The organism is Methylobacterium sp. Leaf118 (assembly GCF_920984675.1).
GTDB lineage: Bacteria > Pseudomonadota > Alphaproteobacteria > Rhizobiales > Beijerinckiaceae > Methylobacterium.
Window position 1 is genome coordinate 1 of record NZ_CAKLBV010000037.1, and the last position, 46,048, is coordinate 46,048.

Consider the following 46,048-nt stretch of genomic DNA (forward strand, 5'->3'; position numbering starts at 1 on the left):
CCCGCGCTTCGGGCGTTCGGGGTGAGAAGAGGACGGTTCGGGTCGGGCCCTGCTCGACGGCCCGCCCCCCGGCCAGCACGATCACCGTCTCGGCAAGCCGGGCGACCTGCCCGAGATTGTGGGAGACGAGGAGGATTGCCGTGCCCTCCCGCGCCATCCCGGCGACGAGGCCTTCCACGATCTCGGTCGCGGCCGGGTCGAGGCTCGCGGTCGGCTCGTCGAGGAGGAGAAGTGTGGGGCGCAGGGCCCAGGCCCGGGCCAGCGCCAAACGCTGCTGCTCGCCGCCGGAAAGGCGCGTCGCGGCGTCCCCGGCCCGGCTCGCCAGGCCGACGTGGTCGAGGGCGGCGGCGACCCGCTCGGCCCGCGCCCGGCGGGACAGCTTCAGCGGCGCCAAGGCCAGGGCGAGGTTGGCGGCCGCGCTCGCCCGCACCAGCGCGGGGCGCTGGAAGACGAGGGCGGAGCGGCCGGGCTGCACCGCAAGGGTGCCGGATGCAGGCCGCAGCAGGCCGTCGATCACCCGCAGGCTCACGCTCTTGCCAGCGCCGTTGGGCCCGATCAGCGCGGTGATCCCGCGGGCGGGCACGTCGAAGGTGAGCCGGTCCAGGATCGGCCGGCCGCCGAGCGCGAGGCTCACGCCGTCGAGGCGGATGGCGATGTCGGGGTCCGGCCGGTCCCGGCTCACCCGTAGGCCCTCGCGGCGTGGCCGCGCAGCAACGCCGCCGCGGCGTTCACGGCGACGACGAGGCCCATCAGGACCACGCCCAAAGCCAAAGCGAGGCTGAGGTCGCCCTTCTGCGTCTCCAGCGAGATCGCGGTCGTCATGGTGCGGGTGTGGCCGTCGATATTGCCGCCGACCACCAGCACCGCGCCGATCTCCGAGATCGCCCGGCCGAAGGCGGCGAGCGCGGCCGTCACCAGGGAGAAGCGGACGTCGTAGATCAGCACCATCGCCCGGCGCGGGGCCGAGAGGCGCAGCGAGCGCAGCTGCTCGCCGAGATGCGCCTCGGCATCGGCCACCACCTGCCGGGACAGGGCGGCGACGAGGGGCGTCGCGAGCACCGCCTGGGCCGCCACCATCGCCCCGGGGGTGAACAGGAGGCCGAGCGGCCCGAGCGGACCCGAACGCGACAGGAGCAGGTAGAGCAGCAGCCCGACGATGACGGGCGGCAGGCCCATGAAGGCGTTCAGTGCGGCGACGAGGACGCCCCGGCCGGGGAACCGGGCGACGGCCACGAGAGCTCCGAGCGGGATGCCCAGGAGCAGGCCGATGCTCACGGCCGTGAGACTGACGCGCAGGGAGAGGGCCGCGATCGCGACAACGTCGCGGTCCAGCGTCCACAGGCGGTCAAACGTCTCGTGAAGCGTCTCGATCATCGCCGGAGCCGGCGCCCGGAGCTGCGCCTCGACATGCCGGATGCTACGCGGGTAGATGGAAGATCAATAGGAAAGGCGTTGCATATGAGGGTCAGCCTGCGGCTGGACGGGCGCGCCGGCCTCGGCCGGGCCGAGATCGCCCTCATGCCCACCCTTACGCTGCTGGAGGCCCTGGACCGGACCGGCTCGCTCCAGGGCGCAGCCTCGGAACTCGGCGTTTCCTACCGCTCGGCCTGGGGCCAGCTCGCCGCGCTCGAACACGCCCTCGGCCGCGCGGCGGCGCTGAAGACGAAGGGACATGGCAGCGCGCTCACCCCCCTGGGGCGGGACCTGCTCGCCCTGCTCAAGGCCTCGCAGGTTCGGCTCGGGCCGGCCTTCGCCGCGGAGGAGATGGCCCTGTCGGAGGGCTTGCAGCGCTTGCTGGAGCCCGCCGCCGCCCGCATCCGCCTCGCGGCGAGCCACGACCCGCTCCTTCTCGAGGCCCTCGAGACGCGCCGGGAGTTCGACCTCGGGATCGCCGGAAGCCTCGATGCGCTGGCGCGCCTGCGGGGCGGCGCGGTCGATGCGGCGGGCTTCCATTTCGGCGCCGACGGGGCGCCCCCGCCGCCCTTCGACACGGTGTTCCGCGATCCCGACCTCGCGGTGCTGCCGCTGTTTCGCCGGGAGCAGGGGTTGATGCTCGCCCCCGGCAATCCGCTGCGTCTCGGCGGGATCGCCGACATCGCCGCCCGCAAGGCCCGGTTCGTCAACCGGCAGCACGGCGCCGGGACGCGCATCTGGTTCGAGCGGCTCTGCCAGGAGGCGGGGACGCTCCTCGAGACCATCGTCGGGCATCAGACCGAGGAATTCACCCATCAGGCGGTGGCGGCGCTCATCGCCACGGGCGCCGCGGATGTCGGCATGGGCACCCGCGCGGTCGCCGAGCGCTTCGCCCTCGACTACCGGCCGCTCGGCTGGGAAACCTATTACCTCGCCGTCCGCGCCGCCCTTCCGCCGGAGCGGCTGGCGCCCCTGCGGGCACTCCTCGCCCGGCGGGCCGAGACGGCCTCGGGCTACGCCCCACCGCGGGAGGCGAGCGCTCACCAGAGGAGCGCGTGAGGGTGGAACGCCAGAATGTCCCCCGGTGCGACGTTGGTCATGTCGTCGGGCAGTTCCACGAGGCCGTCGCTGCCGGTCAGTGAGGTCAGCACGCCCGCCCCGTCCCGGGAAAACTTTCGGGCTTCCCGACCCTCGGCGCCGGCCTCGAGGGTGACCCGGACGAATTCCCGGCGTCCCTGCTTCTTCCGATAGGGGAAGCCCGCCCGGACCGGGAAGGTGAGGGGCGGCTCGTAGAGGGCCCCGCCGAGGCGGGCGAGGAGCGGGCGCACGACGAAGAGCAGGGTCACGTAGACCGCCACCGGGTTGCCCGGCAGGCCGATGAAGGGCGTACCGGCCACCAACCCGGCGGCGACCGGCCGACCGGGCTTGATCGCGAGGCGCCACAGCACGAGCCGCCCCAGGCGCTCGACCGCCGCCTTGACGTGGTCCTCCTCGCCCGTGGAGACGCCGCCGGAGGTCAGGATCAGGTCGTGGTCCCGGGCCGCCTCGGCGAGGTGGTGGCCCAGGGTGGCGGGATCGTCGCGCAGGATGCCGAGATCGTGCACCGTGCAGCCGAGGCGCCGCAGCAGAGAGGCGAGCAGCACCCGGTTGGAATCGTGGATCGCGCCGGCCGGAAGCGGCGCGCCGGGCTCGGCCAGCTCGTTGCCGGTCGAGAACAGCGCCACCCTGAGGCGCCGCCGCACGAGAAGGCGGGCATGGCCGGTCGCGGCGGCCAGGGCGAGGTCCTGCGGGCGCAGGCGCCGCCCGCCGGGGATCGCCAGCGCCCCCCGCGCCAGATCCTCGCCGGCCGGCCGGGCGTTGGCGCCGAGCTTGAGCCCCCGGGGCAGGGCGACGCGCCCAGCCTCCAGACGCACGTCCTCCTGCATGAACACCGTGTCGGCGCCGGTCGGCATCGGGGCGCCGGTGAAGATGCGGATCGCGGCGCCCGGCCCCAGGGCCTGCGCGGCGGCGCCGGCGGGCAGGCGGCCGGTCACCGGCAGAACGGTCTCGGCCGCATCCGAAAGGTCGGCGTGACGCACCGCGTAGCCGTCGACCGCCGAATTCCAGAAGGGCGGCAGGTCGTGCCCCGCATAAACGTCCTGGGCGGCGACGCGGCCATCGGCCTCGTGGAGGGGAACGGTCTCGGACCCGGCGATCACGGGGAAGCGCTCGCCGATGCGGGCCAGCGCCTCCTCGATCGGCAGAAGCTTGCCGCCGAAGGCGAAGCAATCATCGGTGAGCTGGGCCATCAGCGGGGCTCCGGACGGGGTTCCAAGCGCGTCAGCACCGCGTCCAGGGGCTGTGCCCGTGCGAGCACCAGATCGGCGATGGCGGCGACGTCGTCTAGCCCGACCACCGGTACCGCGGCCTCCGGGAACGGCACGTCGCTGGCGATGCCGACGATGTGCGGATCGTCCGGATGGAGCGGCGGCCGGCCATTGGCCGCACGGAACACTTCGAGCTTGGGATGGGCCTCGCGCTTGAAGCCCTCGACCAGGGCGATCCCCTCCGGCGTCAGGCGCCGGAGCAGATCGGGCAGGCGCGCCTCGGCGCCGTCGGCGACCTCACGGATCTGCGCCCAGCGCCGGGCCGAGGAGACGATGACCTCGCGGGCGCCCGCCTCGCGGTGGACGTGGGAATCCTTGCCCGGATGGTCGATGTCGAAGCCGTGATGGGCGTGTTTGAGGGTCGCGACCCGGACGCCGCGGCCGACCAGGAGCGGGATGAGCCGCGCCAGGAGCGTGGTCTTGCCCGCCCCACTCCAGCCGGCGAGGCCGATGACCTTGAGGCCGCTCATGCCGCGTCTCCCGCCGGTGTGAAGCCGAGTTCGCCCAGAGCCGCCGCGGTCTCCGGCGCGCCGAGCAGGGCCAGGAAGGCGGCCAGAGCCGGCCGCGCCTCCGTCCCCGCCGTGTAGGCGAAGTCGTAATGCTCTTCGGTCAGCGGCAGGAACCCGAGGCCGTAGGGAGCCGCCACGCTGGCGATGGCCACGCCCCAATCGGCCCGGCCCTGCGCCACCGCGGCCGCGACGGCGTTGTGCGAGCGCGGCTGGTTCCAGAAACCGGCCGGTCGGGCCCCGCCGAGGAGCCCGTCGACGAGGAGGCGGGTGCCGGAGCCGGCGTTGCGATTGACCATGACGGCCCCCGCATCCGCCAGGGCGGCGGCGACGCCCTCCGGCGCGCTCCGGCCCTCGAAGCGCCCGTCGCCGGGGCGGAACACCACACCCTGGAGGCGGCGCCAGCCGGGGGCCAGGCGCATATTCGGAGCGAGGAGCGGCGCGTTGTAGCGGCCGGTCTCGGGATCGAGCAGGTGCATGGCGGCGAGATCGCACTCGCCCCGGCGCAGCGCCGCGAGCCCGCCGGCCGACCCCACCCAGACGGTGCGGGCGGAAAAGCCCCGCTCCGCGAGCAGCCCGACCAGCCGGTCGAGCCCGACGCAGTGGCTGCCGACAAGGGTCAGGTCCGGCGCCCGCACGCCCTGGCCGAGGCGCATCACCGAGACCGCCTCGCCCGCCTCCAGCCCGGAGCGGGCGGCGGGGATCGCGAAGAAGCCGTCGGCCTGGGAGAAAGCGGTGACGGAGCCCGAGCCCTTCGCCAGCGGCAGGGCCACCGGCCCCGCCGGTCCGCGGGCCAGGGAGGCCATCACGAACTCGGTGCGGCCGAGTTCGGACGGGACGCGCTGCGGCACGACGGCACTCACCGCCTCCTCCTCCCGCGGCGGCAGACCGCCGAGGGCGCGCACCAGCGGCAGGACGAATTCGTGGAAGGTGAACATCGCCGAGGTCGGGAAGCCCGGCAGCACCACCACGGGCGTATCCTGGGCCACCGCGAGACAGAGCGGCTTACCGGGCTTCAGGGCCACGCCGTGAACCAGGATGCCGGGCGCCCCGAGACGGTGAAGGATGCGGTGGGACACGTCACCCGCGCCCTTCGACGTGCCCCCCGACAGGACGACGAGGTCGTGGCCGGTCATCGCCCCATGCAGGGCCGCCTCCAGGGCGGTCTCGTCGTCACGCACGATCCCGAGGGCCACCGCCTCGCCGCCATTCTCCGTGACCGCGGCGGCGACGATCGCCCCGTTCGAGTCGTAGATCGCGCCGGGCGCCAGAGGCGCGCCGGGCTCGGTCAACTCGTCGCCCGTCGAGAGAACCGCGACCCGGGGGCGACGCACCACCGGCACCAGGGCGAGCCCGCAGGCCGCCAGCATCCCGATCTCGCGGGCGGTGATCCGGAGGCCCTTGCGCAACACGGTCTCGCCCAGGGCCATGTCGGCACCGGCGTAGCCGATGAACTGGCCCGGCCGGACCGGCTGGAGGACCTCGATGGCGAGACGTCCCTCGTCGAATTCCGTCTGCTCCACCATCACCACCGCGTCGGCCCCGCGGGGGATCACCCCGCCGGTGGCGACCGGAGTAGCCGTGCCGGGCCCGACGGCGAGCGCCGGGGCGACGCCGCAGGCCAGGATCTCGCGGTTGAGGGCGAGGCGGCAGGGGCTCGCCGGGCCAGCCCCCTCGGTGTCGGCGGCGCGCAGGGCGAAGCCGTCAACGAGCGCCCGGTCGAAGGGCGGCACGTCGATCGGCGAGGCGAGATCGCAGGCCAGCACCCGCCCCAAGGACGCGGCGAGCGGCACGGACTCGGCCGGCAGGGCCACATGCGGCACCGCGGCCCGGAAGATGGCCAGAGCCTCCTCCCGGCTCATCACCGTCAGGAATTGCTCCTGGCGGGACGCTGCCGCGAGGCGCCGGGTGAAGTCGCTCCCGTCACTCACAGATCCAGAACCTCGACCTCTTTCCCCTCCGGATAGCCTTCGCAATCCGGCGGAACCAGCAGGGCCGCCTCGGCCTCGCACAGCCGGCGCAGCGGCAGATCGACCGCGCCGAGGGGCTCGACGCCCCCCGGGACGCGGCGCAGATACACGATTTCGCTCAGGCCGATGCCCGAGGCGACCTTCCGGGCCAGCGTCGCGCGGATCGCGGGCGAAGGGGTGGCCCCCGAGAGCGCCGCGACGAGCGGTTGGCCGAGCGCCAGATAAACGGCCAGAGCCGCCTCGGGACGGCCCGGCAGGAGCAGCACGGGACGTCCGCCCGCCTCGCCGAGGCCGGCGGTCTCGCCGGGGCGCAGGGCGATGCCGTGGACGAGGAGCCGGCCGGCCCCGGCGAGCCCGGCGGCGCTGTGATCGGTGCGCCCGAACCCGGTCCCCCCGATCACCAGGATCGTGTCGGCCGGGCTGCCGCGAAGGGCGTCGACGAGGGCGCCCGGCTCGTCGGGCACCGTCACGGTTTCGGCCACGCCGCCCTGCCGTGCCACGAGGGCGGCGAGGACCGGGGACAGGGCATCGAGCTCGGGCCCGCCCGTCACGATGAGCGCGATCCGCGGGCGGCGCACCGCCACGGTGGCGACGCCGCAGGCGGCCAAGGCCAGGAGATGGAGCGGGCCGATCCGTTCGCCGGGCCGGATCAAGCCATCGCCGGCCTGAAAATCCTCGCCCGGCGCCCGCACGCCCTCCCGCGGGGCGAGATCGGCCACCGCGTCGCGCCCTTCGAGGCCCTCCGGCGGCAACACCGCATCGGTGCCGGGGGGCAGGGCCTCCCCGGCCTCGACCCAGTCGGGCGCCTGGGGCAGGCGCAGCGGGGAGTAGGGTGACGCACCGCCGATCGAGGCCGCCTCCACCGCATAGCCGTCGCGCAGGGTCGTCGGCCGGGACGGATGCGGACCCGGAGCGGTCACCGGCACGGCGCAGATGCAGCCGAGGGCGTCGGCGATCCTAGCGGTTTCAGGCCGCAAAGGCGCGGCGAGCGACAGCAGAAGCGCCCGCGCCTCGGCGAGCGGCGTCAGCGCCGCGGAGGCCGTCCGGGTCATGGGCCGGCCCGGCGATGCGTCGGGACGGGGGAGCGTCTGCCAAAGGCCGTCATCGGCCGAGAGCGATGCGCCATCCCCCGACGTTATTCAAGATTCAGGGGCCTCTCGGAACGCGAGCGGCCCCGTCGTGGCGACCGGCCGGGCCGCCCGCCTGCGTCGCCCCGCCCGCCTGTGTCGCACAGACAGGGCGCCGGGCCCTCGGCTATGGTCCGCGCCGTTCCTGCTCCGGTCCGTCATGTCCCGACGCCTCCCGATCCTCGGCCTTGCCGCCCTCCTGCTCCTTGCGGGCCCTGCCTCGGCGCAGATGCGCGGTCATGGCGGGCCGGTCCGGGCCCTGGCGGTGACCGGCGACGGGCGCCTCGCGATTTCCGGCGGGTTCGATCAGGCCGCCATCCTCTGGGGGCTCGACACCGGAGCGGCGCTCTCGGTCCTGCGCGCCCATGACGGGGCCGTGAACGCCGTCGCCGCCCTGCCGGACGGGCGCTTCGCCACCGCCTCCGAGGACGGGCGCATCGCCCTGTGGCGGCTCGGCCTGCCGGAGCCCGAGCGGGTGCTGGAGGGCCATGCCGGGCCGGTCGCGGCGCTCGCGGTCTCCCCCGACGGCGCAACCCTGGCCTCCGCTGCCTGGGACGGCACCGCCCGCCTCTGGCCTCTCGGATCCGGGCCGGCGCGGGTGCTCGCGGGCCATCAGGGCAACGTCAATGCCGTGGCCTTCCTGCCGGACGGGCGCCCGGTCACCGGGGGGGCGGATGCGACGGTGCGGATCTGGTCGGCGGCGGGCGATCCCGTCGCGACGGCCACCCTGCCGAGCGCGCTGAGCACCCTCGCGATCGCCGCGGATGGCGAGATCGCCGCTGCCGGCGCCGATGCGACGGTGCGGTTCCTCAACGCGGACGGCGCGATCCGCACGGCCGTCGAACTCGGGCCCTCGCCCGTCATCGCGCTGGCGCTTGCGCCGGACGGGCGCCGGCTCGCCGCGGCGGGAGCGGGCGGCACGGTCTCGGTGATCGAGCGGGCGAGTGGGCGAGTGAGCTACACCCTGGTCGGCCCTGGCTTGCCGGTCTGGTCGGTGGCATGGCGCCCGGACGGGCAGGAATTGATCACCGGCGGCGGGGACCGCCTCGTGCGGCGCTGGAACGCGGCGACCGGTGAGCCGATCGGCCCGCTGGCCATGCCGCGGCCCGCCGATTCCCTGGCGGCCTTCCACGGCGAGCGCGGCGCCGAGGTGTTCCGCGCCTGCGTGGCCTGCCATGCGCTGACGGCGGAGGAAGGCCCCCGCGCCGGCCCGACGCTCGCCGGCCTGTTCGGCCGCCGCATCGGCAGCCTGCCGGATTACCGCTACTCCGACGCCTTGAAGCGGATGGACATCGTCTGGACACCCGAGACGGTGGCCCGCCTGTTCGAGATCGGCCCGTCCCGCTACACGCCCGGGACGCGCATGCCCGAGCAGACCATCAACAGCGCCGAGGACCGCGCGGCGCTGATGCGGTTTCTCGAGAAAGCGACCGCATTGCCGTAACGGCGCGGTCTTTTCCCGACGCAAGCGAGGCGCGGGGGACGGACGCCCGCGTCACTCAGATGCCCGACGAGGGGCGCTCGGACGAAGATACGCGCGGGGCCTCAGCTCTGCAGAGGTCCATTCCCGCGTTCGCGGAAGTAATCCTCGCTCGTGCGCGGCTTGGCGCGCTCGGGACCGGCATGCGGATCGAAGCCCTGGTTCAGGGCGGCTTCGACGCGGCAATCGTCGCACATCATCAGCGAGCGAAGGCGGGACTCACCGGCCTCTCCGGTGAACATCCAGTGGCGGTCGCGCAACTTGTCCATCACCCGCTCGATGGTGGAGCGGGTGCCGAAGGGCTTCGCGCAGCTGATGCAGGCGAAGGGCTCCTCCTCCTTGACGATCCGGCGCGGCGCGGCCCAGGCGGCGAAGTCGAGCTGCGGGCTCAGCGTGATGACGTCCTCCGGGCAGGTCGCCGCGCACAAGCCGCACTGCACGCAGAGGCTCTCCTCGAAGGCGAGGAGCGGCTTCTCGGCGCTGTCGGACAGGGCGTGCGTCGGGCAGGCGCCGACGCAGGCGAGGCAGAGGGTGCAGGCCTCCGTGCGGAACCCGAGCCCACCGAACGGCGCGCCGGCCGCGAGCGGCACGGACGCCACCGGCGCCGGGGCGGCGGCGTGCATCTCGCGGAAGGCGAGGCGCAGCATCTCGCGCTTGCCCCCGTCCGGCACGAAGCCGGCGGGCGCGACCGCGACGCGGCCGTTCGGAGGGTCGCGGAGCGCGGCGGCCAAAGCATCGGGATCGTCGGTCTCGATCAGGCGCACGAGATCGGGCCCGTAGCCGAGCGCGGCGGCGAGGGTGTCGGCGAGGGCCAGCGTACGGTGCAGGCTGGCGAGATCGTGCTGCGGGCGCGCCCGGGCGAGCAGCCGGATGCCCGCCGCGCCGTAGGCGAACAGGGCCGCGAACACTTCGGGGCCGAGCTGCGTCACCTCGTTGACCCGCACCGGCAGAACCTGCGCCGGCAGGCCGTCGCCGTCCCGGCCGAGGGCGTCGATCAGCGGCTCGCCGTGCGCGCCGTCGTGGAACAGCACCACGGCCCGCTCTCCGCCCGCCGCCCGATAGGCCCGCATCAACACCCGCAGGCGCCGCATCAGCGCATCGGCGGGGGGCAGGGCGTAGGCGGCAGCGCCGGTGGGACAGACCGCGGCGCAGCTGCCGCAGCCGGCGCAGATGTAGGGATCGATCGCCACGCTGTCGCCCGCGGGCGCGATCGCGCCGGTCGGGCAGACGTCGAGGCAGCGGGTGCAGCCGGTGATGCCCGAGCGGGAATGGGCACAGAGCTGGGCGTGGAACGCGACGAAGCGGGTCTTGTCGTACTCGCCGACGAGGTGGGAGGCGTCCGTCACCACCTGCTCCACCGCGGCCGGATCGCGCGGGTCCGCCCGAAGGTAGCCGCTACGAAGGGCGTGCGCCGGAAAGAGCGGGGGGCCGCCGGTGAGATCGATCACGAGGTCGCAGGTCGAGGTCGCGCCGTCGCGGGACGCGCCGAAATCGAGCTGCGTGCGGGAAGAGGGCGCCGGCAGGGCATAGTCGTCGATGCGCAGGGCGAAGGCGCCGAGATGGCCCGTCGCGGCGCGGATCGTGCCCTTCAGGATCGGGAAATCGTTGCGGTGAGGCGGGGGAATCGCGCTGGGTCGGGAGAGCAGCACCGTCACGTCGAGATGGTCGGCCAAGCGCTTGGCCACCGCCAAAGCGGTCTCGTCGCGGCCATAGATCAGGGCGACGCCGCGGCTCTCCATCAGCACCGTGCCGGCCGTCGGCACGGGCTCGGCGGCGGCGGCGAGCAGCGCCGCCATCTTCGGGCCCGAGCGCGCGGCCTCCGACGACCAGCCCGCGGTCTCGCGGATCTTGGCATAGGCGACGCGCTCCTCGGCGCCGACCTCGTCCGCGATCTCGTCGAACAGGGGCGCCTGGAGCGTGCAGGAGACGGTGACGGGCCGTCCTTCGGCGAGGGCGGCGCGGAACCGGTCGAGTTCGCGTCCGCAGAGCTGGTCGGCGGTGACGAGGCTGCCGCCGCAGCCCTTCTCCAGGGCCGCTCGGTCGAGCGGCATCGTCTTCTCGCAGGAGCAGGCGAACACGAGACGATCGGACACGGGGACGCGGATTCCTGTTGGCGGGGCGGCCCCTTCGCGGCGGGGTCTGAATTTCTTATACGCGTATCGTTCCAAACTACGAACCGGCGCAGGCGCGCAGGCCGTCACGTCCCGCAGCCCCGACATCCCGATGGTCGCACCGATGACCGCGTCTCCGGAGACCCGCCCTGCGGGCCTCGTCCTTCCCCCGGCGTTTACCGGCCTCCTGGTCTCGCCCGCCTTGGACGCCCATGCCGAGGCATGCCGCCTGGCCGAGGCCGGCGCGGAGGCCGGCACCCTGATTCTGGGTGGGCGGGAGGCCGTGATCGACGTCGCCGTGGTCCTCGCCCCGGAGGAGCCGCTCGCCGGCGCCCGCCGGGCGCTGTTTGCCGGGATGTGGGCCCTGGCCGAGGCGGTCGGCGGCTTCGGCCCCCCGGAGATCCCGGTGACGATCCTGTGGCCCGACACGCTGCACTTCAATGGCGCCCGCCTCGGCGGCGGCCGGCTCGGTGCACCCGAGGGATGCGGCGAGACCGCGGTGCCGGACTGGCTCGTCTTCTCCGGCGCGCTGATCGCCTCGAAGCGGCACGCGGGCGATCCGGGACTGACGCCGGATTCGACCGCCCTGGACGAGGAAGGATTTCCGCCCGACCTGCGCGGTCCCCTCGTCGAGAGCTTCGCCCGCCATTTGACCAAGGCCTTCGAGGTCTGGAGCGAGGACGGGTTCGCGCGGCTGGCGGGGCATGTCCTCGCCCGCCTCGCGCTGCCCCCCGGGGCGCAGGCGACGGGGATCGGTGCTGAGGGCACGTTGCAGTGGATCCGTGCCGAGGGCCGCACCGAGCGCTGGCCCCTGCCACCGACACACGCCGCACCGTCCTGGCACGATCCCGCGAACGGGACGGTGCGGCTGTGAGCGCCCTGCGCCTGCCGCGCACCCTGCGGCTCGACCCGTCCGACACCTTCGTCTTCGCGCAGGCCGCCGAGCCCGGCGAATGGGCGGTGACGGGCGCGTTCCTGTTCTTCGACGCCGACCCGGCCGGTCTCTCGGGCAAGGAGCGGGCGGCCTTCCGCTCGGGCTTCGTCGGCGTCACCTCGCTGGGCTTCTCGACCCTCGTCGTGGTCAGCGAGGCGAGCGAGGCCGAGCGCGAGGCGGCGGTCGCGGCGCTGAGCCGCCACATCCTGGAGCGCTTCGGCGCGCCCGATCTCGCGGCGGCCCGCGGCGCGGCCGAGGAGGAGATCGCAGTGGCGGCCTCGCTGTGCCACCTTCCCGTCGGCAGCGTCGTGGCGATGCACCGCACGGCGGAGGGGGGCGAAATCCGCGAGAGCTTCCGCACGCTTCACCCAAGGGCACCGGGTGCCGACCCGCTGCACGCCCGCGCCTTCCACTTCGTGGAGACCGACGACGGGCCGGAGGAGAGGGCGGACCTCGTCGGACTGGTCGGCGGTTCTCCGGGACAATGAGACAATGACCGAGTTCTGGGTGTCCAGCGGCCACCATCTGACGCAGCGCACCGAAGGCGGCGGGCTCGCGGTGACGGACGAGCTCATCCTGGCCTATCTGGCCCGGCCCGAACTGGTGCCGCCCGAGGACGCCTGCGCGGCCGAGCGGGCCCTGCACGCCACCCTGCTCGCCGACCCGCGCCGCGCCGTCGCGCGGGCCGACCTCGACGCCATCGCCGACGCGGATGCCCGGGAGAACTGGGAGGTGATGCTCGCCTTCCGAGACCGGCTGCTGGCCGCCCGTTCGGTCGAAGCCGCCTATCTCGCCCTGGTGCGGGGCGGCCTGCAGGGCGTCCCGGGGCTGTTCCTGAACCAGCTCTGCCACCTGATCCTGCGCAACGCCCTCGACGGCTGCGACGACCCTCACGTGCTTCGCGCCGCCGAACTCTTCTTCCGCCCCCAGCGGGTCAGCCTGCACGAGGGGGCGGTGCTGCTCGCCGATGCGGAGGTGATCGAGGCGCGGGAAGGCTCCGCGCCGCTCTCGCCGCTGGTGACCATGCTCGGCAAGGAGGCGGCGAGCGAACTCGACGTGCTCAACGACGAGAACGCCTGGACCTATTGGAGCCGCTCCGACGCCTTCACCATGGCGCTCAACCTCTCCGGGGCGAAGGCCCGGGCCGGGCTCGCCCGCGCCATCGAGGCCTATCTGCACCACCTGCTCCACATCGTGATCCGGGTGACGCCCGTCGACGGGCTGGAAGATCCGGACTGGCGCTGGTTCGTCGGGCTCGACGCCGAGGGCACGCGGCTCGGCAACGCCTTGTGGCGCGGCGAGACGATGACGCCCGCCGCCCGCGAGCGCTTGATCGCGGTGTTCTCCCTGGCCTTCGCCGATCCGACCCACGTCGATTCGCGGGTCGGCGACCGGCCGGTCTACCTGCTCCTCGGCATGAGTCCGGAGAAGACCGTGACACTCAAGCCCCACAACCTCGTCGTCGGATTGCCCCTGGCCGCCGACCGGACCGTCGCGTGAGGATCGCCATGAGCCCGGAGGATCGTTTCGAAGTCGGCATCATCGTCGCGCGGCGGCGCCTGAAGGGGCCCTGGGCGACCCATGCCTGGCTGCCGGTGGCGGCCCTGCCGGCGGCGGCGGCGACGCCGGCCTGGACGCCGCTCACCGAGACCGAGGAGGAGGCGACCTTCTATGCGGGCGCCTACGAGGTCTCGCTGCACCTCGCCGAGACGGCGCATTATCGCGACAACCTCGTCTCGGGCCGCCCCTCCCTCTGGGTGTCCCTGCGGGCCAACGGCGACGACAGCTACGCGATCGCGAGCGTCACCGCCGATCCCTACGAGGGCGAGGCCATGGCGGAGGGCATCGGCGAGATCGTCGAGGCCGTGCCGATGCCCCCCGAGATCCAGGCGAAGCTGCTGGCCTTCTTCGAGGCCTTCCACATCGAGCGCCGGTTCGAGAAGCGCAAACGCGACCGGGCGGATCCGGAGGCGCTCGCCCGCCGGGTGCCCGGCGAAGGCGGGAGGGGCGAATGAGCGACGGGTTTCTCGCCCGCTGGGCCCGCCGCAAGGAGGCGGTGCGCGACGCCGAGCGCCTGCCGATCGAGCCCGCCGCCGTCGGGCCCGACCTCCTTCCGGACACCACTGAGGCGCCGATCCCGGCCTCGGGCGCGCGCGCCGGGGAGGGCGCCGCGGAGGCGGAGCCGGGCCAGGAAACAAGCGAGGAGATCGCACGTCATCTCGAGGAATTGCCGGACCTCGACGCGCTGACGCCGCAGAGCGACCTCACGCCCTTCCTCCGGGCCGGAATCCCGTCGCCCCTCCGCAACGCGGCCCTGCGCCGGATGTGGTCGCTCGATCCCGCGATCCGCGATTTCGTCAGCGAGGCGTGCGAATACGCCTATGACTGGAACACCCCGGGCGGAGTGCCGGGATTCGGCCCGCTGCTGCCGAGCGACGACGTGCAGGCGATGCTCGGGCGATTGTTCCGCGATCCGGCCCGGACCGAGACGCCCGCGGCCGGTGTGGAGCCGACCGACTCGCCGAATGAGGCCTCGCCGCCCGAAGCCGATCCCGCCGCGTCGGAGCCCGCCCGGACAATGGCCGAAAGCGCGGATCCGGCCCCGACGCCGGAGCCGGAACAGCTTCCCGATCGGTCGAGAGCGCCGGCGGCCGCAGCGTTGGTCGAGCCATCCCCTCCACGGCCACGCCTGCGGCGTCACGGCGGTGCGATGCCCTCGTAATTTATGCAAAATTCGATTGCCGCCACTTGGAACGCTTTTTATTATCGGTCCAAACAAGCGGTCCGGGTGAGGGCCCCGGAGGAGCATGGGTTCGGTGGCGTCGGTGCTGGCACTTCCCGAGAACGAGGTGTCCGGACGCGGTCCCGCGGTCGAGGACATCGACCTGCTGCGCGCCCGGCAATACGACCTGCTGGCGACCCTCCTCGGGCGTGCGCCGGACGCGACGTTGCTCGATGCCCTCGCCGGTCTCGAAGGCGGCGACGGCGTGCTCGGGACACGGATCGCCGATCTCCGCCGGGTCGCGGCCGAAACCTCGGCGCAGGCGGTCGAGCGCGAGTTCTTCGCACTGTTCGTCGGCGTCGGGCGCGGCGAGCTTCTCCCTTACGCCTCCTATTACCTGACCGGCTTCCTCAACGAGCGCCCGCTCGCCCGGGTGCGGGAAGACCTGTCCGCGCTCGGCCTGGAGCGGGGCGAGGCGATGAGCGAGCCGGAGGATCACCTCGCCATCCTCTTGGAGGTCATGGCCGGGCTCGCCGCCGGGCGGTTCGCGGCGGAGCCCGAGCGGCAGGCCCATTTCTTCGCCCGGCACATCGAGCCCTGGGCGGGCCGCCTCTTCGCCGATCTGGAGCGGGCGACGGCGGCCCCGTTCTACCGCGCGGTCGGCGCTCTCGGCCGTGTCTTCATCGAGATCGAGGCCGAAGCCTTCGCCATGGACGGCTGACGGCCCGCACATCACCCGCCTCCGGCGAGAGGGGCGCAACGAAGGTCAGCGCGGACGGTTCACCCCAGGGGGAGCCGCCGCTGGAGGAGACGGGACAATGCGACAGGACGCGAAGCCTCTCGGTCGTCGTCAATTCTTTCGGGCGCTCGGCGGCGGCACGGTCGCCGCCGCGGCGGCGGTTGCCTCGCCGATGGGCGCGACCGAGGCGCAGGCCTACGACCCGGGCAACGACGAGACCAAGGCCCGGTACCGCGAGAGCGACCACGTCAAGGCGTTCTACCGCACCAACGGCTACGAGACCCTGAAGAAGAACATGGACCCGGCGTCCACCGGCACGAAGTGAGGCGGCCATGCTGATCAAGCGCAAAAGCGGCGAAGCGGCTCGCACCAAGCACCAGGCCGTGGCCGCGGGCCTCGCGGCGGGCGTCCTCGACCGGCGCGCCTTCCTGCGTCGCTCCGGGCTCACGGCCGGGGCGCTGGCCGCCGCCGGGACGATCCAGCTCGGCGCGGTGCGCAAGGCCCAGGCCGCGGGCTCCTCCGCGGTCGGACCGGACACCATCGTCAAGAAGAACATCTGCACCCACTGCTCGGTGGGCTGCACGGTGACGGCCGAGGTCGTCAACGGCGTCTGGGTCGGCCAGGAACCGTCCTATGCGAGCCCGATCAACCGCGGCACCCACTGCGCCAAGGGCGCGGCGATCCGCGAGCTCGTTTCCTCCGACCGCCGCCTCAAATATCCGATGAAGCTCGAGGGCGGGCAGTGGAAGCGCATCTCGTGGGATCAGGCCTACGAGGAGATCGGCGACAAGCTGATGGCGATCCGCGAAAAGAACGGCGCGGATTCGGTCTACTGGCTCGGCTCGGCCAAGTTCACCAACGAGGCTTCCTACCTCATGCGCAAGTTCGCGGCGCTGTGGGGCACGAACTCGATCGACCATCAGGCTCGCATCTGCCACTCGACCACGGTGGCGGGCGTGGCCAATACCTGGGGTTACGGCGCCCAGACGAATTCCTACAACGACATCCGCAACGCCAAGACGATGATCATCCTCGGCGGCAATCCGGCCGAGGCGCATCCGGTCTCGCTCCAGCACGTGCTGTCGGGCAAGGAGATCAACCGCGCGAACATGATCGTCATCGATCCGCGCTTCACCCGCACGGCGGCGCACGCCACCGAATACGTGCGCATCCGCTCCGGCACCGACATTCCGGTGGTGTGGGGCATCCTCTGGCACATCTTCCAGAATGGCTGGGAGGACAAGGCGTTCATTGCGCAGCGCGTCTACGCCATGGACGATGTGCGCAAGGAAGTCGCCAAGTGGACGCCCGATGAGGTCGAGCGCGTCTCAGGCGTGCCCGGCGAGCAGCTCAAGCGCGTCGCGGAGAAGTTCGCCAAGGAGAAGCCCGCGACCCTGATCTGGTGCATGGGCGCGACCCAGCACACCGTCGGCACTGCCAACGTGCGTGCGCTGTGCATCCTGTGCCTGGCCACCGGCAATGTCGGCAAGCCGGGCACCGGCGCCAACATCTTCCGCGGCCACACCAACGTGCAGGGCGCGACCGATCTCGGCCTCGATGTGACGACCCTGCCGCTCTACTACGGCCTCGTCGAGGGCGGATGGCGGCATTGGGCCCGCGTCTGGGACGTGCCCTACGAGTGGCTGCAATCGCGCTTCGACGAGGTCCCGGCCTCCGCCGGCCGCAAGGCCCGCAGTCGCAAGGAGAACATGGAGGCGCCCGGCATCACCTCGACCCGCTGGTTCGATGCCGTGAACCTGCCGGCCGAGCAGATCGACCAGAGGAGCCCGATCAAGGCCTTCATGGTGTTCGGCCATGGCGGCAACACCGTCACCCGCATGCCCGAGGCGATCGAGGGCATGAACAAGCTGGAACTTTTGGTCGTCGCCGACCCGCACCCGACCACCTTCGCGGCGCTCGATGCCCGGCAGGACAACACCTACCTCCTGCCGATCTGCACCTCGCTGGAGATGGACGGCTCGCGCACGGCCTCGAACCGCTCGATCCAGTGGGGCGAGCAGATCGTGCCGCCGGCCTTCGAGTCGAAGAACGACTACGAGGTGCTGTACCGCTTCGCGCAGAAGCTCGGCTTCGGCGACAAGCTCTGCAAGAACATCAAGGTCGTCGACGGCGTGCCGGACGCCGAGGACATCCTCCGGGAGATCAACCGTGGCGGCTGGTCGACGGGCTATTGCGGGCAGTCGCCCGAGCGCCTGAAGGCGCATATGCGCAATCAGCACAAGTTCGACCTGATCACCCTGCGCGCGCCCAAGGACGATCCGGAGGTCGGCGGCGATTATTACGGCCTGCCCTGGCCCTGCTGGGGCAAGCCCGAGATCCGCCACCCGGGCTCCGCGATCCTCTACAACACCAACCTCCACGTGAAGGACGGCGGCGGCACCTTCCGGGCCCGGTTCGGCACCGAGCGCAACGGCCAGACCCTGCTCGCCGAGGATTCCTTCTCGAAGGGCTCGGACCTGACCGACGGCTATCCGGAATTCACCTTCGGGGTGTTCAAGAAGCTCGGCTGGGACCGCGATCTGACCCCGGAGGAGCTGGCCACGATCCTCAAGATCGGGGCTGAGAAGCCCGATACGGTGAGTTGGGCGACCGACCTCTCGGGCGGCATCCAGCGGGTCTGCCTGGAGCACGGCGTCTCGCCCTTCGGCAACGGCAAGGCCCGGGCCAATGCCTGGAACCTGCCCGACCCGGTGCCGGTCCACCGCGAGCCGATCTACTCGCCCCGGCCCGACCTCGTGGCGAAGTATCCGACGCGCCCCGACGAGCGGCAGCTGCGCGTTCCGAATATCGGCCTCACCGTCCAGAAGGCGGTGGTCGACAAGGGGATCGCCAAGGAATTCCCGATCATCCTCACGTCGGGCCGCCTCGTCGAATACGAGGGCGGCGGCGAGGAGACCCGCTCGAACCCGTGGCTCGCCGAACTGCAGCAGGACATGTTCGTCGAGATCAACACGGGTGACGCGGCCGATCGCGGGATCAAGGACGGCCAGTTCGTCTGGGTCTACGGCCCCGAGAACTCCGCCAAGACCCGGGTGAAGGCGCTGGTGACCGACCGCGTCGGCAAGGGCGTGGCCTTCATGCCCTTCCACTTCTCCGGGTGGTACCAGGGCAAGGACATGCGCGACTACTACCCGAAGGGCACCGACCCGGTGGTGCTCGGCGAGAGCGTGAACACCGTGACGACCTACGGCTTCGATCCTGTGACGGGCATGCAGGAAACGAAGTGCACCCTGTGCCAGATCAAGGCGGCGTGAGAGGAGCGACCTGAACCATGGCCCGCATGAAGTTCCTCTGCGACGCGGACCGCTGCATCGAGTGCAACGCCTGCGTCACCGCCTGCAAGAACGAGCACGAGGTGCCCTGGGGCATCAACCGCCGCCGCGTCGTGACCCTGAACGACGGCAAGCCCGGCGAGCGCTCGGTCTCGATGGCCTGCATGCACTGCACCGACGCGCCCTGCGCGGCGGTGTGCCCGGTGAACTGCTTCTACACCACGGCGGATGCCGTGGTGCTGCACTCCAAGGACATCTGCATCGGCTGCGGCTACTGCTTCTACGCCTGCCCGTTCGGCGCACCGCAATATCCGCGCGTCGGCAATTTCGGTTCGCGCGGCAAGATGGACAAGTGTACCTACTGCTCCGGCGGCCCGGAAGCCGACTTTTCGACCGCCGAGTACGAGAAATACGGCTCGAACCGCCTGGCGGAAGGCAAGCTGCCGCTCTGTGCCGAGATGTGCTCGACCAAGGCGCTGCTCGCAGGCGACGGCGAGATGATCGCCGAGATCTACAAGCAGCGGGTGATCAAGCGCGGCTACGGCTCCGGCGCCTGGGGCTGGAAGACAGCCTACCGCGAGACCGTCGCGATCTGATCCGGTGCCGCGGGCCTTTTCCCGCCCGCGGCACCCAACCGAGAAACGCCTGGAAGGACAAGCCGATGCGGCGGGCAACGACCCTCTTCAGCACCCTCCTCGTCGCGGCGATGCTCGCGGGCCCGGGCGCCCTCGCGCCCGCCTTCGCGCAGAACCCGATCCAGGCCGACGGCGTGAACCCGATGGGCGCGCGGCCGACGGCGGATTCGGTGAACGAGGAATTTCTGTTCAAGCAGAAAGACACGATCACCGGCCGCGTCTCGATCCCCGACGGCAAGTCGGCCTACCTGATCCAGCCGCAAGGTCGCGAGTATCGCGAATTCCGCGAGGGCTGGCTGCCCTGGATCGGCGCGCTCGCCATCCTCGGCATGGTCGCGGCGCTCGGCGTGTTCTTCCTGTTCCGCGGCCGGATCTTGATGGAGCACAGCCAGGAATCCGGCAAAAAGATCCTGCGTTTCAATGCCTTCGAGCGCTTCACCCACTGGATGACGGCGACCTGCTTCATCGTCCTGTCGCTGTCGGGGCTGAACTACATCTTCGGCAAGCGCCTGCTGATGCCGTTGATCGGGCCGGAGGCCTTCGGCGCCATCGCCCAATGGGCGAAGTACAGCCACGTCTATCTCGCATGGCCGTTCATGCTCGGCGTGGCGTTCATGTTCGTGGTCTGGGTGCGGGACAACATCCCCAACAAGATCGACTGGGCCTGGATCAAGGCCGGCGGCGGCTTTATCGGCAAGGGTCATCCCCATGCGGGCCGCTTCAACGCCGGCCAGAAGGGTGTCTTCTGGATGGTCGCGGGCTTCGGCGCCGCCATGAGCGTCACCGGCCTCATGATGCTGTTCCCCTTCGCGCTCGCCGACATCAACGGGATGCAGTTGATGCAGGTCATCCACTCGGTGATCGGCATCGTCTTCATCGCCGGCATCCTGGCCCACATCTATATCGGCACGCTCGGCATGGAGGGCGCCTACGACGCCATGGGCAGCGGCAAGGTCGACCTCGCCTGGGCGCGGGCCCACCACGACCTCTGGGTCGAGCAGGAGCAGGCGCGCACCGCCAGCGGGCCGCAGTTGAACCGACCGGCCAAGGGTCACCCGGCTCCGGCCGAGTGAGCGATGTCAGGCGGCGGAGCCGGCGCGGGCCGGGCTTCGCCCTGGTTTGAGCCGCCCGCCTCCCCCTCTCGGAACGGACCGTCATGAAAGCCTTCGCCGCCGCCGTGATCGCCGCCATCGCCCTCGCGGTGCTGGCGATGTTCGCGCTCACCAGCAACCAGAGGTTCGCCTATCAGGCCTTCGCGACCTCCGGGGCCCGGGTGTCCGAGCCCGGCACCAACCTCGTCGGCCCGCGCTGGAACGGCGATCCGCGGCCGGACGAGTTCAACGCCGAGCCGCATGGCAAGGCCGAAGGCGCCGGTTCGGCCCCCAAGCGCTCGTGAGTCGCCCTCGGACCGGAACCCTCAAGGGAGCGAGCCCCATGACGCCCAAACCCATCGCCTGCCTGCTGGCCATGAGCCTTGCGGCTTCCGCCCTCTGCGCCGGCCGTGCCGCGGCCCAGGAGGCGCCCGCGCCTCCGGCGCCGGGCAAACCAGCCAATCTCTGCCAGGATCTTCTCGCCTTCGTGAAGCAGCCGGAACCGGCCAAGCAGGCGGCCACGACGCCCCAATCGCAGGCGACTGCGGTGTCGAATCCGTCCGGCAAGACCGAGGGCGGCCAGCCGTCCGACGGAGGCGGTCCGCAGAAGACTTCCGGCCTCAGCGGAACGGCCACCGAGGCCGGCCCGAAATCGGACGCCAAAGCGCCCGAGACCAAAGCGCCCGAGACCAAGGCCCCGGAGGCCAAGACGCCCGACGGCAAGCCGGCCGAGGCCAAGGTGGACGCCAAGCCGGCGCCGGCCTCGGCCAACCCGGCGACCGATCCTAGGGTTCGGGCCAATGCCGAGGCGAAGGTGCCGCCCGCTCCGGGAACGCCGGCGCCCGGCCCGAAGCCGGATCCGGCTACGGTCGAGCGGATCGAGGCGGCCGTGTCCGCCAACGATCAGGCGGCCTGCCGTGCCGCCGCCCGCTCCATGCGGGCCGCGGGCGTGGTCATGCCGCCGCCGCTCCTGGCGCTCTCGGCCCTCGACCTGAAGTTCTTCCAGCCGTAGCCGGCGTCAGGACCGCCGCCGCCCCATCGCGAAGGCGGCGACAGTCGCCGCGACGCCGATCCCGAGGGCCGACGAGGCCAGCGGGTGCAGGCTCGCCCGGGTGTAGGCGCTGGTGCGCTGGACGTAGCCGGGATGGTCGCCCCGTTCGCGCCCGGCCTTGCGCGGCGTGTGCAAGGCGCCGTCGGGCTCCCGCGGTGCGCCGTCGCGCTTCTGCATCGCGATGATCGCGGGCGCGAGTTCGTCGTAGGCGCCTGGCGCGAACTCCTTGCCGGCGACGAACAGCTTACCGCCGCCGCCGACGAAGATGTCCCGCTGCGGATGGACGGCGGCGTGCAGGATCGCGTTCGCGACCTCCTCCGGCGGATAGACCGGCGGCGGCAGTTTCGGCTCGCGGTCCATGTAGTTGCGGGCCCGGGCCGGGAGCGGCGTGTCGATCGAGGCGGGCTTCACCAGCGTCACCGACACCGGCGCCTTCTCGGCGATCAGCTCCATCCGTAGGGTATCGGTAAACCCCTTCACCGCGTGTTTCGAGGCGGCGTAGAGCCCCTGATAGGGGAAGGCGAGGTCGGAGGCGACGCTGCCGACATTGATGAGCGCGCCGCCCCGCGCCCGCAGATGCTCGGCGGCCACCAGCGAGCCGTGGACGGTGCCCCAGAAATTGGTGCGGATCAGGCGCTCGTGGTCCTCCTGCGTGATGGCGCGCAGGGGGCCGTAGACGGTCAGCCCGGCGACGTTCACCCAGGTGTCGAAGCCGCCGAAGGCTGCGATCGCCGCATCGGCCACGGCCTCGACCTGCGCGCGCTCGCCGACATCGGCAACGACCGCGACGGTGCCGCTCCCGAGTTCGCGGACCAGCCGATCGAGCACATCGCCGCTGCGGGCGGCCAGGACGACTCGGGCACCCCGGGCGACCGCCATCCGCGCGGTGGCGAGGCCGATCCCGCTGGAGGCGCCCGTGACGACGAGAACCTGATCGCGCAGGGGCTTGTGTTTCATGGTCGCTCTCTCCCAGTGGGCATCCGGGCCGGCAGCATGGGCCCCTGACACAACGCCCATCGCCGAGTGGTCCGCCTCCGGCCGCGACGACGCGAGGCGTTAAGGCCGGTCTCGGTGGCAACCCCAGCGCGTGGAGGCCTGTTCCGGGTGCGGCGGTGAGGCCACACCCGGGGCCGCCTCATCGTCGGCTCGGGCTTCGGCCTGACCTGCGATTGGCTGGCGCTCTCGAGCCTGGTCTTCGCGCCGCGGCGGGTCGGCCCGGCACGCCCGGACCTCGCGCGGGCCGCGGCCCGACGATCCTGCCCGCGAAAGGGTCCGTCGGCCTCGACGGCACGGCGGGCATGCGCGGCGTGATCGACCTCAGCGAATGAGCCAGCGCAGGGAGCGGCGCAGAGCGGGCGTGGCGTCGTGCGCGAACCACGCGCCATGGGCGAAGAGCACCCGCCTGGGCGCCAGGGCGACGAGGGCGGCCGCGGCCCGCGACGCCTCGCGCCCACCGAGGCGCACCAGGAAGCGCAGGTAGAGCGGCGCCCGCCCATCCGGGGCGGTGGCGCCCGCGAGCCGCATCAGTGGGCGCAGGTAGGGCGGCAGCTTGTGCGGCTCGAGATTGAGCACGAGGTCGGTCAGGATCAGCGTGCCCGAGACGGCATGGAAGAACGCGATCTCGCGGAACCCGAAGCCGCCGGGCACCGAGGTCTGCCCGAGGTCGCCGGCCCATTCCGTCGGACTGTCCGGACCGAGGTCGCGGTCGATCCGCAAGCCGGAGCGGCGCACCGGCATGCGGCGGCGCAACTCCGGCGGCGCCCAGAGCGTCGCTCCCGAACAGCGCCGCTGCCACTCCGCCAGAAAGGTCCAGTGGGCGATGTTGGGCGCGACGAGGTGGCGAATCGGACCGATCGCCTCGATCTCCCGGCGCAGGGCTTCGCTGAAGCGCGTCGGCGAATGGAGCCAGACGTCGCCGCCGGCGAGCCGCACCACCGTCATGCGCACGGGCAGGGGCAGGCCGGCGGAGAACGGACCGCTGTCGACGATCCAGATCCCGGGGGCGATGGGCTTCAGCGTATCGAGGGGCGGATAGGTCGGGTCGGCCATGGCTTTGTCCGGGGCTCGGTCGTGTCGCGATCGGTCTGCCTTGCGCCGGTATAGGCGCGAATCCGGCCCGAAGTTCATTCGCGCCAGGGGGCGGAATGAGCGAAGGGCCGGCACCGTACGGACGGCACCGGCCCCTCGCGATCGGCAGCGGGTGCGCTCAGTCCTTCGGCGCCGCGTGGGCCGCCATGGCGAGGCTGTTGCGCAGGCCGCCGCTGCCCCCGACCAACTCGACCGGAGCGCCGGACCGGGCCCGCCGCGCCGCCCATTCCTGGATCATCTCCAGGCAAGTGTGGTCGACGTGGTGCAGATCGTTCGCGGCGAGCCGGACCGGCGTGTTCGCCGGGGTGCGCTCCAGCGCCTCGTTGAGATGCGGCAGCTGGAGGAAGGTGGCGGAGCCCGACAGGCGCAGCTCCGGCACCGCCTGGATCGTGCCGCCCCGGACCGTCTCGGCAGCGCCGCCCTCGATCTTGAGCGGGCCCTTGATGAGGTGCGGCACCACCTGGATGAGGCTGAGCGCCAGCCCGATGAGCACGCCGGTCAAGAGGTCGGTCGCGACCACCATCACCATGGTGACGAGCCAGATCGCGGCGGTGGCGAGGCCGTAGCGCTCATGGAGGTGACGGGCATGGGCGGGGCTCACGAGGCGCCATCCCGTGACCACGAGGATGCCGGCGAGGGCGGCCGTCGGCACCAACTGGAGCACCATCGGCAGGACGAGGAGGAAGGCCAGGATCCAGCCGCCATGCAGGATGCTCGAGGCCCGGGTGGCGGCCCCGGCCTGGACGTTGGCCGAGGAGCGCACGATCACGCCGGTCATCGGCAGACCGCCGGCGAGGCCGCACAGCACGTTGCCGACCCCCTGCGCACCGAGCTCGCGGTTGTACTGGGTGCGGGGTCCGTCATGCATCCGGTCGACGGCGGCCGCCGAGAGCAGGCTCTCCGCGCTGGCGACCACCGCCAGCGTGAGCGCCATGACGATCATGGTCGGTTCGGCGAGGCGGCTCCAATCGCCCGCGCCCGGCAGGGCCACGGAGGAGAGGATGTTGGCCGGCACCTCGACGCGCTTGACCGCGAGGTCGCCGAGCGCCGCCACCAGCGTCCCCGACACCACGCCGACGAGGGCGCCGGGCAGGAGTTTGAGGCGCGCCGGGCGCAGCTTCTCCCAGCCGATCATGGTCGCGATGGTGACGAGGCCGACGAGGATCGCCCCGAAGCGATTGCCCTCGCCGGAAACGAAGTTGAAGAAGGCGGCCGGGATGGCGACGAGGTTGTCGAGACCCGACGCCTTGGGCAGGGCGTCGGTCAGGACGTGGATCTGCGCCAGCACGATCAGCACGCCGATGCCGGCGAGCATGCCGTGCACCACGGCCGGCGAGATCGCCCGGAACCAGCCGCCGACCCGGAGGGCGCCGGCGACGAGTTGGATGGCGCCCGCCAGGACGAGGACGGGGCCGAGCGCGTCGAGGCCGTGCTCGCGCACGAATTCGAAGACGATGACGGCGAGCCCCGCGGCCGGGCCGCTGACCTGGAGCGGCGCTCCGGCGAGGAAGCCGACGACGATGCCGCCGATGACGCCGGTGATCAGGCCGCGCTCGGCCGGCACGCCGGAGGCGATGGCGATGCCCATGCAGAGGGGCATCGCCACGAGGAAGACCACGAAGGAGGCCGGAAGATCCCGGCCGAGGGTGGGCGGCACCAGCCGCGAGAGGTACGCGCGCATGGGGCCGGTCATTCGGCCGCGACCACGGGACGGGCGATGTCGGGCGCGGCGACCCGCGTCGCGGAGGCCTGCGCCACCGGTAGGTCGTGCGTGCCGTCCAGCGTGACGAACCGGGCCTCCTCGCCGCAATAGGCCAGGACTGCGCCGGTCTCGATCTCGAAGAACCAGCCATGCAGGCGCAGCTGCCCTTTGGCGAGACCCGCCGCGACGCTCGGATGGGTGCGCAGATTGTTGAGCTGGACGACGACGTTCTCCAGCGCCAGGGCCCGATGGTGGTCCTTCGGATCCATGTCGGCGGGATAGGCCTCGCAGACGATCTGGCTCGCCGCGTGGCTGTGGCGCAGCCAGGCGGCGACGTTCGGCATGGAGACCAGTGCCTCGGGGGTCATCAGCCCCTTCATCGCGCCGCAATCGGAATGGCCGCAGATCACGATGTCGCGCACGCCGAGCGCCATCACGGCGTATTCGATCGCCGAGGACACGCCGCCATTCTGCTGGCTGAAGGGCGGCACGATGTTGCCGGCGTTGCGGCAGACGAACAGGTCGCCCGGGCCGGCCTGGGTGATGTGCTCGGGGGAGACACGGGAATCCGCGCAGGCGATGATGAGCGCCTGCGGATGTTGACCGTCACGCACCAAGCGTTGGTACATTTTCTGTTGACCGGGAAAGATGTTCCCCCGGAATGCCGAGATACCCTGAATGATTACGTCCATTTCAATCCTCGGCTTTCTGGTGCGAGCGTCCGACGATGCGTCGCGACAATTATATTTTGGACGGCCAGTCGGGACCTCGATCCTGCAAAGAGGCAGTTCGAGCGCTCGATCGGCCGAAAGTCATGGGAATGGACGATGACGAACGGGCACCGCGGCGGGGGCCGCTCGCGTCACGGCGCGATCGGCCGGCGCGAAGCTTCGACGGCCCGGGATGCAGGAACCGTCGTCGAAATCCCCGGCCGCTTGGCTGCGGCCGGAGGAGAGGGGCGGTCCCTGAAACCGGGTCAGCGCCCGCGGCGGGTGGGCGCGCTGCCGGTCGCCCAGCTCGGCGCGACGGTGCCGCGCCGGATCGCCGAGCGCACCGGATCACCCTTCACGCCCGCATTCTCGCTGAGCATGGGCGCACCGAGGATCTGACCGCTGCCGGCGCGCTGCGAGCGGACCGAGCGGGGGTCGTGGTACGGATCGGTCTGATAGCTGCTCATGAAGGCACCGCCGGCCGGCATGCGATCGCCGCCCGATTCCGCCTGAGCGGCCAGCGGGAAACCCGCGATCATCGCCAGAGCACCGAAAGCAAATATATTCCTCATAATTGATCCTTCCTCTCGTTAATCCCTGAGAGCCAGAATTTTTTGCTTGGATTGCTCTGGCAAGTGGAAGGTAGTGTTGGAGTTTTTCTATGGAAAGTGCGTTTTGTTACCTAAAAATATCCTTGATTTAATCCGCCTCGACGGGCCATCCGGGTGCCGCTCGTCACGAGGCGGTCGCGGGCGCGTCCGTGTCGCGGGATGTATTCAGAAGCCGGCAAGCGAAACCGGCGCCGCCACAGGGGCAGGCCGAGCGCGTCGGCCGGAGTGGCCTTCCACCGGGACGGTCCGGGCCTTAAGCGGACGGGCAGGACGCGGGCGCCAGCCCGACCCGGATCAATCGGCCGCAGGCGAGGGTCACGCCCCTCGGGGGCGCCGATGCGCCGCTGACGCGAAGGCCGACTGACCGATGACGACCCCTTCCGCCCGCCGCATTCTGATCGCGAGCTTCGTCGGCACGGCCATCGAGTTCTATGATTTCTACATCTACGCCACCGCCGCGGCCCTGGTGATCGGGCCGATCTTCTTCCCGCCGGGGGAGGCCGGCGTGCAGACGCTTCAGGCCTTCGCGACCTTCGCCGTGGCCTTCCTGGCCCGGCCAGTGGGAGCGGCGGCGTTCGGGCATTTCGGCGACCGGATCGGGCGCAAGGCGACGCTGGTGGCCTCGCTGATGATCATGGGAGTCTCCACCGTCCTGATCGGCTGCCTGCCGGGCTACGCGACGATCGGCTGGCGGGCGCCCGCTCTCCTCTGCCTCCTGCGGTTCGGCCAGGGCGTCGGCTTCGGCGGCGAGTGGGGAGGCGCCGCGTTGCTCGCGGTCGAGAACGCTCCGCCGGGGCGCCGGGCGCTCTACGGCGTCTTCCCACAGCTCGGCGCTCCGGTCGGCTTCCTCTCGGCCAACCTCCTGTTCCTCGCCCTCAGCGTCAGCCTGACGCCCCAGGCCTTCGAGGCCTGGGGCTGGCGGCTGCCCTTCCTCGCCTCCGCGGTGCTCGTCGGCGTCGGCCTCTACGTGCGCCTGAAACTCACCGAGACGCCGGCCTTCCGAGCCGCCCTGGAGGCGGCACCGCCCGAGCGGGTGCCGCTGGCGACGATCCTCACCCGGCATCGCCGCGCGACCGTGCTCGGGACGCTGGCGATGGTGGCCGCCTACGCGGTGTTCTACCTCTCGACGGTCTTCGCCCTGAGCTACGGCACCGCCACCCTCGGCTACGACCGCAAGACTTTCCTGCTGTTCGAGTGCGTGGCGATCCTGTTCATGGCCCTGGCGATCCCGCTCTCGGGCGCAGCGGCCGACCGGTTCGGGCGCAAGCCCGTGATGCTGTCGGGCCTGGCGGCGACGGCGGCGCTCGGCGGCCTGATCGGGCCGATGCTCGGCAGCGGCGCGTCAGCCCTCGTCCTCGGCTATCTCTGCCTGGCCCTCTTCGCCATGGGCTGGATCTTCGGGCCCATGGGAGCGCTCCTGCCCGAGTTGTTCCCGACGCGGGTGCGCTACACCGGCGCCTCCGTCACCTACAACCTCGCCGGCATCGTCGGGGCGTCCGGTGCCCCTTTCGCGGCCCAATGGCTGGCCGGCTGGGGCGGGATCGGCAGCGTCGGCCTCTACCTCGCCCTCGCCGCCGGGATCAGCCTCGCCGCGGTCGCCGCCATGCCCGAGACCCGAGGGCAGACCGAACCACGAGACTGAACCTCTGGACTGAGCCCCGCGTCCGGTGCCCGAACCCCGCGCCCCAGGCGACGCTCCGTTGCGGAGGGTACATACCGAAAGTCCGGCATCTAGATTGCGCGCAATCTAGATGAGGCCTATGTTCTCGCCATGCCGAACCGATCGGCCCCCGAAATCCGAGATTGCGAGGACACCCCATGCCCGTCGACGTGAAGTACCGCACCACTGCCTCGGCCACCGGCGGCCGCGACGGCACCGCCCGCACCGAGGATGGTAGCTTCGAGGTGAGGCTCGCCACGCCGAAGGAACTCGGCGGCGCGGGCGGTTCCGGCGCCAATCCCGAACAGCTCTTCGCGGCGGGCTATTCCGCCTGCTTCCTCGGCGCCTTGAAGGTGGCCGCAAGCCAGCTCAAGCAGAAGGTGCCGCCAGAGGCCACCGTGACCGCGACCGTCGGGATCGGCCCCCGCTCCGAGGGCGGCTTCGGCATCACCGCCGACCTTCGGATCAGCCTGCCGGGGCTCGAGCGGGCCGATGCGGAGCGCCTCGTCGCCACGGCCCACACGATCTGCCCCTATTCCAACGCCACGCGCGGCAATGTCGATGTCGGCCTGACGGTCGTCTGAGCCGCCACCCTCTCGCGTCAGAGCGCGCCCGGTGGATGCCGGGCGCGCTTCCGTTTTCAAGGGAAGCCGCCGCCCCGAGCTCGCCTCCGAGGCGTCATTCGCGCAGGAACCGTCGAATCCAGCCCGCGACGCGGTCGTTGTCGGCCGGCCCGTCGAGGGACGCGAGCGCGGCCTGCACCAGAGCGGGATCCTCCGCGCCGGCCCGGTGGCCGTCGGTCAGCGCCCGGGCGTAATCGGGCCGGAATTCCGGGTGGCATTGGAAGGAGAGGGCGGGCCGGTCGTCGTAGGCCAGCACGCCGAAGGGCGTGAAGGCGCTGCCTGCCAGCACCCGCGCCCCGGGCGGCAGCGCCACGACCTGATCCTGATGGCTCACCGGGATCGCGATCGTGTCCGCCTCATCCATGAAGGGCGCGCGCTCGACCACGTCGTAGGCGTGCAGCCCTAAGCCCCAGCCGCGTTCGGACCGCGCGACCTGCCCGCCGAAGGCCTGCGCCAGGGCCTGATGGCCGAAGCAGAGGCCGATGAGCGTCGTCGACCGGTCGAGACCGCGCAGGAAGGCCAGAAGGTCGATGACCCACGGCGTCGCGTCATAGACCGAGGCCGGCGAGCCGGTGATGACGCAGCCGTCGAAGGCTTTCGCGTCCGGCCAGTGCCCCGCCGTCACGTCGAAGCGCGCGAAGGCGTGGCCGTCGCCGATCAGCGCCGCCGCCATCGCTCCGTAGGAGGGGAAACGGCCGTGAAGCCGCTTGGGCGGGTGGCCGGTCTCGAGGAGGGCGAGGCGCATGCCTCGCTCTACGCCGCCGGATCGGGGGTGGAAACCGGGGCCGGGGCCGCAGGTTGGGCGATCCGGGCGAGCACCACCGCCACGCCCATCGCGGCGGCGAAGAGGGCGAAGATCAGCGGGTTGTAGATCACCAAAGCCATGAGGCAGATCACCGCCATGGCCAGGGCGAAGGCAGGGGCAAGGGGATAGAGCGGCGCCCGGTAGGGCCGGGGGAGATCCGGCTCGCTCCGGCGGAGGCGGAACAGGGCCGCCATGCTGGTCACGTACATGGTGAGCGCGCCGAACACCGCCATCGTCACGATGCTGGCGGTGAGCGACTGCCCGGCGATGCTGACGAGATGGTCGCTGTAGATCGCGGCGATCCCGACGAGGCCGCCCGTCAGCGTCGCCACATGCGGCGTGCGGAACCGCGGATGCAGCCGGGCGAAGAGGGCCGGCAGGAACCCGGCCCGGGCGAGCGCGAAGATCTGGCGGGCATAGCCCATGATGATGCCGTGGAAGGACGCCACGAGCCCGAACAGGCCGAGCCAGACCAGCATGTGCAGCCAGCCGCTCGAATCACCGACGACCCGCTTCATCGCCTGCGGCAGGGGATCGTTGAGATCCGACAAGGCCTTCCAGTCCCCGGAGCCGCCCGCGAACACCATCACGCCGAAGGCGAGCGCCGTCAGGGTCAGCACGCCCGTGATGTAGGCGACCGGGATCGCGCGCTTCGGCTCCCGGGCCTCCTCCGCCGCCATGGCGACGCCCTCGATGGCGAGGAAGAACCAGATCGCGAAGGGGATCGCGGCGAAGATCCCACCGATGGCGGCGGGTCCGAACGCGTCCTGACCGGCCCAGCCCTCGGCCGTGAAGTTCGCCAAGCGGAAGGCCGGGGCCACCACGCCCATGAACACCAGAAGTTCGCCGACCGCGATGACGGTGACGACCAGTTCGAAGGTGGCAGCGATCCGCACGCCGACGATGTTGAGCCCCATGAACAGCAGGTAGGCGCCGAGCGCCGCCAGTTTCGGGTCGAGACCCGGGTACTGGACGTTGAGATAGGCGCCGATGGCGAGCGCGATCGCGGGGGGCGCGAACACGAACTCGATCAGGGTCGCATAGCCCGCGATCGCCGCCCCGGTGGGCCCGAAGGCGCGCAGGGCGTAGGCGAACGGGCCGCCCGCCTGCGGGATCGCCGTGGTGAGTTCGGTGAAGCTGAAGATGAAGGCCACGTACATCGCCGCCACGGCGATCGTCGTGACGAGGAACCCCAGGGTTCCGGCCTGGGCCCAGCCGTAGCTCCACCCGAAATACTCGCCCGAGATGACGAGCCCGACGGCGATGCCCCAGAGGTGGAAGGCGTTGAGGCTCTTGTCGAGCCCGGTTGACGGCGCCTGCATGGATTGCCCCGGTCTGCGCCCTCGCCCGGAAGGCCCTCGGGGCCGGACCAAGCAAGAGCGCTGCCGCGCCGGGGGCTCAGGCGGCGCTCAGGCCGCGCTGGGGCCCGTCCCCAGCGGGGCGGCCTCGCGGGGGCGGATGTCCATCGGGTTGCCGCGCCAGACGATGGCGGTCCGGGCCCAGGCGCTCGCCCAGATCGCGGGGAGGAGGGCGTCCCGAATTAGGAAGGCGAGGAGGAGCCGGGGCGAGCGGTGCCAGCCCGCCCGCGCGGCGAGCCCGTATTCGGCGCCGTACCAGAGGGCTCCGGCGCCGGCGAGCAGGGCGGTCGCCTCCCCGGTGCCGGCCGCCAAGGCCGCAAGGGTCAGCGGAAGCAGCGCACCGATCCCGATCTCGGGGGCGAAGAAGAGCGGGAAGGTGACGCGGCGCAGCCGGGCCCAGCGCAGCTGACGCGCCCAGACCTCGCCGAGGCTGCGCCGCCCCAGCGGCTGCCGGAACGGCGCGGCGACGAGATGGACCCGCCGCCCGGCGGCGCGCACCAGCTTCGTCGCCGCCGCGTCCTCGGCGATTTCGGCGTTGAGCGCGCGGATGCCGCCCTGGGCCTCTAGGAACGGCTTGTGCCAGAGCATGCTCTTGCCCTGAGCGAAGCCGAGGCCCAGGGCCTCGCCGGCATATTGCCAGCGCGCCTGCAGGGTGTTGAGGAACGCGCATTCCACCTCGGCGAACAGGCCCTCGGGACGGTCGCCGATCGGCGTCGAGCAGACGAGGCCCGTCGTCGGGCGCCACGCGGCCTGCATCTGCTGAATATAGTCCGAGGCCATCAGCACGTTGGAATCCGCCAGGATCACCCAATCGTGCCGGGCGGCATCCCAGCCGCGCACGCAGTTGTTGAGCTTCGGGTTGGGGCCCAGCCGCTCGTCGCCCAGGATCAGGCGAGCGGGAACCTGCGGATGGGCCTGCCGCATCCGCTCCAGCATCGGCAGCACCGGATCGCCCGCATCCGCCACGCAGAAGATCAGCTCGTAGGCGGGATGATCGAGCCGGAAGCTCGCCAGCAGCGTCTCCTCGCTGAAGGTTTCCAGGCCACGCAACGGGCGCACGATCGACACGGGCGCGCCGGCCGGGAAGGCGGAGGGCTTGCCCCTTCGCCCGATCCGCACGGACGCCACGGCGAGGCTCGCGAGATTGACGAGCACGAGGATCGCGCAGGGGACGAGGGCGGCGAGCGTGGCGCTCTCCGGCAGTGCGGCCATGCGGGGCATCTCCCAACGGCCGGCCCCGTGGGACCCGGAGAGCGGGTGCACGGGACGGGCATGCGGCATCGGGCGCCGGGCGCCCCTCTTCACGCCCCTAGCAGCGCCGCCGTATCAGCCGTGTGACATCGCCGTCCCCCGACGCCCGCCGAGGCCCCGTGCCGCCGATCGTGTTCCATCCGGCCTATGAGGCCGCGCTGCCGGACGGCCACCGCTTCCCGATGCGCAAGTACGGCCGCCTCGCCGAGATTTTGCGGGCGCGCGGGCTGGTGCCGGAGGGCTTCGTCACGCCCGAACCCGCCGACGCCACGCTGCTCGCGGGCGCGCACGATCCCGCATACGTCGCGATGGTGCTTGCCGCGCAGGTGCCGCGGTCGATCGAGCGGGCGATCGGCCTGCCGGTGACGGAGGCCGTCGCGGCCCGCGCCTGCGCCTCCGCCGGGGGTACCCTCTGTGCGGCCCGCCTCGCCCTCGCCCACGGGCTCGCGGGCAGCACGGCGGGGGGCAGCCACCACGCCCGCCGCGCGGGCGGCGCCGGTTTCTGCGTGTTCAACGACGTGGCCGTGGCGGCCCTGGCGCTGCGGCGAGAGAGGCGGATCGCCCGGGCGCTCATCGTCGATCTCGACGTGCACCAGGGCGACGGCACCGCCGATTGCCTCGCCCGCGAGCCGGACCTGTTCACGCTCTCGATCCATTGCGAGCGCAACTATCCCACCGACAAGGTGCCCGGCGACCTCGATATCGGCCTGCCCGACGGCCTTGGCGACGCCGCGTATCTCGACGTGCTGGAAGCCCGGCTGCCGCCGCTGATCGCGGGCTTCGCGCCGGACCTGATTTTCTACAATGCGGGCGTCGATCCCCACCGCGACGACCGCCTGGGCCGGCTCTGCCTCACCGATGCGGGCCTGCGCGCCCGCGACCGTTTCGTCGTCGGCCTCGCACGGACGGCACGGATCCCGCTCTGCGCGGTGATCGGCGGCGGCTACGGCAGCGACGTGGATGCGCTGGCGGCCCGCCATGCCCTCGTCTTCGAGGCGCTGGCGACGTCTTGAGCCGGGCGCGGTTCTGACCGGGGGCGGGCCACCCGGCCCGGAGAGAGGCGTCGAGCCCAGCACGCCCGCAACAGCGTGCCCGCCGCGCCGCGATCGCGCGAAAACACCATCGCCCGGGCACGCAACGGAAGGTCGCGGCCGGTCCGATCGCTCAAGGCGCCGTCCCGGCCCGGTCGACCCGGGCGTCGGGACGGCTGTCGGTCGAGGCGTAGTAGGGCTTGATGTCGAGGAGCGGCGTCCCGTCGATGCAGTCGAGCCCGCGCACGGTGACGAGGCCCTCGGCCACGCCCAGATTCTCGACCACCGACAGCGCGATCGGGTTCGGCCGGGCCGGCGAGCGGAGGGAGAAGGTGCCGCGGCTGCCGTCGGCGTGGCGCGGGCGCTGAAGCACGAGGTCGCGGGCGGCGCGGTCCATCCAGTAGAGCACGATCAGGTGTGTCACCCCCGCCAGGTTCTGGAGGGCCGGACGATAGGGCGGATCGACCTCCAGGGTGCAGACGGCGTCGGTCTGGCGGCCGTTCTTCGGGCAATCGCGGCGCGCGCGCCACGGCGTGCGCACGCGACCGACGAAGTAGAGCCCGGCATCGTAGGCCGGTGGCAGCGCCACCGTTTCCTCGCCCGGGCGGCGGTCGATATCCTCCGGCGTCATCGGCTCCACGGCATCCTCGCCCCTGTCCCCCGGCCGCTTGTCCTGGCCGCCTCCGCGCCGATGTAAGGGCCGGCGCGGACGAGGGGGAGGGTGCATGGCCACCGACGAGTTGCGGCCGATGGAGGCGATCGCCGATCCGGACGCCGCGATCGACCGCCTGGAAGCCCTCCACACGGGTGCGACACGGGCGCTCCGGACGGCGCTCGCCCGCTATCTCGAACGGCGCGAACCGCCCGATCCGGCCGAGCGCCTCCAGTTCCGCTATCCGGAACTGCGTCTGACCTACCAGCCGGCGGGACCGCCGCCGCGCCTTCAGCGGGCGACCGCGAAGTTCCAGGCGCCGGGCCTCTACGCCACGACAGTGACGCAGCCCGGCTATTTCCGGGCCTACCTGCTGGAACAGCTGCGTCCCCTCGTGCGGGATTACGGCGCCAGCATCGAGGTCGGCCTCTCGGCCCAGGAGATTCCCTACCCCTACATCGTCGAGCCCGGGACCGATCTCGGCGGCAGCGGCGCGAGTGCGAGCGATCTCGCCGCCCTGTTTCCCGTGCCGCTCCTCTCCGTCGTCGGCGACGAGGTCGCCGACGGACTGTGGCGCGAGAGTCCGGGCGAGCCGCGGCCGCTCGCCCTGTTCGACGGGGTCCGCACCGATTATTCCCTGCGCCGGCTCGTTCACTACACGGGCTCGGACTGGACCGAGATCCAGCCCTGGATCCTGCTCACCAACTACCACCGCTACGTCGACGGATTCGTCCGCCACGGGCTGGAGCGGCTCGCGGCCGGGGAGGGGGAGCGCCTCGTGCTTCCGGGCGGCGTGGTCGTGCGGCAGGAGGAGGCGGCCGGCGCCGATCCGGCGGCACTCCTCGCCGCCTCGCCCTGGCACCGGTTCCAGATGCCGGCCTACCATCTCGTCGCCCGCGGGCCCGACGGGGCACCGCAGGGCACCACCCTCGTCAATATCGGCGTCGGCCCCTCGAACGCGAAGACGATCACCGACCATCTCGCGGTGCTGCGCCCACATTGCTGGCTGATGGTCGGCCATTGCGGGGGGCTGCGCCAGTCGCAGACCATCGGCGATTACGTGCTGGCGCATGGCTACCTGCGCCGCGACCGGATCCTCGACGACCTCGTCCCGACCGACATCCCGGTTCCGGCGCTCGCCGAGGTGCAGATCGCCCTGCAATCGGCCGCCGCCGCGGTCACGGGCGAGCGGGCCGAAACCCTCAAGCGGCGCCTGCGCACCGGAACCGTCGTCACCTACGACGACCGCAACTGGGAATTGCGCTTCAGCCAGGAGCGGCGGCGGATCGACCTGTCGCGGGCCATCGCCGTCGACATGGAGAGCGGCACGATCGCGGCCCAGGGGTTTCGCCTGCGGGTGCCCTACGGGACCCTGCTCTGCGTCTCCGACAAACCGCTCCACGGCGAGATCAAGCTGCCGGGCGCGGCCAGCGCCTTCTACGAGCGGGCGGTGGCCGAGCATCTCCGGATCGGGCTCGCGACCCTCGACAGCCTCCGGGCCGATCGGGCCGGCCTGCACTCGCGCAAGCTCCGGAGCTTCGACGAGCCGCCATTCCGGTAGGCGGCGCCCGGGGCCGTCGCAGGCCCGCGCCCCGGTGGCGCGCGGACCTTGCCGGGCGTGCCGCCGCCCTCAGGCGGCCCGCACGCTGGTGAGGAAGCGCGAGACCTCGGCCCGCAGGTGATCGGACTGGCGCAAGAGGTCGCCGGCCGCCTGCAGCACCTCGTTGGCCGCCGAGCCCGTCGCCTCCGCCGAGCCCGCCACGCCCGCGATGTTGCCCGTCACCTCGGCCGCACCCGCCGAGGCCTGGGCGACGTTGCGTACGATCTCCTGCGTGGCCGCGCCCTGCTCCTCCACCGCCGCCGCGATGGCGGTCGCCACCGTGTCGATGTCGCGGATGCGGGCGGTGATGCCGCCGATCGCCGACACCGCCTGCCCGGTCGCCCCCTGGATCCGGCCGATCTGCTGGGAGATTTCCTGGGTCGCCCGCGCGGTCTGGGTGGCGAGTTCCTTGACCTCCGCGGCCACAACCGCGAAGCCGCGCCCCGCCTCGCCGGCGCGTGCCGCTTCGATGGTGGCGTTGAGGGCGAGCAGGTTGGTCTGGCCGGCGATCGAGGAGATCAGGCCGACCACGTCGCCGATGCGGGTGACGGCCCCGTCGAGTTCCTGAACCAGGGTCGAGGTCTGGCCGGATTCGACCACCGCCGCCTGCGCCAGAGCGGCGGAGCTCGAGACCTGGCGCCCGATCTCCTGCACCGACGTGCCGAGCTCCTCGGCCGCCGCCGCCACCGTGTTGACGTTCACGGCAGCCTCCCCCGCCGCGGCCGCGACGGTGGTGGCCTGCGAGGCGGTCTCGGTCGCCGTCCCCGACATCGTCGCGGCGGTTCCCTGCAACACGGTCGCCGAGGACGAGACCCGCCCGACGATACCGCCGACCGCCTCCTCGAACCGGTCGGCCAGTTCGGTCATGGTGCGCTGGCGCTCGAGCGCGGCGGCCTCGTCGGCGATGCGCTGCATCTCGGCCTGCTCGGAGGCCTTGCGCGCCACCATCGTCTTGATGCCCTCCACGGCACGGCCGATCTGGCCGATCTCGTCGCCGCGCTGCGCCTCGGGAATGCCGGCATCGACCGCGCCCTGCGCCATCCGCTGCAACACGGCCACGAGGCTGGCGAGGGGACGGGTGATGCCGAACACCACGATGGCGGCGGCCACGCCGAGGGCGCCCATCAGGGCGGCCGCGGCGCCCACGATGAGGATCATCGTCGCGTGGCCGGTCTCGCCCTGAATCGCCGCCTTCTCGGCCTGCATCTCGTGGCCGATCGTCTCGATTCGCGCCTGAACCTGCTCGCGCAACTTGGCGCGGGTGGGCGCCGCTTCCTCCTGCACGATCCGCATCGCACCGGACCGATCGTTCTTCAGCGCGACGTCGCTCGAGCGGATCAGGATGCCGAAGAAGGTCTCGGCCAAACGCCGCAACGCATGGTTCATCTCGCGGCGCTCCGGTGTTCCCGCCAGGGCGATCAAGCGATCGATCGACGCGACTGCGTCCCGTATCGCGCTCTCCTGGCGAGACTTGTAATAAGTTAGCTTTTCTTCGGTGTTCTCGATGATGATGTTGCGGTTCTGAAGGCTCGCCTCGTTGATGGCGACTTGAAATCTCAGAATGCTCTCCTGACGCGCGGCCTGTTTATCGACCAGATAGGCCGATCGCTCGCCCAGTTCGGTCAATGCGCGGTTCGCGTAGACCACCGTGCCGATCGAGGCCGCCGAGAGCAGGATCAGCGGGACGACCACCTTGAGGAGGATTTTGGTGTTTCGAAGGATGCTCACCTGGTCCGCTCCTGGAATGTGGTCCCGGAACCAGCAAAAATTACATTTGTTAATTTAGGTTTGTGGTCTTAGGCCGCTTTCGCCTCCGTCCCGCCCGCGAAAGCGGCCCGACGGGTCGGGCCCGGCGCGCGTGTCTCACCCGGCCATGACGGTGGGGTTGAGGGCGGGGTCACCGCTCCCGCTGCCACAGGCCGGCCCGCTCGGCCCTGGCCTGATCCTCGGCCTCGACGAGGTCGGCCGGCGCGTCCTCGGTGGCGCGGGCCCCGCCCGCCGCAACGATGAGGACGGCGAGATCCTCGCCATCGAGGCGGCAACGCTGGCCGCCCTCGGTGTCGCCGGCGCAGACGACCTCGCGCCGGCGCAGATAGCGGGCGAGCTGGCGGGCCAGCGCCCCGCGCTCGCCGACGACCCCGAGCAGGCGCACGGTGCGCCCGCGGATCGTCAGGGTGCCGGTATCGACGACATCGGGCACGCCGCGCAGATCGACCGCGGCGACGCCCGCGCTCGGAATCGGGGCCGGCGGCGGGGCGACGGCGGTCGCCGGCGCGGGCTCCGCCCGGGCCGCGGACGGAGCCGGGCGCTTCTTGCCCTTCAACACCTTCTGGGCGCGCTCGACGAAGTCATGGAAGACGCGCGCCGGGATATCGCCGCCGGTGACCTTGTTCATCGGGGCGTTGTCGTCGTTGCCGACCCAGACGCCGACGATCATCTCCGGGGTCAGCCCGACGAACCACCCGTCCCGGAAGTCCTGGCTGGTGCCGGTCTTGCCGCCGACGGCGACACCCGCGACCCGGGCGGCCTTGCCGGTGCCGGACTCGACGACCGCCTGGAGCGAGTCGAGGATCATGGTCTGCACCTGCGCGTCCATGGCGGCCCCGGGCTTCGGGGCCGGACGCTGGTACAGGGGCTGGGGGCCGTTTCCGCGCACCGCGCGCAGGAAATAGGGCTCGACGGGCACGCCGGGCCCCAGCACCCCGGCATAGGCCCGGGTCATCTCGAGCAACGTCACGTCCGCCGAGCCGAGCGAGAGGCTCGGCACATTGGGCAGCTCCGACTGCACCCCGAGCCGGCGCGCCTCGGCGATGATCGCGGCGATGCCGACCTCCTCACCGAGCTGCGCCGCGATGGTGTTGACCGAGAGCGCGAAGGCCGAGCGCAGGGGCAGCGCCCCGCGAAAGCGGTTGTTGGAATTCTGCGGCTCCCACTCGCCGATCTGGGTCGGGCGGTCGACCAGCACGCTGTCCGGGAAATAGCCTTTGCCGTAGGCCGCGAGGTAGACGAACAGCTTGAACAGCGAGCCGGCCTGACGCTTGGCCTGGACCGCCCGATTGAACTGGCTGTCCTCGTAATCGCGCCCCCCGACCATGGCGAGGACCGCCCCGTCGGGGGCCAGCGCCACCAATGCGCCCTGGCCGACCTTCTTCTTCGTCCCCTCCGCGTCGAGGCGGCGGGCAAGCACGCCCTCGGCGAGGCTCTGGAGGTCGAGGTTGAGCGTCGCCCGCACGGTGACGTCGCCGGGCTCGCTCGTCAGGCGGCGCACGTCGGCCTGGAGCGCGTCGAGGAAGTAGTTGGTGCCCGGCGGCGTCTCGGGGGGAGAGTGGAGCGTGACCTTTTCCGCGCGCGCCTTGTCGGCCTCCGCCGGCGCGATCGCCCCGGTCTCGACCATGGCCTGAAGCACGAGGTCGGCCCGCTCCTTGGCGCCGCCGAAATTGCGCGTCGGCGCGAGCTGCGAGGGCGCGCGCACGAGGCCGGCCAGCATCGCCGCTTCCGCGAGGCTCAAGCCCTGCGCGCCGTGGCCGAAATAGCGCCGCGCCGCTGCGTCGGCCCCGTAGGCGCCCGCGCCGAAATAGGCGGTGTTGAGGTAGCCGACGAGGATCTCGGGCTTCGACAGCGTGCTTTCCAGACGAAGCGCGAGGAACGCTTCCTGGATCTTGCGGCGCAGGGTCTTCTCCTGGCTGAGCGAGGTGAGCCGCGCGTATTGCTGGGTGATGGTCGAGCCGCCTTCGCGCACGCCTCCCCCCATCGCGTTGCGCCACAGGGCCCGAGCCATGCCCCGCAGATCGATGCCCCAATGGTCGTAGAAGCGCCGGTCCTCGATCGCCACGATCGCCTGGGCGAGGCGGGGCGGCAGGGTCTTCTCGGTGAGCTTCTCGCCCTGGAAGGCGCCCCGGGTCGCGAAGGTACGGCCGTCATCGGCCTCCACCACGAGGGCGCGCTGGGCGGCCTCCGCGGCGACGCCGCCCAGCGGCGGGAGCGTGGCGAAGGCGGCAAGCACGTAGGCGGCCAGCACCGCGACCAGGGCGCCGAGCATGAGCCCGGCCGCGAGGAGGATGGGTCTGCGCCGCAGGCCGGCGAGGATGCGGCGGGGCTTGCCCCCCTTTGCGATCGGGAACGCGGCGGGTTCGGCCGGGCCGGCGCCCTGGGCCGGGGGTGCCGCGGCCGGGCGGGGGACGCCCCGCCGAAGCACCGGGCCCGCCCGGAGCGCCGCGGCGCGCCCCTGGTGCCACAGGCCGCGCCCGGCGCTGCCGGCGAGGCGGCCGAGCTGGCGCGCGAGCACGCCCGCGGCCCGCGCCGCCTCCCGGGCGGCGTCCCGCGCCTCGTTTCGGTCTCCTGCGGCGCCGGTCTCCGGCCTGTCCGGTCCCTGCGCCGTCATGGGAAAGTGATCACCGTCCGCTCAGCCCGACCTGTCATGGGGCGACCTTAGCGGAGCCGTGCCGGCTCCGGCTACGGGCGACATCGCGGCAGGCGCGATGGCGGCGACGGGTGGCCCGAGGGACACGCACGAAAAGATACGCGAAGCCGGCCGGCCAAGCTGATCCCCAGAAGGTGATTCGCCCACACCGGGAGAGAGCAAGGATCCGGAGCCGTACGAAGGCCAGGGCGTTGCCGCCGCATCGCCCCCGTCCGGCGGCGTCGGATGCGTCCTCTTACCGGACCACGTGGGTCGAGAGCGCGGGGGCGACGGCCGCGTCGAGGCGCAGGCGCGCATCCAGGATCGGCGTGTCGGCGACCTTGTCGACCAAAGGCTCCTCCGCCGGCTGCTGGGCGAGTTCGGCGATGGACTGATACTGGCTCAGGCGGCGGTCGATCATGCCGTCGAGGCGCTCATGCACCTCGCCGACCGTGAGGTTGCGGCGCTTGGCACCGACCTTGGCGGTGAAAATGCTGCGGTTGGCCCGCGCCGCGCGGCCGAAGGCCTGGCCCGCGACCTTGTCCGGGGCGTCGGCGCTGAGCGAGAGGAACTTACCGGCGCTCGCCGTGCCGAGGAAATGCGCGAGGTAGAGTTCGGTCGTCTTCAGTTCGCGGCCGATCCGGGCCTCGATCCGGGCGCGGTCGCGCTTGATCAGCTCGCCGGCCATCAGACCGGAGACGTAGGGATCGTTGCGCAGATCGAGGACGCGCTTGCGCATCCCGGCATCGGAGATCGTGATGCCGCCGCCATGGCCCTTCACCGCCGCGGCCTCGGCGCCGAGGCCATGCCGGGCGCCGTAGGTGCGGACCATCTCCAGCCACGTGCCGGTGACGAACTGGAACAGGCCCTGCGCGGACGAGGCCGAGGACTTCACGTCGGTCTCGAAGCTCGACTCCTTGTCGGCGAGCGCCATCATATAGACCGGATCGACACCGGTGGCCTCGGAGGCGCGCAGGATGGTCTCGACGAGGCTGCGGGACACGCGCATGTCCCCGAACCGCAGGATGGACTCGTCGTCGACGCCGGGGCCGGTCATGGCGCCCTGGACGCGCTCCATCGAGGCGGACATCGCCGCGTCCTGTCCAAGCAGGGCGTCGCCGCCCCATTCGGTCTTGGCCTCGGCCGGGATCGTCTCGTTGCCCTGGGCCTGGATCGCGGTTGGGGTCGCCATCAGGGCGAGGCCGGCGAGCAGGGCGGCGGCGAGGCTGCGGGCGCGCGGGGCGCGACGCGGGGCGGCAGCCTCGCTCGGAAACGACCCGCAAGGCACGAGTCGGCTCACGTCGTCGGCGCGGTGCGCCGGCTCCGGGTAAACCCCCATCGGTCTTCCTTGTTGGTGCCGCGGCCTTCACGTGGGCCGGGCTTCTTGTGACGGCGGACGTTTCGCCGCCGGGTGTGACCACAATGGGACCACCCCGTGATTCAAACGTGTTCCCGTTAATGCAACGTTAAGCCATTGTGTTTACGATATTTTAACGAATTCGTTCCAGCCGCTGCGGCGGAGGCCTGCGGCAACTGAGGCGGCTCCGTCGCCGGAACGGACCAGATTGGTCACAGTTGTCATGGGCCGCGCGGCGACCAATTAGGCAACACCTCAAGGCCGCCGAGCCATCATTGAGAGAAAGTCGGGTTCATGGGCATTCAGACCGGTCGACGCGTCGGAGTGGCGTTCGTCGGCATGGGCGGTGCGGTCGCCACGACCGCCATTGCCGGCATCGAGACCATCAAGTCGGGTTCGAACCGTCTGGACGGCCTGCCCCTCGCAGGCGTGCCCGTGCCGGGCATGGCCGATTACAAGGATCTGGTCTTCGGCGGCTGGGACCTGAACAGCGACGACCTCGCCTCCGCGGCCGCCGGACACGGCGTGCTCTCGGCGCAGGACATCGAGAACGGGGCCCAGGCCCTCAAGGGCATCACCCCCTGGCCGGCGGTCGGTTCTGCGAAGTTCTGCAAGAACATCGACGGTGCCAACCGCATCGTCGCCAAGGATCACCGCGAGGCCGTCTCGGTCATCGCCAACGATCTCAACCGCTTCCGCAAGGAGAGCAATCTCGACGACGTGGTGGTCGTGAACCTTGCCTCGACCGAGCGTTGGCCCGACCTGTCGGAGGCCGTACTCAATTCGGCGGACGCTTTCGAGAAGGGTCTCGATGCGAGCGATGAGTCGATCTCGCCCGCGATGCTCTACGCTTATGCCGCCATCAAGAGCGGCGTCCCTTACGCGAACTTCACGCCGTCGGTGGCGGCCGACGTTCCGGCACTTCTGGAACTCGCCCGCGAGCTGAACGTGCCGGTTGCCGGCAAGGACGGCAAGACCGGCCAGACCATGATGAAGACGGTGCTGGCGCCCGCCCTCAAGGCCCGCGCCCTCCATGTCGACGGCTGGTTCTCCACCAACATCCTGGGCAACCGCGACGGCTTGGCCCTCAACGATCCGAACTCGCTGCAGTCGAAGCTCAAGACCAAGGGCACGGTGCTCGATTCGATCCTCGGCTATCCGGTCGAGGATCACCTCGTGCACATCCACTATTACCGCCCGCGCGGCGACGACAAGGAAGCCTGGGACAACATCGACGTCACCGGCTTCATGGGTCAGCGGATGCAGATCAAGGTCAACTTCCTCTGCAAGGACTCGATCCTGGCGGCGCCGCTCGTCATTGAGATCGCCCGTGTCCTGGATCTCGCCAAGACCCGCGGCGACGGCGGCGTACAGGAGCAGCTCTCGAGCTTCTTCAAGGCGCCGATGGTCAAGAACGGCCATGGCCCGGAGCACGATTTCGGCAAGCAGCAGCGCATGCTGTTCGACTGGCTGGGCGTGCAGTAAGGCGACCCGACTCCATGCTGGACTCCGTGGTGACCTCCGCGGCGGGCCTCTCCCAGGAGGCGGCCGCGCCCCTCGCCCTGCGCCCGCTGCTCGTCGAACTCGGCGACCTCAAGCGGGTCCGCTCGGCGGGTCGGGCCGGCTCGATCGCCGAGCGGCTCTTCGCTCAGGGCTGGTCGGCTCTGACCGGCGGCGCCCCGGCCGAGACCGTGGCGCTCGACATCACCGCCAAGGCGCTCGCTGCGTCCCGCCTGTGCGATCTCGACGCCGCCTTCCTGGCGGCCGCCGGGCTCTCGCCGACGGACGCCTCGGCGGTGCTGGTCGACGGGCTCGACGCGGTCACGGAGCCGGTCGACCCGGATCTACGCGCACGTCTGCGGGCGTGCTTGCGCGCGCCGGCGGATCTTCCGTCCGGTCCCGTGCCGGCCTTCGTCGGCGCCCTGGCCCAGCAGCCGCGGGCGGGCGTGACCTGCCCCGGCAAGCCCCGCATCCTGCTCGAGCCGCCGGAGAACCACGCCGAGCATTGCCTCGTCGTGGCCGTCTACGGGGTCCTGCTCAGCCCGTTCTACCGCGCCGACCCGACCACCGTGTTCCTGGCGGCCATGGCCCACCACTTTCACAATGCGGCGATGCCCGATGCCGGCTTCACCGGCGAGATGCTGCTCGGCGACCATCTCTGGCCGATCGTCGGGCGCTGCTCGGAATGGGCGCTCGACGAACTCGACCCGCCCCTGCGCGAGACGGTGCGCGCCGCGCGCCTCGTCCTGCCCGACGACGCGACCGCGGAGGGCCGGGCCTTCCACGCCGCCGACTCGATCGACCGCGTCCTGCAGATCGCCCAGCACCTGCGGGCGGCCTCGCTCACCATGGAGACGGTGCTGGGCGAGATGGAACTGGTCCATGCCGGGCCGGTCAAGACTTTCCAGGATCGCGTGCTGACCGATATGCGGATCCCGTGACGTTCCTCGCACCCTGGCCGGCCCGACCGGCCGCGATCGCCCGATGATCCCCTTCGATCTCCTCTCGCCCGACACGGGCCATCGCCTCAAGCCCGACGGCGCGCACGCCCTGCGCGACGCCGAGACGGGGGCGCGCTGGCCGGTGATCGACGGCATTCCCTACCTGCGCACCGGCCGGGCCGAGCTCGCTGCGGCAGCGCTTGCCCATCTCGACGCCGACCGCGTCGAGGAGGCCCTGGTCCTGCTCCTCGCCGATCAGGACGATTGGTGGACCGGTCCGCCCGCCGACCCGGAGTCGTTGCGCGTCCTGGTGCGCGAGCGGGAGAGCGTGACCCTGCGCGGTGCGGTGGAGCGGCTCGGCTGGGGACGAGTCGGCGATTACTTCGTGAACCGCTGGACCGATCCGACCTTCCTGGCGGGGCTGAGCCTTCTCGAGGCCCACTGGAACGCGCCGGCCTGCGCGTTCGAACTCGCCTGCGGCATCGGCCATTACCTGCGCGAATTGCAGCGCCGGGGCGTCAAGGTGGCGGGCGCGGACGTCGTCTTCGCGAAATTGTGGGTCGCCCGCCATTGGGTCGTGAAGAAGGGGGCCCAGCTCGTCTGTTTCGATGCCGCTGCGCCCCATTGGCCGATCGCCGAGGCGCCGGTCGATCTCGTGATCTGCAACGACGCGTTCTACTTCCTCGAGGACAAGCCCGGGATCCTCGCCTGCCTGCGCCGCACCGCGGGCGATGAGGGCTGGCTCGCGGTGAGCCACATCCACAACAGCGGCCGGCCCGGCTTCTCGGCCGGCAAGGCGATCTCCTCCGCCGAGATCGAGGAGCTGTTTCCCGACGCCCTCGTCTACGACGATGCGGAGCTGACCCGGGCCCTGGTCGAGGCCCGGGCCCCGCAGCCGCGGGAGCCCGGCGACTTGAAGACCTGCGAGGCCTTCTCGGTGGTGGCGGGCCCCGGCATGCGGCCGGCGCCCCGTGCCGTGATCGACGGCCTCACCCTGCCGCCGGCCGAGGCGCGCCTTCACCTCAACCCGCTCTACGCACCGGCCGCGGACGGCTACGCGATCCGCTGGCCGTCCGAGCGCTACGAGGCGGAATATGCGACCCAGGCCACCTACCCGCTGCATTCGGACGGGCCGGAGGCCATCGCCTGGAAGGGCGGGCCGGACGCGCCGGAGGCGGAGCGGGTGCGCCGTCGCGAATATGTCGATCTGCCGGAGCGCTGGTGATGGGTGACAGCGTCGGCTGGGGCATCGTCGGCTATGGCTGGGTCGCCCGCGACTACATGGCCCCGGGCATTCGTGCGGCGGGACACCGCCTCGTTTCCGTGGCCGATCCGGGGGCGGAATCCCGGGCGGCGGCGGAGGCCGAGGGCGCCCGCGCCCATGCCGACCTGGCGGGGCTGATCGCGGATCCGGCGGTCGAGGCGGTCTATGTGGCGACCCCGAACCATCTCCACCGCGGCGCCGTCGAGGCGCTCTGCGCCGCCGGCAAGGCGGTGCTCTGCGAGAAGCCGATGGCCGCGACGCTGGCCGACGCCGAAGCGATGGCCGCTGCGGTGCGTCGGACCGGCGCCTTCTACGGCACCGCCTTCGACCAGCGCCATCATCCCGGTCACCGGGTGATGCGCGCGGCGATCCGGGAGGGCCGCATCGGCACGGTGACCGCCGTGCGCATCGTCTATGCCTGCTGGCTCGACCGGGCCTGGACCTCGTTCCGCGGGCAGGACAACTGGCGCATCGACCCGGCCCAGGCCGGCGGCGGCGCGCTGATGGACCTCGCCCCCCACGGGATCGATCTCGTCGATTTCCTTCTCGGCGAGCCGATCGCCGAGATCACCGCCATGACCCAGGCCCGCGCCCAGGACTACACCGTCGACGACGGCGCCCTGCTGATCGGCCGCACCGGCTCGGGCGTGCTGGCCCAGCTCAACGTCGCCTACAATTGCCCCGACGCCCTGCCGCGCCGCCGCCTCGAAGTGGTCGGGACGAAGGGCCTGCTCACCGCCATCGACACGATGGGCCAGACCGCGGGCGGGACCGTCACGCTCACCGATGGCGGTGACGGGCACGCCCACACCCTCGACTTCGACGGGAGCGCCTCGCCGTTTCTCGAACAGGTGCGCGCCTTCGGCCGTGCCCTGCGCGATCCGGCGGCGCGCCCCGCCTGGGACGCGGAGCGCGACCTCCACACCATGCGCCTGATCGCCCGTGCCTACGCGGCGGCGGGCACGCCCGCGGGCCGCGACGCGGCCTGATACGGGCTCCGCTTGATCAAAGCGGAGCCCGTATCAGGCAAGCCCGCGCGGCGTTTGAGCGAAGCCCAC

General features: G+C 71.8%; 41 protein-coding genes. 22 read left to right on the forward strand and 19 right to left on the reverse strand.

The features are described from left to right. Both LW587_RS15455 and LW587_RS15460 read right to left on the reverse strand, forming a co-directional pair. On the reverse strand, positions 1-682 hold a 682-nt coding region (locus LW587_RS15455; RefSeq protein ID WP_232630481.1), incomplete at its 3' end, for an ATP-binding cassette domain-containing protein. After that, on the reverse strand, positions 679-1,374 hold the full coding sequence (locus LW587_RS15460; protein ID WP_232630482.1) for an ABC transporter permease: 696 nt from the start codon (positions 1,372-1,374) through the stop codon (positions 679-681). The genes LW587_RS15460 and LW587_RS15455, both read right to left, overlap by 4 nt. A gap of 84 nt (positions 1,375-1,458) precedes the next feature. Between LW587_RS15460 and LW587_RS15465 the strand changes: the two genes are divergently transcribed. Next, complete coding sequence (locus tag LW587_RS15465; protein ID WP_232630483.1) at positions 1,459-2,472, forward strand: substrate-binding domain-containing protein; 1,014 nt, start codon at positions 1,459-1,461, stop codon at positions 2,470-2,472. Here the strand turns inward: LW587_RS15465 and LW587_RS15470 are convergent. Genes LW587_RS15470 through LW587_RS15485 form a run of 4 tightly spaced genes read right to left on the reverse strand, consistent with a single transcriptional unit; the run spans position 2,454 to position 7,307 of the window. Next, positions 2,454-3,701, reverse strand: coding sequence for a molybdopterin molybdotransferase MoeA (locus LW587_RS15470; protein ID WP_232630484.1), 1,248 nt, complete (start codon positions 3,699-3,701; stop codon positions 2,454-2,456). The genes LW587_RS15465 and LW587_RS15470 overlap by 19 nt on opposite strands. Next, positions 3,701-4,249: a molybdopterin-guanine dinucleotide biosynthesis protein B gene (mobB, locus tag LW587_RS15475; protein WP_232630485.1), complete on the reverse strand. Its 549-nt coding sequence runs from the start codon at positions 4,247-4,249 to the stop codon at positions 3,701-3,703. Before mobB ends, LW587_RS15470 begins: the two co-directional genes overlap by 1 nt. Continuing rightward, a complete protein-coding gene (locus LW587_RS15480) occupies positions 4,246-6,216 on the reverse strand; it encodes a molybdopterin biosynthesis protein (RefSeq protein WP_232630486.1) in 1,971 nt (656 codons plus the stop codon). Before LW587_RS15480 ends, mobB begins: the two co-directional genes overlap by 4 nt. Then, complete coding sequence (locus tag LW587_RS15485) at positions 6,213-7,307, reverse strand: molybdopterin-binding protein (protein ID WP_232630487.1); 1,095 nt, start codon at positions 7,305-7,307, stop codon at positions 6,213-6,215. Before LW587_RS15485 ends, LW587_RS15480 begins: the two co-directional genes overlap by 4 nt. A gap of 235 nt (positions 7,308-7,542) precedes the next feature. Here LW587_RS15485 and LW587_RS15490 point away from each other — a divergent pair, with 235 nt between their 5' ends. After that, the gene (locus tag LW587_RS15490; RefSeq protein WP_232630488.1) at positions 7,543-8,826 is read left to right on the forward strand and encodes a c-type cytochrome; all 1,284 of its coding nucleotides are present in this window, start codon (positions 7,543-7,545) and stop codon (positions 8,824-8,826) included. A gap of 101 nt (positions 8,827-8,927) precedes the next feature. On the opposite strand, the gene LW587_RS15495 is transcribed toward LW587_RS15490, so the two are convergent. After that, positions 8,928-10,913 carry a 4Fe-4S binding protein gene (locus LW587_RS15495; RefSeq protein ID WP_232630520.1) on the reverse strand — a complete coding sequence of 662 codons (1,986 nt, stop codon included), beginning with the start codon at positions 10,911-10,913 and terminating at the stop codon, positions 8,928-8,930. A gap of 172 nt (positions 10,914-11,085) precedes the next feature. Between LW587_RS15495 and LW587_RS15500 the strand changes: the two genes are divergently transcribed. The 12 genes from LW587_RS15500 to LW587_RS15555 all read left to right on the forward strand — a co-directional run bounded on the left by LW587_RS15500 (position 11,086) and on the right by LW587_RS15555 (position 21,399). Beyond that, complete coding sequence (locus LW587_RS15500) at positions 11,086-11,847, forward strand: biotin/lipoate--protein ligase family protein (protein ID WP_232630489.1); 762 nt, start codon at positions 11,086-11,088, stop codon at positions 11,845-11,847. Then, a complete protein-coding gene (locus tag LW587_RS15505; RefSeq protein ID WP_232630490.1) occupies positions 11,844-12,395 on the forward strand; it encodes a DUF6505 family protein in 552 nt (183 codons plus the stop codon). The genes LW587_RS15500 and LW587_RS15505 overlap by 4 nt, the downstream gene beginning before the upstream one ends. A gap of 4 nt (positions 12,396-12,399) precedes the next feature. Next, on the forward strand, positions 12,400-13,407 hold the full coding sequence (locus LW587_RS15510; protein WP_232630491.1) for a DUF6352 family protein: 1,008 nt from the start codon (positions 12,400-12,402) through the stop codon (positions 13,405-13,407). A gap of 8 nt (positions 13,408-13,415) precedes the next feature. Continuing rightward, a complete protein-coding gene (locus tag LW587_RS15515; RefSeq protein WP_232630492.1) occupies positions 13,416-13,922 on the forward strand; it encodes a DUF3305 domain-containing protein in 507 nt (168 codons plus the stop codon). Further along, the gene (locus LW587_RS15520) at positions 13,919-14,629 is read left to right on the forward strand and encodes a DUF3306 domain-containing protein (protein ID WP_232630493.1); all 711 of its coding nucleotides are present in this window, start codon (positions 13,919-13,921) and stop codon (positions 14,627-14,629) included. The genes LW587_RS15515 and LW587_RS15520 overlap by 4 nt, the downstream gene beginning before the upstream one ends. Positions 14,630-14,714: 85 nt before the next feature. After that, entirely contained in the window at positions 14,715-15,350 is a 636-nt protein-coding gene (locus LW587_RS15525) for a TorD/DmsD family molecular chaperone (RefSeq protein WP_232630494.1), read from the forward strand. 97 nt (positions 15,351-15,447) lie between these two features. Beyond that, positions 15,448-15,693 carry a formate dehydrogenase gene (locus tag LW587_RS15530; RefSeq protein ID WP_232630495.1) on the forward strand — a complete coding sequence of 82 codons (246 nt, stop codon included), beginning with the start codon at positions 15,448-15,450 and terminating at the stop codon, positions 15,691-15,693. Between the two features lie 7 nt (positions 15,694-15,700). Further along, positions 15,701-18,643, forward strand: coding sequence for a formate dehydrogenase subunit alpha (locus tag LW587_RS15535; RefSeq protein WP_232630496.1), 2,943 nt, complete (start codon positions 15,701-15,703; stop codon positions 18,641-18,643). Positions 18,644-18,660: 17 nt separating this feature from the next. Further along, complete coding sequence (gene fdh3B, locus LW587_RS15540; protein WP_108938525.1) at positions 18,661-19,257, forward strand: formate dehydrogenase FDH3 subunit beta; 597 nt, start codon at positions 18,661-18,663, stop codon at positions 19,255-19,257. 65 nt (positions 19,258-19,322) lie between these two features. Then, positions 19,323-20,369: a formate dehydrogenase subunit gamma gene (locus tag LW587_RS15545; protein ID WP_232630497.1), complete on the forward strand. Its 1,047-nt coding sequence runs from the start codon at positions 19,323-19,325 to the stop codon at positions 20,367-20,369. Positions 20,370-20,452: 83 nt separating this feature from the next. Further along, positions 20,453-20,692, forward strand: coding sequence for a hypothetical protein (locus LW587_RS15550; RefSeq protein ID WP_232630498.1), 240 nt, complete (start codon positions 20,453-20,455; stop codon positions 20,690-20,692). A gap of 38 nt (positions 20,693-20,730) precedes the next feature. Further along, positions 20,731-21,399 (forward strand): hypothetical protein, encoded by a 669-nt coding sequence (locus LW587_RS15555; RefSeq protein WP_232630499.1) that lies wholly within the window; start codon positions 20,731-20,733, stop codon positions 21,397-21,399. A gap of 6 nt (positions 21,400-21,405) precedes the next feature. On the opposite strand, the gene LW587_RS15560 is transcribed toward LW587_RS15555, so the two are convergent. From LW587_RS15560 to LW587_RS15580, 5 genes are all read right to left on the reverse strand, one after another. After that, positions 21,406-22,395 carry an SDR family oxidoreductase gene (locus LW587_RS15560; protein ID WP_232630500.1) on the reverse strand — a complete coding sequence of 330 codons (990 nt, stop codon included), beginning with the start codon at positions 22,393-22,395 and terminating at the stop codon, positions 21,406-21,408. Positions 22,396-22,755: 360 nt separating this feature from the next. Next, positions 22,756-23,487, reverse strand: a complete 732-nt coding sequence (locus LW587_RS15565; RefSeq protein WP_232630501.1) for a DUF4336 domain-containing protein — start codon at positions 23,485-23,487, stop codon at positions 22,756-22,758. Positions 23,488-23,644: 157 nt separating this feature from the next. Next, positions 23,645-25,207 (reverse strand): SulP family inorganic anion transporter, encoded by a 1,563-nt coding sequence (locus LW587_RS15570; RefSeq protein ID WP_232630502.1) that lies wholly within the window; start codon positions 25,205-25,207, stop codon positions 23,645-23,647. Positions 25,208-25,215: 8 nt separating this feature from the next. Beyond that, positions 25,216-25,920 (reverse strand): carbonic anhydrase, encoded by a 705-nt coding sequence (locus tag LW587_RS15575; RefSeq protein WP_232630503.1) that lies wholly within the window; start codon positions 25,918-25,920, stop codon positions 25,216-25,218. 284 nt (positions 25,921-26,204) lie between these two features. Continuing rightward, positions 26,205-26,510: a hypothetical protein gene (locus tag LW587_RS15580; RefSeq protein ID WP_232630504.1), complete on the reverse strand. Its 306-nt coding sequence runs from the start codon at positions 26,508-26,510 to the stop codon at positions 26,205-26,207. 406 nt (positions 26,511-26,916) lie between these two features. Here LW587_RS15580 and LW587_RS15585 point away from each other — a divergent pair, with 406 nt between their 5' ends. Continuing rightward, positions 26,917-28,191 (forward strand): MFS transporter, encoded by a 1,275-nt coding sequence (locus LW587_RS15585; protein WP_232630505.1) that lies wholly within the window; start codon positions 26,917-26,919, stop codon positions 28,189-28,191. A 176-nt stretch (positions 28,192-28,367) separates the two neighbouring features. Further along, positions 28,368-28,793 (forward strand): organic hydroperoxide resistance protein, encoded by a 426-nt coding sequence (locus LW587_RS15590; protein WP_232630506.1) that lies wholly within the window; start codon positions 28,368-28,370, stop codon positions 28,791-28,793. Between the two features lie 94 nt (positions 28,794-28,887). Here LW587_RS15590 and LW587_RS15595 read toward each other — a convergent pair whose 3' ends face one another. From LW587_RS15595 to LW587_RS15605, 3 genes are all read right to left on the reverse strand, one after another. Continuing rightward, positions 28,888-29,577, reverse strand: a complete 690-nt coding sequence (locus LW587_RS15595; protein ID WP_232630507.1) for a glutamine amidotransferase-related protein — start codon at positions 29,575-29,577, stop codon at positions 28,888-28,890. An 8-nt stretch (positions 29,578-29,585) separates the two neighbouring features. Beyond that, positions 29,586-30,959, reverse strand: a complete 1,374-nt coding sequence (eat, locus tag LW587_RS15600) for an ethanolamine permease (RefSeq protein ID WP_232630508.1) — start codon at positions 30,957-30,959, stop codon at positions 29,586-29,588. A gap of 87 nt (positions 30,960-31,046) precedes the next feature. Beyond that, entirely contained in the window at positions 31,047-32,207 is a 1,161-nt protein-coding gene (locus LW587_RS15605; RefSeq protein WP_232630509.1) for a ceramide glucosyltransferase, read from the reverse strand. A gap of 158 nt (positions 32,208-32,365) precedes the next feature. On the opposite strand from LW587_RS15605, the gene LW587_RS15610 reads away from it, so the two are divergent. Next, complete coding sequence (locus LW587_RS15610; RefSeq protein WP_232630510.1) at positions 32,366-33,259, forward strand: histone deacetylase family protein; 894 nt, start codon at positions 32,366-32,368, stop codon at positions 33,257-33,259. 151 nt (positions 33,260-33,410) lie between these two features. Here LW587_RS15610 and tsaA read toward each other — a convergent pair whose 3' ends face one another. Further along, the gene (gene tsaA, locus LW587_RS15615) at positions 33,411-33,908 is read right to left on the reverse strand and encodes a tRNA (N6-threonylcarbamoyladenosine(37)-N6)-methyltransferase TrmO (RefSeq protein ID WP_232630511.1); all 498 of its coding nucleotides are present in this window, start codon (positions 33,906-33,908) and stop codon (positions 33,411-33,413) included. A 94-nt stretch (positions 33,909-34,002) separates the two neighbouring features. Here tsaA and LW587_RS15620 point away from each other — a divergent pair, with 94 nt between their 5' ends. Next, complete coding sequence (locus LW587_RS15620; protein ID WP_232630512.1) at positions 34,003-35,490, forward strand: AMP nucleosidase; 1,488 nt, start codon at positions 34,003-34,005, stop codon at positions 35,488-35,490. A gap of 69 nt (positions 35,491-35,559) precedes the next feature. Here the strand turns inward: LW587_RS15620 and LW587_RS15625 are convergent, their stop codons facing one another. From LW587_RS15625 to LW587_RS15635, 3 genes are all read right to left on the reverse strand, one after another. Then, on the reverse strand, positions 35,560-37,257 hold the full coding sequence (locus tag LW587_RS15625; protein ID WP_232630513.1) for a methyl-accepting chemotaxis protein: 1,698 nt from the start codon (positions 37,255-37,257) through the stop codon (positions 35,560-35,562). A gap of 169 nt (positions 37,258-37,426) precedes the next feature. After that, positions 37,427-39,910: a PBP1A family penicillin-binding protein gene (locus LW587_RS15630; protein WP_232630514.1), complete on the reverse strand. Its 2,484-nt coding sequence runs from the start codon at positions 39,908-39,910 to the stop codon at positions 37,427-37,429. Positions 39,911-40,184: 274 nt separating this feature from the next. Then, entirely contained in the window at positions 40,185-41,267 is a 1,083-nt protein-coding gene (locus LW587_RS15635; RefSeq protein WP_232630515.1) for a transglycosylase SLT domain-containing protein, read from the reverse strand. Positions 41,268-41,579: 312 nt separating this feature from the next. Between LW587_RS15635 and LW587_RS15640 the strand changes: the two genes are divergently transcribed. Genes LW587_RS15640 through LW587_RS15655 form a run of 4 tightly spaced genes read left to right on the forward strand, consistent with a single transcriptional unit; the run spans position 41,580 to position 45,979 of the window. Beyond that, positions 41,580-42,770: an inositol-3-phosphate synthase gene (locus LW587_RS15640; protein WP_232630516.1), complete on the forward strand. Its 1,191-nt coding sequence runs from the start codon at positions 41,580-41,582 to the stop codon at positions 42,768-42,770. A gap of 14 nt (positions 42,771-42,784) precedes the next feature. Then, complete coding sequence (locus LW587_RS15645) at positions 42,785-43,726, forward strand: HD domain-containing protein (protein ID WP_232630517.1); 942 nt, start codon at positions 42,785-42,787, stop codon at positions 43,724-43,726. A gap of 43 nt (positions 43,727-43,769) precedes the next feature. Further along, positions 43,770-44,951 (forward strand): class I SAM-dependent methyltransferase, encoded by a 1,182-nt coding sequence (locus tag LW587_RS15650; protein WP_232630518.1) that lies wholly within the window; start codon positions 43,770-43,772, stop codon positions 44,949-44,951. Further along, positions 44,951-45,979 carry a Gfo/Idh/MocA family protein gene (locus LW587_RS15655; protein ID WP_232630519.1) on the forward strand — a complete coding sequence of 343 codons (1,029 nt, stop codon included), beginning with the start codon at positions 44,951-44,953 and terminating at the stop codon, positions 45,977-45,979. Before LW587_RS15650 ends, LW587_RS15655 begins: the two co-directional genes overlap by 1 nt. Positions 45,980-46,048: the final 69 nt, after the last annotated feature.

Coding starts and splice junctions, on each gene's coding strand:
- LW587_RS15640 (WP_232630516.1), top strand. CDS start 41,580: ATGGGCATTCAGACCGGTCGACGCGTCGGAGTGGCGTTCGTCGGCATG.
- LW587_RS15485 (WP_232630487.1), bottom strand. CDS start 7,307: ATGACCCGGACGGCCTCCGCGGCGCTGACGCCGCTCGCCGAGGCGCGG.
- LW587_RS15495 (WP_232630520.1), bottom strand. CDS start 10,913: ATGCCGCTCGACCGAGCGGCCCTGGAGAAGGGCTGCGGCGGCAGCCTC.
- LW587_RS15580 (WP_232630504.1), bottom strand. CDS start 26,510: ATGAGGAATATATTTGCTTTCGGTGCTCTGGCGATGATCGCGGGTTTC.
- LW587_RS15465 (WP_232630483.1), top strand. CDS start 1,459: ATGAGGGTCAGCCTGCGGCTGGACGGGCGCGCCGGCCTCGGCCGGGCC.
- LW587_RS15560 (WP_232630500.1), bottom strand. CDS start 22,395: ATGAAACACAAGCCCCTGCGCGATCAGGTTCTCGTCGTCACGGGCGCC.
- LW587_RS15530 (WP_232630495.1), top strand. CDS start 15,448: ATGCGACAGGACGCGAAGCCTCTCGGTCGTCGTCAATTCTTTCGGGCG.
- LW587_RS15555 (WP_232630499.1), top strand. CDS start 20,731: ATGACGCCCAAACCCATCGCCTGCCTGCTGGCCATGAGCCTTGCGGCT.
- LW587_RS15605 (WP_232630509.1), bottom strand. CDS start 32,207: ATGGCCGCACTGCCGGAGAGCGCCACGCTCGCCGCCCTCGTCCCCTGC.
- tsaA (WP_232630511.1), bottom strand. CDS start 33,908: ATGACGCCGGAGGATATCGACCGCCGCCCGGGCGAGGAAACGGTGGCG.
- LW587_RS15520 (WP_232630493.1), top strand. CDS start 13,919: ATGAGCGACGGGTTTCTCGCCCGCTGGGCCCGCCGCAAGGAGGCGGTG.
- LW587_RS15510 (WP_232630491.1), top strand. CDS start 12,400: ATGACCGAGTTCTGGGTGTCCAGCGGCCACCATCTGACGCAGCGCACC.
- LW587_RS15645 (WP_232630517.1), top strand. CDS start 42,785: ATGCTGGACTCCGTGGTGACCTCCGCGGCGGGCCTCTCCCAGGAGGCG.
- LW587_RS15585 (WP_232630505.1), top strand. CDS start 26,917: ATGACGACCCCTTCCGCCCGCCGCATTCTGATCGCGAGCTTCGTCGGC.
- LW587_RS15635 (WP_232630515.1), bottom strand. CDS start 41,267: ATGGGGGTTTACCCGGAGCCGGCGCACCGCGCCGACGACGTGAGCCGA.
- LW587_RS15545 (WP_232630497.1), top strand. CDS start 19,323: ATGCGGCGGGCAACGACCCTCTTCAGCACCCTCCTCGTCGCGGCGATG.
- LW587_RS15575 (WP_232630503.1), bottom strand. CDS start 25,920: ATGGACGTAATCATTCAGGGTATCTCGGCATTCCGGGGGAACATCTTT.
- LW587_RS15525 (WP_232630494.1), top strand. CDS start 14,715: ATGGGTTCGGTGGCGTCGGTGCTGGCACTTCCCGAGAACGAGGTGTCC.
- LW587_RS15595 (WP_232630507.1), bottom strand. CDS start 29,577: ATGCGCCTCGCCCTCCTCGAGACCGGCCACCCGCCCAAGCGGCTTCAC.
- LW587_RS15500 (WP_232630489.1), top strand. CDS start 11,086: ATGGTCGCACCGATGACCGCGTCTCCGGAGACCCGCCCTGCGGGCCTC.
- LW587_RS15590 (WP_232630506.1), top strand. CDS start 28,368: ATGCCCGTCGACGTGAAGTACCGCACCACTGCCTCGGCCACCGGCGGC.
- LW587_RS15650 (WP_232630518.1), top strand. CDS start 43,770: ATGATCCCCTTCGATCTCCTCTCGCCCGACACGGGCCATCGCCTCAAG.
- LW587_RS15550 (WP_232630498.1), top strand. CDS start 20,453: ATGAAAGCCTTCGCCGCCGCCGTGATCGCCGCCATCGCCCTCGCGGTG.
- LW587_RS15490 (WP_232630488.1), top strand. CDS start 7,543: ATGTCCCGACGCCTCCCGATCCTCGGCCTTGCCGCCCTCCTGCTCCTT.
- LW587_RS15460 (WP_232630482.1), bottom strand. CDS start 1,374: ATGATCGAGACGCTTCACGAGACGTTTGACCGCCTGTGGACGCTGGAC.
- LW587_RS15630 (WP_232630514.1), bottom strand. CDS start 39,910: ATGACGGCGCAGGGACCGGACAGGCCGGAGACCGGCGCCGCAGGAGAC.
- LW587_RS15535 (WP_232630496.1), top strand. CDS start 15,701: ATGCTGATCAAGCGCAAAAGCGGCGAAGCGGCTCGCACCAAGCACCAG.
- eat (WP_232630508.1), bottom strand. CDS start 30,959: ATGCAGGCGCCGTCAACCGGGCTCGACAAGAGCCTCAACGCCTTCCAC.
- LW587_RS15565 (WP_232630501.1), bottom strand. CDS start 23,487: ATGGCCGACCCGACCTATCCGCCCCTCGATACGCTGAAGCCCATCGCC.
- mobB (WP_232630485.1), bottom strand. CDS start 4,249: ATGAGCGGCCTCAAGGTCATCGGCCTCGCCGGCTGGAGTGGGGCGGGC.
- LW587_RS15570 (WP_232630502.1), bottom strand. CDS start 25,207: ATGCGCGCGTACCTCTCGCGGCTGGTGCCGCCCACCCTCGGCCGGGAT.
- LW587_RS15515 (WP_232630492.1), top strand. CDS start 13,416: ATGAGCCCGGAGGATCGTTTCGAAGTCGGCATCATCGTCGCGCGGCGG.
- LW587_RS15655 (WP_232630519.1), top strand. CDS start 44,951: ATGGGTGACAGCGTCGGCTGGGGCATCGTCGGCTATGGCTGGGTCGCC.
- LW587_RS15470 (WP_232630484.1), bottom strand. CDS start 3,701: ATGGCCCAGCTCACCGATGATTGCTTCGCCTTCGGCGGCAAGCTTCTG.
- LW587_RS15620 (WP_232630512.1), top strand. CDS start 34,003: ATGGCCACCGACGAGTTGCGGCCGATGGAGGCGATCGCCGATCCGGAC.
- fdh3B (WP_108938525.1), top strand. CDS start 18,661: ATGGCCCGCATGAAGTTCCTCTGCGACGCGGACCGCTGCATCGAGTGC.